Source organism: Propionispora hippei DSM 15287, from assembly GCF_900141835.1.
GTDB classification, from domain to species: domain Bacteria; phylum Bacillota; class Negativicutes; order Propionisporales; family Propionisporaceae; genus Propionispora; species Propionispora hippei.
Window position 1 is genome coordinate 57,672 of record NZ_FQZD01000007.1, and the last position, 57,671, is coordinate 115,342.

Sequence of the window (57,671 nt, forward strand, 5' to 3'; positions counted from 1 at the left end):
CTCGCTTTGTCTATCAGGGGTTGAAGCCCCTGGTTCAGATATAAAACATTGAAAAGTTCCTGCATATAGAAGGCTGCCTGCAAATCAGCTTCTTCCATTTTGGTAAAATCCCATTTTGAATTTGGCATGTTGCAATCTCCTTTGTGTTATAACACAAAAGCATGGTATATTTCTTGGTAATGTTTAAATTCCAGTACGTTGTATATAAAAGAAAAACAAGTATAATACTGAATATAAAGCAAAATGCAAAAAAAATCAATGTTGTTCTAAAGCATAATTTAGTGGGAGGTAAAGGATATGCTTACCAGGCCAGTAGGCAATACGCAACAGGATATGCATGATAAGTCAGCGATAAAGGAACTTATCGAATTTGAAAGATTCTGTAGAGATAACGCGCTGTGGGAGGAAATGAAAAAATGCTACGCCCAGGATTCCAAGGTTATTATTTCCTGGTTTCAGGGCACCGGCCATGAGTTTGTAGAGGCTTCTAGCAAGATGAAAGGACGGGCGCCTCATAAAATCTATAATACACAGATTTGGCTGGCCAATGGCAAAGCAGTGGCGATTATGTTGGTAACGATACAAATACGCATTATCCTCAACGGATTTCCTGTGGAACTTATGTCCGATGCAAAGCTGGTATTTTGTACCGAAAAGATCGACGGACTATGGTACATCGTTTCCATGGAAGGAATTTATGAAAAAGATTCCTTAGTTCCTGTTTTTCCTAATAGTAATATTAATCTGCCGCTAGATGATTTAGCCGAGTATCGTGAAAGTTATGCCTGCTTAAGTTATACATTAAACCGGGAGGGCTATGACGTAGATTCTAATTTACCTGGAATTGACAGACCGGATCTGGTGGAAAAGCTATATGAAAATGCCAAAGCTTGGCTTTATAAATCTTTATAAATAAGGAAGAGAAAAATATGCCTGCCACAGCGATTACAAATGTAAGAATTTTTGATGGAGAAAAAAGAAAAGAACCCCAAACCATTGTTATTGAAAATGGTGTAATATCGCATAAAACAACAGGTGATACGATGATCGACGGAAGCGGCTGCACACTGCTCCCGGGACTCATTGATTCGCATGTCCATCTGTATGGCAAGGTCGGTCATTTGGAGCAGGCGGCAGCAAAAGGCATCACGACCATGCTGGACATGGGCGTGCGCGACCCCGCGCAGATTGATCGCCTCCGCAACCGGCCGGGGCTGCCTACTATCCTGAGCGCATACAATATTGGGTGTGCACCGGAAAGTATTGCGCCCAAGAGAATGGGATATCTTAACAGCGCAATCATAAAAGACAGCGAAGACGCGGAACGTTTTATAAAAGAGCAAATTGCCCATGGCGCCGACTATCTAAAAATGATTCTGGAAGAGCCCGGCCGCAACAATGGGGTTGCTTTTCCGGCGGAGATCGGTAAAGCATTTGTTGTAGCCGCCCATAGGAATAATAAAGTGGTGGTAGCTCATGCGGTCACACCCGGAAGTTTTCAAGACGGTGTCACCTTCGGGGTAGATGTGTTGACGCACATGCCCTTTCAGGCCCCCTTGCTGCGTAAGACAATCGAGGAGATGGCGGCACGCAAGATCGTTTGTGTACCGACCTTGGTCATGATGCAGGGAATTTTGGAAAGCATGAAGCAGGCAAATCCCCATATCCCGTTTGATATTAAAACTGCGCAGCAATCGGTAGCGGAACTCCACAAGGCGGGTGTCCCTATTTTTGCCGGCACCGATTCCAACATAGATGATCCCCTGACCCTGGCTTCCGTTCCTTATGGTGCCGGTCTCCACGCAGAGCTTTATCTGCTGGCTGAAGCTGGTCTGACACCGACCGAGGTTCTGCGCAGTGCCACTAGCGCACCGGCCACCTATTTCGGGCTGTCCGATCGGGGCGTGATCGAAGTGGGCAAACGGGCGGATCTGCTGCTGGTGGCGGGCGATCCAACAATGGATATTACGGCCATCAGCAACATCAAGGGTGTATGGATCAATGGCGTGGAAGTCAGTCTATGGAATTTAGAAAGCAGCCAATAAGAATTGAAATAAGTTGGAAGAGGAGGAAGACCATGAAGATCATTGGACTGGAAGAACATCTGATAGACCCGGGAATTGCCAAGGCAAGCATGTCTGCACAGGAGAAAACGGCACCCTATTTTAAAGAGTCTCTGGTTCCTAATTTAACGGCATTTCCGGCGCCGGGTTCCTTGGAAGACATCAGTGAAAAGCGCTTAGCTGATATGGACGCAAACGGCATTGCTATGCAGGTGCTTTCCATTAGCAGTGCGGCACAGCTCATCACCGGCACCGAGGCAATCCCGCTGACGGTGCAGGCCAATAACCGCCTGGCGGCTGCGGTCAAGGCCCATCCTGACCGTTTTGCCGCTTTTGCCGCCTTGCCGATGGCACATTCGGAAGCGGCTGCAACAGAGCTGGAACGCGTGGTAAAGGAGCTTGGTTTTAAAGGCGCTATGCTTCCCGGCCGGCCGGAAGCAGGCACGGCCTTTCTTGATGATGAGCGGTATGCGCCGGTTCTTGCCATGGCGGCCAAGCTGAACACACCGATCTATTTGCATCCCGGCTTTCCTATTCGCCCGGTACAGCAAGTATATTACGAAGGGTTTGATCCGATTGTTAGCGCAAGACTGTCGGTTTTCGGCTGGGGCTGGCATGCTGAGGCCGGTATACACCTTTTGCGGCTTATTCTATCCGGTGCATTTGATAAATACCCGGATTTGCAGCTCATAACCGGGCATTGGGGTGAAATGGTTCCTTTCTTTTTATCCCGTCTTGATGATTCACTACCCAAAGCAATAACACATCTGCAAAAAACAATTTCAGAATATTTTACGGAACATGTCTATGTAACACCCAGCGGCATGTTTGGCATTCCGCACCTATTATTTACCATGCAGACTGTGGGGGTAGATAGAATCTTATTCTCTGTTGATTATCCTTATATCGGGAATGAAGGTGCGCGGAACTTTCTTGAAAATGCACCGATTGCTCAGGCCGATAAAGAAAAGATTGCCCACTTGAATGCGGAAAAGCTGTTAAAGCTATAATGTGTTTTGTAAAATCTCCGACTTAACAGGTCGGGGATTTTTGTTTTTTTGTGGCTTCCAGCGGTTTTGGCTGCAATCTTTACATTTTCTTTATAGGGCAGGCCGGATTCTTGACGCCATTTTTACCGGGAACGGGATTACAATAAAGCTACATTTCCGGAGGAGGAGATTCATGATGGATTTATATCTGGCAGGGACATTGGCGTTTTTATTGTTGATATATTTAATTTATGCCTTGGTAAGGCCGGAGGAATTTTAACCATGACACATGATATGCTTGTATTCTTATTATTTGTAGTCCTTTTGCTCGGCCTGGCCTGGCCGTTGGGGGCCTATATGGCCCGGGTGTTTTCCGGGGAAAAAACGCCGTTTGACCGGTTGTTCCGCCCCCTGGAGAGAACTGTGTACCGGCTTGGCGGGATTGATGAAACCCAAGAAACCGACTGGAAAACCTATAGCCTGCAACTGATGATCTTTAATATAGCGGGAGCGATAGCTGTGTATATCCTGCAGGTTCTGCAGCAATATTTACCCTTTAATCCCGAACAGTTAGCCAATGTAGAACCCTGGCACCTTGCCCTAAATACGGCCGTCAGCTTCATGACCAATACCAACTGGCAAGCCTATGGCGGCGAGTCGACCATGAGCTATTTTACGCAGATGCTGGCGCTGACGGTGCAGAATTTCTTGTCGGCTGCTACGGGGCTGGCTGTGGCTGTCGCCTTAATCCGGGGACTGGTGCGTAAGTCAACCACCCGGATCGGCAATTACTGGGTGGATATGACTCGCAGCGTGATTTGGGTCCTGCTTCCCTTATCCATCCTTTTTTCAATCATTCTGGTCGGGCAGGGAGTTTTGCAGAATCTTTCCCCCTATGTGACTGTCCAGACGCTGGAAGGAGTCAAACAGACGCTGGCCATGGGACCGGTGGCCTCGCAGGAAGCGATCAAAATGCTTGGTACCAACGGCGGTGGGTTTTTTAACGCCAATTCGGCCCATCCCTTTGAGAACCCGACCGCTTTGACCAATTTCCTGCAGATGCTCAGTATCTTTTTAATACCGGCAGCTACTGTCCTCATGTTTGGCCGGATGAGCGGGAACCAACGGCAGGGCTATGCCATTGTAAGTGCCATGCTGCTATTGTTTACTTTGATGTTTGCCGGTACTTACACCAGTGAGCGGTACGGCAATCCGCTGGTGCAGGAGCTTGGTGTCAGTGGTTTCTCTTCACTGGAAGGGAAAGAAGTACGGTTTGGCATCGGGGGATCTTCCCTGTTTGCCACTGTGACCACGGCGGCATCCTGCGGCGCGGTTAATGCCATGCACGACAGCTTAACCCCGCTGGGTGGATTATTCCCTATGCTGCAGATGATGCTGGGCGAAGTGGTGTTTGGCGGTGTAGGGGCCGGCTTTTACGGCATCATGCTGTATGTCTTCATTACCGTCTTTATTGTCGGCCTGATGGTGGGCCGGACGCCTGAATATATCGGGAAAAAGATTGAAGCCCGCGAAATGAAAATGGCCAGCTTAGCTATTCTGATTCCTTCGGCCGTCATTTTGCTGGGGGCTGCCGCCGCCGTGGTAACCGAGGTCGGCCAGGCCGGTATATTAAATAACGGACCCCATGGGCTGAGTGAAGTGCTGTATGCTTTTGCTTCCGGTGCCGCCAATAACGGCAGTGCCTTCGCCGGGCTTACGGTAAATACCGTTTTTTATGACCTGCTATTAGCCGTTGCCATGCTGATCGGGCGGTTTGGCGTGATCCTGCCGGTACTGGCTATTGCCGGCAGCATGGCCCGGAAGAAAACGTCGCCGGTGGGACCGGGGACGTTCACGACGACAGGCGGCTTATTCGTCGTATTATTAAGTGGCGTTGTTTTAATTATCGGGGCACTGACCTTTTTGCCGTCCCTGGCTTTGGGACCGGTGCTTGAGCAGCTATTGCTTTATGGCGGCGTTGTATTCTAGAACAAACGGAAAGGAAGATTCCAATCATGAATAGAGAAACCGGTTTTCGCCGGGATATGCTGGGGGAAGCGGTACGCGATGCTTTCCGGAAACTGAATCCCCGGACACAAATAAAAAATCCCGTCATGTTTGTTGTATTTGTTGGCGCCATACTCACCAGTATATTGCTACTGCGCGACTGCCTGCAGGGGACAACCGGGAGTGTATTCTTTTCTTTGCAGATCAATCTTTGGCTGTGGTTTACCGTCCTGTTCGCCAATTTTGCGGAAGCCGTGGCGGAAGGCCGGGGCAAAGCGCAGGCACGGGCCTTGCGGGAAACCCGTACGCAGACCAAGGCCAAGAAGCTGGCCGGCGCCAATGAGATCGTGCTGGTTGACGCCACTCGGTTAAAAAAGGATGATTTGATTCTCATCGAGGCCGGCGACATCATTCCCAGTGACGGGGAAGTGGTGGAAGGCATAGCTTCGGTCGATGAGAGCGCGGTCACCGGCGAATCGGCCCCGGTCATCCGTGAAGCGGGCGGCGATAAATCTTCGGTTACCGGCGGCACCCGCGTGTTGTCTGACTGGGTCAAGGTAAAAATCACCGCCAATGCGGGAGAAACCTTTCTGGACCGGATGATTTCTTTGGTAGAAGGGGCCAAGCGGCAAAAAACACCCAATGAAATTGCCCTGACCATTCTGTTGGTGGGCCTGACTATTGTATTTTTAATTGCCGTCGCTACGCTGGAACCCTTTGCGATTTACACGGGGACTACCATTTCCGTGCCGGTGTTGCTGGCGCTGCTCGTTTGTCTGATTCCGACGACCATTGGCGGTTTGCTTTCTTCCATTGGCATTGCCGGCATGGACCGGTTATTGAAACGGAACGTACTGGCCATGTCCGGCCGTGCCGTCGAGGCCGCCGGCGATGTGAACGTCCTGCTGCTGGATAAGACCGGCACTATTACGCTGGGCAACCGGATGGCAACCGATTTCTTTCCGGCGCCGGGCATCGGGGAAGCCGAGCTGGCCGATGCTGCCCAACTGTCATCGCTGGCCGATGAAACACCGGAAGGGCGGAGCATCGTCATTCTGGCCAAACAAAAATACAATTTGCGGGAACGGGACTTGGCAGCACTGGGCGCGGAGTTTGTCCCTTTTACGGCTCAAACCCGGATGAGCGGAATCAATCAGCAGGGGCAGGAAATCAGGAAAGGCTCAATGGATGCCATTCAAAATTATGTCCGTCAGCAGGGCGGGATTTTTCCCTCTGAGGTGAACCGGACCTGCGCGGAGATTGCCAAAAACGGCGGTACCCCGCTGGTGGTGGCCGCCCAAGACAAGGTATTGGGGGTTATTAAGCTGAAGGACATTGTCAAAGGCGGTATTAAGGAACGGTTCCGCGAGCTGCGGCAGATGGGGATAAAAACCGTCATGATTACCGGCGATAACCCGTTGACGGCTGCGGCGATTGCCGCCGAAGCCGGTGTGGACGATTTTCTGGCGGAAGCTACGCCGGAAGCGAAGCTGGCCATGATCCGTCAATATCAGGAGCAGGGACTGCTGGTAGCCATGACGGGTGACGGGACGAACGATGCGCCCGCCCTGGCTCAGGCCGATGTGGGGGTGGCCATGAACAGCGGAACCCAGGCAGCCAAGGAAGCCGGCAATATGGTTGACCTGGACAGCAATCCCACCAAGCTTATTGAGGTTGTGGAAATCGGCAAACAGCTCTTGATGACCAGAGGCTCTTTGACCACCTTCAGTATCGCCAATGACATTGCCAAGTATTTTGCCATCATTCCGGCCATGTTTATGGGAACCTATCCGGCTCTTGGTTTGTTTAATATCATGCAACTGGCTACCCCGGAAAGCGCCATTTTAAGTGCGGTCATCTTTAACGCCCTGATCATTGTGGCATTGATTCCACTGGCGCTGCGCGGCGTTGCCTACCGGCCGGTGGGCGCCGATGTGGTGCTGCGGAACAACCTGCTGGTCTATGGGCTGGGCGGACTGATTATTCCCTTTATCGGGATTAAACTGATTGACTGGCTGCTGGTTATTTTACACTTGGTATAAAGGAAGAAGGGTTTATAATGTGGAAATGGGTGGTAACAGGACTAAGAATGCTGGCTGTATTTACTTTGCTGACCGGGCTTGTCTATCCTTTGCTGGTAACCGGGGTGGCGCAGCTTTTATTTCCCGCCCAGGCCAACGGTTCCCTGGTGACAAAGAATGGGAGTCCCGTAGGCTCGCGGCTGATTGGACAGACTTTTACCGGCGATAAATATTTTCACGGACGTCCGTCGGCGGCCGGACAGGACGGCTATGACGGAACGGCTTCGGCGGGAAGCAATTTGGGCCCGACCAATCAGGCTTTGCTGCAGGCGGTGGCAGAACGGTTAAGCCTGGTTCGCCGGGAAAATGGCCTGAGCCAGGCAGCACCCGTACCGGCCGACCTGGTGCTTGCCTCCGCCAGTGGGCTTGACCCGCATATCACGCCGGCTGCCGCCTATCTGCAGGCGGCACGGGTAGCCGGGGCCAGAGGACGGGATGTGGCTGAAGTGGAGCGGCTGATTGAGGCGAGGACCGAGGGCCGGCTGGCCAGTGTGCTGGGTGAAGAACGGGTAAATGTGCTGGAATTAAATCTGGCACTTGATGAGAGCATATAAACAAGGGGAAACAGGGCGCTGTAACAGCCCTGTTTGCTGCTGTGTAAAAGGAGGGGCCTGTATGGCGGAGGAGCGGCTGCGACCCGATCCGGATGAACTGCTGGGAAGCATCAAAAAAGCGGCAAGAGGTAAGCTGACGGTATTTTTAGGTGCCGTTGCCGGTGTGGGAAAAACGTATAAAATGCTGGAAGCGGCTCATGAACGCAAAGCGGACGGTGTGCGTGTCCTGACCGGCTGGATTGAAACGCACGGCCGCCCGGAAACGGAAAGACTGGCGGCCGGCATACCCGGAATTCCGCCAGGAGAGCTGCTTTACCGGGACCGGGTCATGCTGGAAATGGATATTGATGCCGTGCTGCAGCAGCAACCCGAACTGGTGCTGGTGGATGAACTGGCTCATACCAATATTCCCGGCTCCCGCCATGTGCGAAGGTATCAGGATGTGGAAGAATTATTGGCTGCCGGCATCCACGTTTATACCACCGTCAATATTCAGCATATGGAGAGCCTGAACGATGTGGTAGCCCAAATTACCGGCGTGATTGTACGGGAAACGGTGCCTGATTATGTTCTGGCTCAGGCGGATAATATTCAGTTGATTGATATTCCGCCGGAGGAATTGATCAAGCGGCTGCAGGAGGGTAAGGTGTACCGCCAGGGACAGGTGCAGCAGGCTTTAAAGAATTTTTTCCGCCTGGGCAACATCAACGCGCTGCGCGAGCTGGCCCTGCGCTTTACCGCCAGCCGGGTTGACCGGGACCTGAACGAGTACATGCGTCAGAAACAGATTGCCGGGCCCTGGCCGGCGGCCGGCCGCATCATGGTATGCGTAAGCCCCAGTCCTTTTTCCGCCCAACTGATCCGGGCGGCGCACCGGTTTGCCAGCGGCCTGCATGCCGAGTTTCTCGCCGTTCATATCGAGACGGCGCAGCGGCGTTTTCCTCTGGGCGATAAGGAACGGGACCGGATTGCCCGCAATATGCGGTTAGCCGAAGAACTGGGGGCCAGGACGCTTATGGTGGTAGGCAATGACCTGGTGAAGGAAATTCTGGAAGTAGCGCGAACCCATAATGTTACCGCCATCGTAGTCGGCAAATCGGGCAATACCCACCTGCAGGACCTTTTTCGCAAATCCTTTGTAGACCGGTTGATCCGGGCCAGCGGCGGTATTCATGTGTATGTCGTCCAGGGGGCGGTGGAAGAGGAAAAACGTCCCGAGATCAAGACGGTACTTCCTGCTACTTCCTTTGCCGGGATGATACCGTTTGCCGGCGGGCTGGCCATGACCGCCCTGGTCACTCTGGCAGGCTGGTTGGGCAGAGATCATTGGGAACTGGTCAATGTGGCGCTGCTGTACTTGCTGCCAGTGCTGCTGTCCGCCGTTTGGTGGGGTCGGTGGCCTTCCTATTTCACGGCGGTGATCAGTGTAGCCTGCTTTGATTATTTGTTTGTACCGCCGCTGTTTACCTTCTCCGTCTATGATTTTCGCTTTGTCTGGAGCTTCGCGATTTTTCTCCTGGTTTCTTTTTTGATTGGCGGCCGGACGGAATGGCTGCGGCGGGAGGCCAAAGCAGCTCAGCTCAGGGAACGCGGTATCCGGGCCTTATATAAATTCAGCCGGGAAATCGCCGCCGTCATTGACCTGGAGTTTATCTGCCGGGAGCTGGTGCGGCATGCCGGCGAAACCATCGGACGGGATACGCTGGTACTGTGTCCGGATAAAAGCGGTAAGCTGTATCTGGCGGGAAGCTATGACAGCAGCCGGTTTGCTTTGGTTGAGGATTTTTCTTTATCCGACGCCGAATATGCCGTAGCGGTCTGGTCGTATAAAAATCAGCGGGTGGCAGGCTGTTCCACGGAAACGCTGCCGGGGGCTGAGAATCTCTATGTACCGTTGACAGCCGGAGAAAGCGTGGGCGGGGTGTTCGGGGTGCGCATCGGCGCGCAGCCGGTGACACCGGAAGAGAAACGCCTGATTGATGCCTGGTCAGGTCTGGCGGCCATGGCCATCGAGCGGGTAACCCTGGCCCGTCAGGCGCAGCAGGCCGCTTTAGTGGTAGAGTCGGACAGGCTGCGGATGGCGCTCTTTAACTCGGTGTCCCATGAACTGCGGACGCCTTTGGCGACCATAACCGGAGCGGTGTCCACGTTGCTTGACCCGGATATTCAATACCCGGAGGAATTGCGGACCGAATTGCTGGAAACCATTTTGTATGGAGCGGCCCGGATGGAACGGGTGGTCAACAATCTGCTGGATACGGCCCGGCAGGAGAGCGGCATGCTGCAGCTAAAAACCGACTGGTGCGATATAGAGGATATGGTGGGATCGGCCTGGCGCCGCATCAGCGAAAGAAAACAAACTCATACATTAATTACTAAATTGCCGGAAACATTGCCACTGCTCCGGGCCGATTGCGTTCTGCTGGAACAGGTGCTGATTAACCTGCTGGATAACGCGATCAAGTATTCACCGCAAGGAAGTCCCATTACCGTCAGCGCCGCCCAGGACGGGAGCCAGGTGGTGCTCAGTGTAAGGGATGAGGGGCCGGGAATCGGCCTGGAAGACCGGGAGCGCATCTTTGAAAAGTTTTACCGGGCGCCCCAGGTGCGAAAAGTGTCCGGCACCGGATTGGGATTATCCATTTGTAAAGGTATTGTGGAAGCCCACAAAGGAGTTATCTGGGCGGAGAATCATCCTGACGGCGGCGCGCAGATCTCTATTCGCCTGCCGGTCTCCACCGACGGGACAAATCCTTAAAGAGGTGAGTCGGATGAATGAAAAGAAATTACGGGTATTGGTTATTGATGACGAACCACAGATCCAGAAGCTGCTGCGCGTGTCACTGCAGGTTCAGGGCTACCTGTTTGAAGGTGTACTGACCGGGAAGGACGGTGTGGCCCGGGCGGCGAGCCTGAAGCCGGATATCATGATTGTCGACTTAGGCCTGCCCGACATGGACGGTAAAGAGGTGGTGCTGCAGGTGCGGGAGTGGTCCCAGGTGCCGATTATTGTCTTGACGGCCCGTGACCAGGAGCAGGAAAAAATCGAAGCCCTCGATGCCGGTGCCGATGATTATGTGACAAAACCCTTTAGTATGGGAGAACTCATGGCGCGCATGCGGGTCTGTCTCCGCCGGATGGCCCAGGTGGAGGATGAGCCGGTGCTTACCTGCGGCGGGCTGGCGGTCGACCTGTTGCAGCGGACGGTGACGGTAGACGGCAGGGAAGTGAAGCTGACGCCCACTGAATACGAAATTATCAAGATCATGGCGCAGCATGCCGGCCGCGTACTGACGCACAAGCAACTGCTAAAGGCGGTTTGGGGTAACGACTACAATAACGATACTCACTACATCCGCGTCTATATCGGGCAGCTGCGGCGGAAAATTGAGGCCGATTCGGCGCAGCCGCGCTATATTATCACCGAGTCGGGCGTTGGTTACCGCCTGATGGGAAAAAGCTAACCAAAGTAGGTGCGGCGAGGTGTATAATAGATAAGAGAAGGTCAGAACTGGATGATGGAATATCAAAGGGTAAGGGGGAAGCGGTATGGCTAAGTTCGCCGATGATATCGTGATTCGCGGGAACCGGGTGAAAAATCGAATTGCTATGGCTCCCATGGTTACTTTTTCCTTCCGGGGAGACAACGGCTCCTACTATGGACGGCAGCATATTGAACATTATGCGGACCGGGCAAAAGGCGGGGCCGGCCTTATTATTTTGCAGGCTACCCGGGTTCTCGGCGCCGCGCAGGCCTCGAATATGTGGTCGGCTGACAACCGGAGAGTATTACGGCAGATTGCCGGGAACTGTCATGATTACGGTGCAGTGGTCATGATGCAGCTCTCTTGCGGTGATATGGATATCAATCAGTTATCCATCGACGATATCCAGGCCATGCAGGCGGATATGAAGCAGGCTGCCCTGGCTGCCTGTGATATGGGCTTTGACGGCGTGGAATACCACTTTGCTCATGGCTTTACTTTATGTAAGTTTATTGACGCGTCATACAATCAGCGAACTGATTGCTATGGAGGCAATGTCCTCAATAGAACCCGAATTTTGACGGACATGTTGCCGGATATCCGCAGTTCTGTCCATGACCGGTTTATCGTGAGTGTACGGATGGGAGCCTATTTGCCGGAAAGCCGTCAAGGCATAGAAACAGCCCGGGCCTTTGAAAGTGCCGGGGTTGATTTGCTGCATATTTCTTTTGGCATGAAGCCGCCGGAAACGCCTGTGCCTGACGGATTTATCTGCAGTCCGACCACATACAGTGGCTATATCATAAAAAAAGAGGTGCATATCCCGGTTATCGCGGTGAATGAAATCCGTACAGCAGATCAGGCACGTTTTTTGCTGGAAAACGACTATGCCGATATAGTGGCTATTGGCCGGGGAATGTTTACCGATCCTGCTTTTGCTGATCACGTGCTGCAGGGAAAACCGGTAAACAAGTGTTTTGGCTGTGGCGGCGCGATACCGGCGTGCCGGTGGTTTACCGATCATACACTATGTCCGGGGAACAGGCTTAAGACAAGCTAAATGGATTTTACCGGATTGAGTGTAATGGCGGTTTCTAAAAAAGAAAAAGGATTTAGGGTTTCCGCTTCCGGAAAAATGTGATACGATTTTAGAGGAATTTTTACATAGACCATAGCTGGAGTGAATCAATTGGAAACGGGTAAACCTAATTATAAAATGATCGTCATTCTTATCTGGGTTGTTATTCTATGGGGTGTGAATGCGGTAGCAATAAAATATTTAACGCAGTTTTATCCGCCGTTGGTCCTGGCGCCTATCCGGTTATGCCTGGCCAGCCTGTTGCTGGTGCCGGTCATGATCGTCCAGAAATGCTGGAGACTTCCCCGGAAAGCCTGGCCTTCGGTTGGTGGAATCGCTTTGTTTTGCATATTTTTGCATCAGATTGCCCTTACTTTCGGTATTAAAGCCACCAGCGGCACCCATGCCGTGCTGATTTTAGGAATGAATCCGCTCATGACGGCCCTGCTGGCCGGTTATTTCTTAAAGGAGAAATTTACGGCAGCCAAGGCCGTTGGTATGGTTTTGGGGTTTGGTGGTTTGCTGTTTGTCGTGGCGGCCAATGCACAAAGCGGGGCCAGTCTGTTTGGCGATGCTGTGATGGGAATTGCCACGCTGGTCTTTGTTATTGGCTCGCTTTTTGTTAAAACAGCTACTTCTTATGCCAGTCCGTTAACGGTTACCGCCTACAGCCATGTTTTGGCTGCCGCCGGTCTTGGTCTGGTCGGGTTTGCGGCCAATCCGGACTGGGGCCATGCCGCTTATTCTTCCTGGATACCGGTAGCTGTACTGCTATTTTCCAGTTTTTTCAGTACCGCCTTGGGCGCCTTGCTGTGGAATGTGTCTATCAAGCATTTGGGTGCTTCCACGGCGTCGTTGTTCCAAAACGGCTGTCCTGTTATCGGCGTATTTGCCTCGGTGCTTTTTCTTGGTGAGCAGCTAAGCTGGCACCATCTTACGGCTTTGGTGCTGGTTATTCTGGGGGTTACCATCGGTACGGGAATTCTTCCGCTGCCGCAGTTTGGCCGCGGTAAGCAGGCTATGGACCAGCAGGCGTAAAGCGGGCTGCATTTGGGATGGTGTGCAGCAGCCTGCTATTTGCCAGATTGGTTACTATAATATAAAGGAGTGATGGTGATGAGTATACATATTGGGGCTAAACCGGGAGCTATTGCCGAAACGGTGCTGCTGCCCGGCGATCCGCTGCGGGCGAAGTTCATTGCCGAGAATTTTCTGGAAGATGCCGTGGGTTACAATGAAGTGCGCGGCATGTACGGTTTTACCGGCTTTTACAAGGGAGAGCGGATCTCGGTGCAGGGAACAGGCATGGGTATTCCCTCCATATCCATCTATGTAAATGAACTAATTACTCAATACGGCGTAAAGCGTCTTATCCGGACCGGCACCTGCGGCTCGTTGCAGGAAAATGTAAAGGTGAAGGATGTCATTCTGGCAATGGCTGTTTCGCACGATTCCAACATCAACGCTCAGCGGTTTCCGGGGATGACCTACGCCCCGACGGCTGATTTTGCGCTTTTGCAGCAGGCCTATGCGGCGGCAGCGAAGCTGGGTATTAAACCCAAGGTAGGCAATGTGCTGACTTCCGATACTTTCTATCATGACGATCCGGATTATTGGAAGCGCTGGGCGGCCTATGGCGTGCTGGCGGTGGAAATGGAAACAGCGGGGCTGTATACGCTGGCTGCCAAATACGGTGTGCAGGCGCTGACTATTGTAACGGTGAGCGATCATCTGGTTACCGGTGAAGCAACGACAGCCGAGGAACGGCAAACCACATTTACGCAGATGATGAACATTGCCCTGGAAACGGTAAAATAATAAAAGCAGTAACTAAGCAGCCCCGGCATAATAGCCGGGGCTGCTTAGTTACTGCCGGAATTTTTCGCCCGGCAGGTTCAAGGTGGATAGCTTTATACGAACAAGAAGGAGTGCTTTATTCCGGGTTCTCAGCAGTAGGCTGAGAACTGTTTTTATGCTTTGTACCTCTTATAACATAGAATGGTAGAATACCTGCATGGCTGATTTTATATTTGCCTTAATGCCGGCTATGCCGGCAAGAACAATATCATGGTAAAATACTTCATCCTGTACGGTTTCGAGCATTTTTGCTACTTGCTTGCCACCGGCTATTGTTCCGTAAGTATAATAATTTATTTTAGTAATGCCATTATGAATGGCGGTTTTGAAATCATCATCAGAAAGGCCGGAACCTCCGTGCATGACTAAAGGAATATCAATTTTTTCTTTAATTTCGGTTATGCGGTTTAAATCTAAACGGGGTTTGGTCAGATAAACTCCGTGTGTTGTTCCAAAGGAAATAGCCAGTGCGTCTACACTGGTTCCTTCGGCAAACTTTTTGGCGGTTTCAGGATCGGTATAACAATCGTCCAGCGAAGCGAAATCTTCGGCGCCCACAGCTCCGCGTCCTTCACCGCCGCCTATGGCTGAGGTGAAAATATGACCTAATTCGGCTTCCACAGAAACGCCAACAGCATGGGCGATACGAACCATTTCTCTTGTTTCGTTAAAGTTTTCTTCATAACTTTTGGCCGAAGCATCGTACATAATGGAGGTAAAGCCAAGGCGAATCGCCTGCATACATAAATCAAAACTGGAGCCGTGGTCCAAATGCACACATACCGGAACCGTTGCTCTTTTGGCAAAATCGAGCATGATAGGACCGATAACAGCCAAGGGGATATATTTTTCGTGCACTTCTGCGTGTTGTAGGATGACCGGAGCTTGTAACTCCTCTGCAGCAGAAATAACTGCCTGAATCGATTCCAGATTGGGGACATTAAAGGCGCCTACGGCATACTTATGTTTTTTTGCCGGTAATAACATATCTTTCATTGTAGTTAACATACGAATCCTCCATTTGCTTTTATTGATTACTTAAGAAAATTATAACCAATGGTAATATAAATGTCAATTGTCATTTAATGCGCAAATGTAATTGGTTAAGTCAATAAACTCAATGATTATAGGTTTTGTATTGACATTTTAAAAAATACGGATTATTCTATTTATAACCAGTGGTAATATAATTGCAAGGGAGATGTGACAGATGGTCATGTTTATGGGATTTATAAAAAATGTGGTGGTAACATGATTGGAGGCTTGTCGGCAACGCAAGCGGTGCTGATTGCTGTTGACGTAATTGGCGGGATATTAAATATCTTGTAATTAAAATAAAGAAATATTAGAATGATGGGGTGAATGAAATTGAGTCACAAAATGAAAACAGCCGTATTTACCGGAGTAGGTCAAATACAACTGGAAGAATACGATATACCTGAAGTAGAGCCCGACAAAGTACTGATTAAAGTAGATGCCTGCGCAATCTGCACCTGGGAACAGCGGGTTTATAAAGGAATTAAGCAAGTCGAGTTTCCCTTTATTGGCGGACATGAAACGGTTGGCCATATTATTGCTATGGGAGATCGCGTGGACAAGGTACACTGGCAGTTACATGACCGGGTAGCTCTTGGCGTTACACTTGCTTGCAATAATTGCTATCAATGCAAGAGCGGTAATGAACAAAATTGTGAATATTTTAATCATAGCAAGCAGCTTGAGGGACTTCCGCATAAAGGGATGGGGGGACTCAGTTCGCACTTGCTTGTACATCCAGCCAATTTGTTTAAATATAAAAATATTTCGGTCGAAGAGGCAACGGTTACGGAACCTGTATCCTGCGTATTGCATAGCGTGGAAACGGCCGATGTGCAATTCGGTGATGTTGTAGTTGTCATTGGCTGTGGAATTATGGGCTTGTTGCATGTTCTCCTTGCCACTAGAAAAGGTGCGGTAGTCATTGTATCTGATACCGACGAAAAGAGGACGGCATTAGCGCTGAAAATGGGTGCGGCATATGCGGTTAATCCTAAGAGAGAAGACTTGGCGGAAAGAGTAAAGGCGATTACTGACGGCCTTAAGGCGCAAGTTGTATTTGATACAACACCTATTTCAGCAGTGGTTGAGGAAGCGAGAAAATGTCTCGCGAATAATGGCAGACTTGTTTTATATAGCGCGTTTTATCCGGACACCCCGATATCTTTTAGTCCCGATTGGCTTCACAAAAGTGCCGTTAAAGTATTGGGAACAGCCAATTCCAATGCGCGGGATTTCGTAAAAGCGACAAGAATGCTGTCATATGGTATCATAGATGTAAAGCCGTTTATAAGTGAAGTATATCCGGTACATGATATAAAGGCCGCATTTGAATCCGCCTGTAAGGGAGACAAATTTAGAGTCGTTGTTAAGTTCTAAAATAATAACAGGGAGTGTAGCGTTTTGGCTGTCGGAAAAAGGGAAGGCGAATTTTTGTATGATGAATTAAAAAAAAGAATCTTAGCAGATTATTCCGATAAGCCATATTTTACACCCCTGCCAAGCGAACGGGATCTTTGCAGTAAATATAATGTCAGTCGCCCTACTGTCAGGAAGGCTTTATTGCTGTTGGAAGAAGAAAAGTTTATAGTGAAGATTCCGACGAAGGGAACATTCTTCCTCGGTAATAAAGAGTTTGTTGACGGTCAGTCAGAAACGAGTAAAAATGAACTGGCATTTTATAATCGGGTTGTTTTAAGAGGCAACTATACAAGCAGTAAGGTGTTATTTCAAAATATAGAGCCGGCTTCGTTAGAGGTGGCGGCCAAATTGGAATTAAAAAAGGGCGATTATGTATTTCGGTTGGAGCGATTGCGTTACATTAACGGTAAGGTTTATTCTTTGGCGAATGCATATCTTCCTTATATGTTGTGTTCAGGACTGTTGGAAAAAGACTTTACCAACAGATCGTTATACCGTACTTTGGCGGAGTACGGTATTTATCCGAGCTATGCCCATAAGGTGATCGAAATTTCAAAAGCGGAAGAATATGAGGCACTGCATTTGGGCATTCAGGTTGGCGATCCGATTACGATTACGTATACGGTAACTTTCGATGAAAATGATAGGATTCTCGAATATGTCATATCGAAATCATTAGCGTATAAAACCAGGATTGAATTGACTGTTTCTACCGACCGTGAGCGATCTGGCAAGCTGCATTCTTTTCCTGCCGGTGAGCCATAAGCTAATCAGCTCTCTACTAAGCTCTCAGCCATATGCTGGGAGCTTTTTTGCCGGCTGCAGCCGTAGTTTCAGGAACTGGTGAAGCTGGTCCCGGAACTGGAAAAATAACAAACTAAAAACCGAGCCGCCCGGTGCGATAGCTGGGCGGCTCGGTGTCAAAATAGATAAGGTTGCGAGTTTTGTGCGAAGATAAAGGAGTATAGTATAAAACGTAATGACTCCTTTTTTGCTATGTGATTTTTTGTTTCCCGGCGGTTTTGGCTGCCGGGCTTTGTTATTTTACTGTAAAGCTGTTAAACAGGCAAGTGCTCTGCTGTTAGGTTGGCTCAGGCCCGGAACTCTTCAGCCAGGGCCTTAAAGGCGCTGATCGAATTCTTGATGGTTTCCATGCTGACGCAGTAGGCGAGGCGGAAGTAGCCGGGGCAGCCGAAGCCGCTGCCGGGGACAATCAGCAGGTTGTATTTCAAGGCCCGCTGGGCAAATTCCACATCGTCCGGGATAAGCGCCTTGGGGAACAGGTAGAAAGCGCCTTCCGGCTTAACGCAGGTAAAGCCCAGTTCGGTCAGGCGGGAGTAGAGATAGTCGCGGCGGCGTTTGTACTCGTCGGTGTTGACGGCCACATCCAGCGAGTCGCCAATGACTTTCTGAAAGAGGGACGGCGCATTGACAAAGCCCAAGGTGCGGTTGGCAAAGATCAGACCGCTGATGAGGAGCTCCACGTCTTTGATTTGCGGATTAACGGCGATGTAGCCGATCCGTTCGCCGGGTAAGGCCAGCGATTTGCTGTAAGAGTTGACCACAGCAGAATTGGGGAAAATCGAAAGGATGTTGGGTACCTTGGCGTTGTCATAGACAATTTTGCTGTAAGGTTCGTCGGAAATTACAAGAATCTGGGAGCCAAATTCCTGTTCCTTGCGGGCTAAGAGGCCGGCAACCTGGGTAAGAACAGCTTCGCTGTAGATAACGCCGGTCGGGTTGTTAGGCGAGTTAATGATGAGTGCTTTTGTTTTCGGGGTAATCGCCTGTTCCAGAGCGGCTATAGAGGGCTGGAACGTGGCCGGATCGGTCGGGACAACCACCAGTCTTCCGCCATGGTTTTCGGCGTAGAACCCGTATTCCACAAAGTATGGCGCCAGGGCGATGACTTCATCCCCGGGGTTTAGAATGCTTTTTAAGACAACATTGAGCCCGCCGGCAGCGCCGCAGGTCATAATAATATGGTTCGACGTCAGTGGCAGACCGGCTTCTTCGCCGGTTCGTTTCGCGATATTTTCCCTGATCTCGGGATAGCCGGCGTTGTTCATATACTTGTGCAGCCCTGCCGTTTCGCCGGTTACGTATTTGATCAGGGCGTCCTGTACTTCCTGAGGCGGTTCGTAGTCAGGATTGCCCAGGCTGAAATCGTAGACCTTTTCCGGACCATGGAGCTTGCGAAGCTTTTCGCCCTGCTCAAACATGGCGCGAATCCATGAAGATTTGCTGATTTTGTTTTGAATATTTTGTGACAACATGGTTGTTCCCTCCAGATCTTCAATTAAAAAACCAGTACCTTGTCAGCTTTAAAACAGTAGGATGCGGGCAAAGTTATCTTTCGCAGCATAAGATGGAGAAGGAGGCATACCGGAAGTATGCTGACTGGCTTAAGGCTGGTAAGGTACTAGTACCATTATATGGCACAATGCCTGCCCTTGCAAACAGAAGATGGTCCGGGACTTTCTGCCTAAGAACAGAAACGGCAAAGAAGCACCGGGCATGATGGCAAGAAGCGGACGGAATGTTCTTTTTTCCCGATAGAGTCACCGAAGCCTTTAACGCATCATAGGATACAGTAGAAACCGCTACTTAATAAAATATTCTATGAGGAGGTTGTCATTATGGCTTGGGGAAATGGATTTGGCCGCGGAGGAAGTTGGTTTATCATAATCATTATCATCCTTTTGTTGTTCTGCTGCTTCGATGATAACGGCTGCTCGCCGACTTGTTAGGCGGTAGCGGCACGAAAGGTCGCTAAAGACCGTCTTCCCGGAAAGGGAAGGCGGTCTTTTTCCTGCCGGTAAAGGCGATTTTAGCCAGGTGCTAAATTATTTGCTGCTATCTGGACAAGCAACCCGGCGGATGATATGATCTAATCTGTGATTAACGGGTCAGCTAACTTGGCAAGTGCAAATTGAACTTATGGAGATTTTTTGTAGGGTAAGTCGACGACAACGAACCCTTGCGGAAAAGATCCGTCAAGTAATTGTAATTTCAGAGTTGGTGGGTACTAGTACGCTGGGGCACTTAACAGGTGACGGGAGTACTAGGGGTATCTTTTCCCTAAATCACATATACTACAGAGGATTCGAAAGCAGAAAGGATGTACCAACACTGTTATGATGAGCGTGATTCGGCGCTTGCTGATCGGCAAGCCGCTGCACAACAACGAGCTGGCCCACGAGAGCCTGCCAAAATGGAAGGCCTTATCTATTTTTTCTTCCGATGCCTTATCATCAGTGGCTTACGGCCCTGAACAAATCATGATTACCCTGATTACCGTTCCCGGTATCATCGCCTACGGTTATATGGCGCCGGTGGCCCTGACCATATTGCTTTTACTGGCCATCATCGCCCTGTCCTATGTTCAGGTGGCGAAAGCCAATCCGGAGGGCGGCGGTGCTTATGCCATCGCCAAAAAGAATCTGGGTGAGTTGCCGGCCCTGGTTGCCGCCGGTTCGGTGTTTGCCGACTATGTGCTGACGGCGGCGGTTAGTGTCTCGGCGGGCACGGCGGCGATAACTTCGGCGTATCCCCTCTTATTGGAGCACAAGGTCTTTATTGATTTATTTGTTTTATTTGTTATTTTAATGGTAGTTAATTTGCGTGGTGTCCGCGAATCGTCCAATGCCTTTGTTATCCCTACTTACGCCTTTTTATTCGGAGTACTGGCCCTGTTGGGAGCAGGGTGCTACAAAGCGCTGTTTGATGCTCCTTATCTCATCCATCCTGATGCGTTGGCCAAGCAACCGCTGGATTGGGCCATGCTGTTTTTGATTTTGCGTGCCTTTGCCAACGGCTGCAGCTCGATGACCGGTATCGAGGCGATTGCCGACAGCGTGCCAATGTTCCGGAAGCCGGAGGCCCGTAACGCCACCATCACCACCTACTGGATGGCCGGTATTCTTGGAGTCATGTTTACCGGCATTACCTTCCTGATTATGCACTATCATATTATGCCGTACCATGAGGTGACTGCTCTGTCGCAGCTTGCCGAGAAAGTATTCGGCCGGAACGGTATTTATCTGTACATTCAGTTTAGTACCATGCTGGTGTTGTATCTGGCCGGCAATACGGCCTATAACGGACTGCCCATCCTGCTGTCCATCATCGCCAGGGACGGCTATATGCCCCGTTATTTGGCCACCCGGGGCGAGCGGCTGACCTATTCTAACGGCATAGTCCTGCTTACGTTTATGGCCGCGCTGCTGATTGTCGCCTTCCAGGGGCAGATTGATCACTTGATCTCGTTGTATGCCATTGGCGTGTTTATTTCCTTTACCATCGCCCAGACCAGTATGGTGGTGTACTGGAAAAGGGAACGCCAGCCCGGCTGGGTCCTGCGGGCCTGGATGAACGGCGTTGGGGGAGTCACGACCGGCATTGTCGTGCTGATTATTACGGTGACTAAGTTTGTGCACGGCGCCTGGATTATTTTATTGTTTATTCCCTTCATTGTATTTATCTTTAAGAAAATTCGCGGTCATTATGACAGTATCGCCGAACAGCTGCGGGTGCCGGAGGAATTGATTTGCGAGGGGAACTCCTTAGCGACAGCAGGTAAGCATATCGTTATTGTGCCGGTTTCGACGCCGACGCGGGTGGTGTTTCAAACCCTGAAATACGCCAAGCTGATCGGCGATAATGTGCTGGCGGTGCATGTGGCGAGTACCGAGGCGTCGGAGGAAAAGATCAGACAGAACTGGGACAAATGGAATCTGGGTGTCCGGCTGGTCATCCTGCGGTCGCCTTACCGGCTGCTGATGAACCCGCTGCTGGAGTACATCGAAAACATTGTCCAGAAAAAAGCCAGCAATGACTATATTACGGTGGTTATCCCGGAATTCGAAACGCCTAAGTGGTGGCACCGCCTGCTGCACAACCAAACAGGCTGGATTCTGCGCACTACGCTGATTCTCAAGGAAAATGTCATTGTCACTACGGTGCCGTATCAGTTGAAGGATTGATGAGTGGCCTGCATTTGTGTTGTTTGCACAAATGCAGGCCATATATATTGTTATTTTTGTCCCTAGACAGTACTTGACGGCTCTGCTATAATGAGATAAAAGTAAATACAACCGAAAAAATTAAGCAAAGATGCTAACAAATAAGACAAAGACTGTCTTATTCTGCCAGGCATCTTTTTTGTTATCCTTTCGGCAAAGACTACCGCAAAAAAGTGAATACCGGCCAGTTGACGTACCGTCCCGGCGGCTACTGCCTACTGGCGATCAAGCAAAGACGCTTAATTTGAAAGTGCTTTGCTTTTTTTGTTTTTTAGCCGGTGCGTCTGGTTGCTTTTAGCGGCAGGCGCCTTTCCGAATTAAAGAATACAGGAGGAAGGGCTATGTTTAACATAATCAATTTAGGTAAAAAGTTCGGCGATTTGGAAGTACTGAAAAGCATCAGCCTGTTTATCAAGGCCGGCGAGGTAGTCTGTATTATCGGACCGTCCGGTTCCGGCAAGAGTACCTTTCTGCGCTGTTTGAATCTTTTGGAAGTGCCGACAAGCGGAAAAATCTATTATGGCGGAACGCTGATTGAGGCTGATCTGGACAGCAAAAAGCTTCGCAAGGAAGTTGGCATGGTGTTTCAAAAGTTTAATCTTTTCCCCATGTTAACCGTGCTGGACAATTTAACCTATGCCCCCATTCATGTCAATAAAGTAAGGAAAGCGGAAGCGGAAGAAACAGCTATGGAGCTGCTGCACAAAGTCGGTCTGGCTGATAAGGCCAAACAATATCCGGCGAAGCTTTCGGGCGGACAGCAGCAGCGGGTGGCCATTGCCCGCGCGCTGGCTATGAAGCCCAAGCTGCTGCTGTTTGATGAACCGACTTCCGCGCTGGACCCCGAACTGGTCGGCGATGTGCTGGAGGTCATGAAGCAATTGGCCGCCGAAGGGATGACCATGGTGGTGGTCACTCACGAAATGGGCTTTGCCCGCGATGTGGCCGACCGTGTCATCTTTATGGATAAAGGCTATATTGTGGAGGAAGGGCCGCCGGCCAAAATCTTTAACCGGCCGGAACACCAGCGGACTCAAGAGTTTCTGGCAAGAGTTTTATAAGGAGGGAGAATATGCCACTACACTTTGCTAAAGCAGCCGATCTTTTAATTCCTTCCCTGTTACATGGTTTTGGTGTGGTTATTCAGGCGACGATTCTGGGGTTCATCCTGGCAACCTTCATCGGACTTATCATTGCTATCGGCAGGCTTTCATCCATTAAAATCATTAGAGGTTTTTTGTATCTGCTGTTGGAACTTATCCGGGGAACGCCCTTACTGGTGCAGCTTGTCTATATCTACTATGTGGTTCCTCTGCTGCTTAACCTTATCGCCGGCCTGTTCGGCTATAAAACGGATGTGCAGATCGCCTCGTTGACGGCCGGCATCCTGGGACTGGGCATCAATTACGGCTGTTATATGTCCGAGGTCATCCGGGCCGCCATCATTGCCGTTGATCCCGGTCAGACCGAGGCGGCCCTGGCGTTGGGTTTTGGCAAATATCAGGCCCTGTTCCGCATCGTGATGCCCCAGGCCCTGCGCAGCATTATCCCATCATTGGGCAATTATCTGGTCATGATGGTCAAAGACACATCGCTCCTGGCTTACGTGGCGGTCAATGAACTGCTGCTCCGTACCCAGACCTTCGCGTCACAAACCTTTTTAACCATTGAATCATATACCTTTTTGGCCCTGGCCTATCTTATCATCAGTGTGCCGCTGTCGCATCTGGTGGCCTTTGTGGAACACCGGTTAAAGACCAAATAGCCGGGCAAGGCAGTTACTGCCGGAAGAGAACGCCGGTGGCAGAGTCTGAGACTGCCGGTTTTCTGTACTATATATTCATTTAAAAAAAGAGGAGTGGAACATGATGAACAAAGTGTACAAACGGTTTGCAGGTTTAGTGGTTTTGGTATTTGCCCTGGCAGCCCTGCTGGTCGGCTGCGGTTCCTCCAGCACTACGACGGAGAAAAAGGATGCCGGTGCCGGCAGCACCCTGAGTGCCATTAAGGAAAAAGGTGTTCTCGTAGTGGGTTCCTCCAATGATGCTCCTTTTGCCTATATGGATGCCAGCAGCAATAAGTTTTCCGGCGTTGATGCCGACATTATCCGCGAAGTGGCTAAGCGTCTGGGCATTGCCAAAGTGGAAATGAAGCAGATTCCCTTTGAAAACCTGCTCATTGAGCTTAACAACAAAACAGTTGATATGGTAACCGACGGCATGTACATCAAACAGGAGCGCCTGGAAAAAGCTCTGTTTACCGATGTATGGTATAAAGAAGGCGAAGCTGTTGTAGTCAAGAAGGATTCCAGCATAAAAACCAAGGAAGATCTGAAGGATAAAGTCATAGGTGGCCAAAAAGGTACGGCCTTCCTGGAAATCGCTCAAAAATGGCTGAATGAAGGCAAAATTAAAGACCTGAAAATCTTTGGCAGCCAGGCGGAACTGATGATGGCGGTTAACACCGGGAAAATTGATGCCTGTGTTACCGACGGCATTGTGGCCGGCTATACCTTGAAACAGGACTCCAGTCTGGACCTGAGAATCCTGAGTCCCTATGAAGCGGAAGCTGCCGGCAAGATTGGCGCGGCTATCCGGTTTGACGACAAGGAATTGAACGATGCGGTCAATAAAGCGATAAACGATATGAAAAAAGACGGCACCCTGATGAAAATACTGGAACAATACGGTTTGAACCAGGATTACTTTGTATCGCTGGAAGACGGTAAAACGAAAAACGTGAAATAAATCAAATAACCTTTTACCTGCAGGAGGGAGCTTTGGTTTCCTCCTGCACCGTTTTAACGGTGCGCCGCGTGTTGTATCAATTATATTTCTGTTTGGGAAAGGAGCGATAACGGTGGAAAAATTAAATACAGAAGGTTCCAAGGCGTTATTCGCAAAAACAAAAATGTATTTGGTAGAGGGCGTGGCCAGTTCGTTTCACAAAGCCGCCGGTGAGGAGTATCCTCTCTGCCTGGAACGGGGCAAAGGCTCCAAGGTCTATGATGTGGACGGCAATGAATACATTGACTATATCGGCGGTTTCGGTCCCATGCTGCTGGGGTATAGCCCGGAGGCGGTCAACCGGGCGGTGGTGGCGCAAGTCGAGCGGGGCTCCCAGTTGTCGGCAACGACCGTTTCTCTCTGCCAACTGGCGAAGAAGCTGACGGAGATCATTCCCTGCGCCGAACGGGTATCCTTCCAGAACTCCGGCACCGAAGCCAACATGCATGCCTTCCGGCTGGCCAGAGCTTATACGGGCAAGAAAAAAATTATCAAGTTTGAAGGCCAGTACCATGGCTGGGCGGATGAAGAAAAAATAAGCATTGATGCCGCCAACGTAAAAGAACTGGGCGAACGGCAGGCGCCGGCCCGGCTGTTTACCACCAGGGGGCAGCGACGGGAAACAGCAGACGATATCATTGTCCTGCCCTGGAATGATCTGGAGCTGCTGGAACGGGTTATGGAGCAACAGGCCGGTGAGATTGCCGCCGTTATTACTGAACCGATCATGTGTGATTCGGGTCCCATCCTACCAAAACCAGAATATCTGGCCGGTTTGCGGGATTTGACCAGCCGCTGTCGGGTGGTGCTGATCTTTGATGAAGTCATCACCGGCTTCCGGGTGGCCCTGGGCGGCGCGCAGCAATACTATGGGGTCACGCCTGATTTGGCGGTGTTTGCTAAGGCGATTGCCGGCGGTTATCCGCTGGCGGCCATTGCCGGGAAACGGGAGATCATGGAAGCCGGTGTGCCGGCGGCCGGCACCTTTAATGCCAATGCTATTGCCGTGGCGGCCTCGTTGGCTACCATCGGGGTGTTGGAAGATGAACAGGTATACCGGCGGCTGGAGCAGTTAGGCGGACTGTTTGTCCAGGGGATGCGGATGCTGGGTGAAACCTATGGGATACCTTTGTTTTGCCAGGCGGTGGGCTCCATCTGCATTCTGATGTTCGGCCTGAAAAACGGGGTGGATGATTTCCGGCACTATCTAGCCGCTGCCGATATCGATTATTACGATCTGTTTGTGCGCGAAGCGCGGCAATATGGCGTGCGTTTCACGGCGCGGCGGGGGCGGATTTACCTGTCCACCGAACACAGTGAAGCGGATATTAGCAGGACACTGCAGGTGGCAGAGCGAATTTTTGCAGAAACGAAAAATCGCAAAGCAAAATAGAGGAGGCTTGATTATGAAAGAACATGGTTTATTTATTAATGGCGCCTGGGTAGTTACCGGGGATAAAATTGCCGTGAAAAATAAGGCGGATAACAGTGTGCTGGGCTATGTGGCCGCAGCCGGTCAGGACGATGTGCAGGCGGCGGTCGACGCGGCCGAACAGGCATTTAAAACGGTTAAGCTGGAGCCGTATATGCGCTATACTATCCTGATGAAAGCCAGTCAGCTTTTGCGGGAAAAGCAGCGGGAAATGGCGGAAATCCTTTCCCAGGAGGTCGGTAAACCGATTAAGGAAGCCTTGGCCGAGGTGGGACGGGCCCAGCAGACGCTTATTCTGTCGGCGGAAGAGGCCAAGCGGATGACCGGTGAGATGGTGCCGCTGGCGGGAGCGCCTGGCTGCGATAATCGCTGGGCGTTTACCCTGCGGGTACCTGTGGGCATTGTTTGTGCCATTACGCCCTTCAACTTTCCGCTGAACCTGGCCTGCCATAAGATCGGTCCGGCGCTGGCCGCCGGCAATGCGGTGCTGTATAAACCGGCCACCGTAACGCCGCTGTCGGCCGTGCTGCTTTGCGAAATCTTTGCTCAGGCCGGTTTACCCCAAGGGTATTTGAATTTATTGACAGGCTCGGGTGCCAAGCTGGGGGAATGGCTGCTGGCGGAAAAACGGATTGGCTTTTACAGTTTTACCGGCAGTCCGGCGGTCGGCAAGGAGCTATTGAGCAAGGCCGGTTTCAGGCGGGTGGCCTTAGAGCTGGGGTCCAATTCGGCCAACATTGTGCATCACGACACCGATGTGGCGGCAGTAGCCGCGTTGTGCGCCAAATACGCTTTTGCCAATGCCGGACAGGTTTGCATCTCCTGCCAGCGGGTCTATGTGCACCGCAGCGTGTATCAGGAATTCTGCGACAAAGCGGTGGCCTATGCCAAGCAGCTTGTCGTCGGCGATCCGCTAGACCCGAACACCGACGTAGGGCCGATGATCAGTGAGGGCGAGGCCGAGCGGGTGGAGGAATGGGTGAAAGAAGCTGTGGCACAGGGCGCCACGGTACTGGCCGGTGGTACGCGCTCCGGCGCCTGGTTTGCTCCTACCATATTGACCAATGTCCGCCCGGACATGAAGTTGGTCTGTCAGGAAGCCTTTGCGCCGCTCTTTTCGATTGTCCCCTATGATACGATTCAAGAGGCGATTGCGATGGTCAATGATTCGACCTACGGCCTGCAGGCCGGTGTCTTTACCGGTTCGCTGGATGTGGCCCGCGAGTGCGCCATGAAGATAGAAACAGGCGGCGTGATCATTAATGACGGCGCCACTTTTAGAACGGACAATATGCCTTACGGCGGCGTCAAGGAAAGCGGCATGGGGAAAGAAGGTCCGCAGTACGCCGTCCGGGAAATGACGGAAGAAAAGTTGATTGTCTTTAAATTTTAACCGCGATACGGTGAAAGGGGACCGGCCATGATCAGTTGCCGTGAAGTTGTCAACCTAGCCTCACTGACCAAGCTGCAAATCGTGGCGGGACATACCGGACTGAACCGGCTGGTGCGCTGGGTGCATTTTATTGACCTGCCCGATGTACTGCCCTGGGTACAGGGCGGTGAACTGCTGATTATCACCGGCATCGGCCTGCAGGGAGATACGGAAAAACTTAAGGAGCTTGTTCGGGGGATTATCAATAAAAAACTGGCCGGACTGATTATTAATGTCGGGCCCTATATTCAGGATATCCCGGCAGAGGTGCTGCAACTGGCCGATCAGGCTCATTTCCCGATTTTTGCGCTGCCTTGGGAAGTCAAAATCATTGAAGTGACCAGAGACATTTGCAGTCACATCGTCCGGAAGCAGACCGAGGAACGGTCGATTAAGGACTTCCTGGAACAACTGCTGTTTTTCCCGCTGGCTGATCCGGAAGTGCTGATCCAGCGGGCGGCTTATTACGGCTATGATCTGGCCCGACCGCATCAGGTGGCGGTCATCAGTCCGCGCAATCTGACCGAATATCTGGAGGCGCAAAAGTTGAAAGACGAAAATGCCCTGATGGCGTTTAAAATGCGTTTTGGCAATGTTGTGCAGGACATTTTGGCCCGCTGGGACCGGAAAATTTTGCAGACCCTTTGCGGTGATGATATCGTTCTTTTAGTGCCTTATGACAGTGAACCGGCCGGTGTGCGGCAGAACCTGGAACTGTTGACGCGGGTCTGGACGCAGCTTGCCGGCGAGATGCCGGAACTGGCGATTATCGTAGCGTTAGGCGGGCGGTTTGCAGCGCTGCCGGAGGCCCGGCGCAGCTATCTTGAGGCCAGCCGGGTGCTGCGGCTGTTCGGCGGTTTGCGGAGGGCCGCCCGACCGGTTTATGCCTACGAACGGCTGGGTATTTACAAGCTGCTGTTTGAAATCGGTCCGGAGAAGCTTGCGCTTTATTATCAGGAAATCATTGAACCGCTCCATGAGTACGACCGGAGAAACAACACCGAGCTGATTGACACGCTGTTTGCCTATTTTGAAGAAAACTGCAATGCAGCGCAAACTGCCAAACGGCTTTTTGTTCACCGCAACACACTGGACTATCGGTTGAAAAAGATTGAAGACATCAGCGGACGTGATTTGGATGATCCCTATGACCGGCTGACGCTGCAGCTCGGGGTGATCATGGGCAAGCAAATGGACAGCAGTGTATTTTCTCTTGATTCACCGAGCTGAATGAGCCGTAGGATATTGGGAAGATATCACAAAATATGCCGATATATCTTGTGAGGGCATCACATAGACGCCCCGGCCGGTATTTGGTACTATAAAAGCATAAGGACACGCAAATAGTTTTTAAGCAATGGCGCTGAACCGTATCCCTAGAGGCGGTTCAGCGTTTATCTTTTTTATCAAGGAAGGGGAGGGATTCGCATGAGCGCTAGAGGAGACAAAACGAAGCAATTGATTGAAAGAAAAAACAAGGCGGTGCCCAAGGGCATTGCTAATTCTACCGGAGTATTTGTGGAAAAGGCTAGCGGCGCCGTCATTACCGATGTGGAAGGCAAAGAATATCTGGATTTTTATGCCGGGGTCGGTGTGCTGAATATCGGACATTGTCCCGCACCGGTAGTCAAGGCGGTGCAAAATCAGGCGGAGAAGCTGCTGCATTCCTTCTTTGCCATCGGTATGTACGAATCATATGTGGCGCTTGCTGAAAAGATGAACGCCATCGCACCGGGCGCTTCGCCGAAGAAGACGATGTTTGCCAATAGCGGCGCCGAAGCGGTGGAAAATGCCGTGAAGATTGCCCGTCATGCCACCCGGCGGACCGGCATTATTGCCTTTGAATGCGCTTTTCACGGGCGGACGCTGATGACGATGAGCCTGACCAGCAAGGTAAAGCCCTATAAATACGGCTTCGGTCCCTTTGCGCCGGATATCTACAAGGTTCCTTCGGCTTATTGCTACCGCTGTCATTACCGTTCAAGCTATCCGGGCTGCGGCATGCATTGTCTGGAGAATTTTGAGCGGTTCTTTACCACCGAGATTGACGCCGAACATATCGCCGCCATGATCATTGAGCCGGTACAGGGCGAAGGCGGTTTTCTGGTGCCGCCGCCGGAATTCTTGCCGGGCCTGAAAGCCATTTGTGAGAAGAAAGGCATTTTGTTGATTGCCGATGAAGTGCAGACCGGCTTTGCCCGGACGGGGAAAATGTTTGCCATCGAAAATTGGGGCGTTGAGCCTGATCTAATGACAACGGCCAAGTCGATCGCCGCCGGAGTCCCTTTAAGCGCGGTAACCGGCAAGGCCGAATATATGGACGCTCCCGATGGCGGCAATATCGGCGGTACCTATGGCGGTAATCCGCTGGCCTGCGTAGCCGGGTTGGAGACCATTAAATATATTGAAGAAAATGCGCTGTGCAGCCGGGCAACTAAGATCGGTGAAATCACGCTGAGCCGCCTGAAAGCTCTGAAGGAACGCTGTCCGGCCATCGGCGACGTGCGCGGTGTGGGGGCCATGATAGGCATTGAATTGGTCAAAGACCGGGAGACTAAGGAACCGGCCAAGGAACTGACCGGCAAGATCATCCAGTACTGCCTGGAACAGGGCGTTATGCTGATCAGCGCCGGAGTGTTCGGCAATGTCATCCGCCTGCTCATTCCACTGGTTGTTACTGACGAAGAACTGGACAGGGGGCTGACGGTACTGGAGAAAAGCATTCTAAAGGCAGTTGCCGAGGGATGAGCTAAGCGTATACTGGTATGATATAAACAACCCCGGCAAATTTTAAGCTGTCGGGGTTGTCACACATTTTCCAGTTAATTCACATCAGTAAACAGTGCGCCATTATTAAGAAGTTTTGCATATTTCTGTCGAATTTGGCAGGAACTTTCAGCTTCATACAGAATGAGTACACAACTGGAATTTAGTAATTTGCCCCAATAATATCGGGTATTACAGTAACCCGGCGGGCAGTAAATGTGAATTTACCTGGTAAAGTGGGTTACCTATGAAACAAAGTAAACAACTGGCAGGCTTTTTACTCATCATGCTCATAATTGGCGTGACCGCGTTCTATGGTTATAGGATACAGGAAGCGCGGACTGCGCAAAACAGACACGTCACCATTACGCCTGACATGCAGATAGAGCTGACGGCGGAAGAGCGGGAATTCATCAATTCGCTGGGAACATTAAAGGTGGCAGTTGACGAGAGGTTTCCGCCCGTATCTTGTTATAGCAGGAAAACAGGCGAATTTGACGGTGTGTCCATCGAGGTATTGCGGATTTTATCGCAAACACTGGGGTTTAAGTATACGCTTATCCCGTATGATGAACTGTCCTGGATCGATCATCTGAACTTAATCAGGGACAATAAAATTGATATACTATGCGCCGCCAGTATAACCGATGAACGGAAATCATATGGGTACTTCGCCAATACTGTTTATTTTGAAATGAATTATGCTTTGATTGGCGCTATCGATCACCATGTACGGCTAAGCCGGATTAACGATATTGCCCGTTACAAGGTCGGTCTGGTTGAAGGGATGTCGGTCAACGACTACCTGCTGAAGTTTGCCGATCCGCAAAAAGTTACCTATTACCGGACCTTTGACGATGCGTTTGCTGCTTTGCGAAATCAGGAGGTAAGCCTGATCTCACATAATGAGGCAGCTTTTGTGGAGCGGTATTTTACGGGAAAATTATTTGATTACGAGATTGTATTTTCCATTAACGACAACATCCGGCGATATGCCTTCTTTTCGCCCAAGACGGAAAAGGGGAAGAAGCTCATTCAAATTCTTGACAAAGGCATGAAAAGGTTGGATTTAAAGGCTATAGCCGGTCAGTATTATGAAGATAAAAGTATTTTTGCTTACTATAAGGACCATGTTATGCAGGAGCAGCGTATGAACGAGCTTCGCAAATTCTTTCTCCTGCTGCTGCTAACGACGTTTATAATTTTTATGATAGCCACGGTTTTGATGCGGCGAAGGAACCGGGAACTGGAAAGGCTGGCGGCTACCGATTATCTGACCGGCGTGAAAAACAGGCATGCTCTGTTCAGTGAGTTTTCTGACATGGCCAGATTACAGCAGTCCAGCATCATCTACGTGGATTTAGATCATTTCAAGGCCATTAACGATAATTTCGGTCATGAAGCCGGGGACCGGGTTTTACAGGAGATCGCTGCGCGGCTGCAAAAGTGCCTGCCCCAGGCCTCAGTCTACCGGATGGGTGGCGACGAGTTTTTGCTGATTCTGGAGTCCGGCAGGGAGTTTGACGGAGCTGTCTTGCTATCCCAAATCGAACAGCCGGTTTATCATAATCAAAACATGTATTGCGTCAGTGCCAGTATAGGCTATGTGGATATAACGCAATGTTCGGGCAAATCGCTCAATGAAATCATTACTATGGCAGACACGGTCATGCTGCAGGCCAAAGCCTCCGGGAAAAACCGTATGGTCAACTTTTCCTGTACGATGAACAGAGAACCCGGAGCGGAAGAAACGGTAGGGGATTAAGAAACCAGGGGGATTGATACATTTGGGAACATGGGAGGCAGCCATTAAAACGAAGGCTCGTGAACTGGGTTATGACGGCTGCGGGATTATTGCGGCGGCACCGTTTCAGGATTTTTTAGCGGGGGTGGAGCGGCGTGCCGGACTCTTTCCCCATGCGGCACCGTTTTATGAGAGACTGAAGGCAAGAGTCGTTTCGCGGCCGCAAAGTATGGCTCCCTGGGCCCATTCTATCGTAGTTTGTCTGCGGCGTTACGACAAGTATAAGCTTCAGCCGCAACTGGACCGATTAGTGGGCAAGTACTACCTGTTTGACGGTCGGCTGTCTTACTCGACGGAATATGCGGCCCAGGCTGGTTTTGAACAGTTTTTGACGGACAGCGGTTTTCGTATTGCCCGGGAGAGGCTGCCGCTGCGCTGGGCGGCGGTGAAGGCCGGTTTGGGTAAATTTCGCAATAATAATTTTGTATATACTGCGCAGGGATCGTGGCACTGGATTGACGCCTGGCTGATAGATAGGCCGCTGACCTATGATCAGCCTGCCGGGGACAGTCATTTTCCCTGTCCCCCTAACTGTAACAAATGTATAGAAGCTTGTCCTACCGGGGCTTTGACCGCCCCCTTGACAATGGATGCCACCCGCTGTATTGCTCATTTGACTTTCAGTGAATGGGAAGCATTGCCGCCGGAGGATGTTAGAAAAGATATGGGAACTTATCTGTATGGCTGTGACGAATGCCAGAATGCCTGTCCGATGAATAAAGCCTGGCAGGGCGAGACAGAATTCACTGAACCGGTTGCTCTGAACAGTTTGCTGGAATTGGAGAAACTGCTTGCTATGGATGAGATGACGTACCGGAATGTTTTGCAGCCTCGCTTCTGGTATATTGCCCAAGAAAATTTTTGGCAATGGCGTTGCAATGTAATCCGGGCTATGGCCAATAAGGACTCGAAAGCGTATGCTCCTTACTTTACCAAAGCGCTGGAAGATCCCGATGCCCGTGTAAGACAAATGGCCGAGTGGGCATTAAGCCGGTAGTCAACTGTGTAGAGAAGGCGAATAAAAGTAGAAAGCCAGGCGAAGAAAAGACCGCCCCCAGTTGCAGCTAATTCATGCTGCGATTGGGGGCGGTTTGTTTTTACTGCTGGAAGGTGGAGCCGTAGCGGGGAGCTTTTTTTATTTACATCTTCCGGATGGTCCGGAGTTTAAATGGATAGTAACAAAATGACCTTGTGTTACTGTATTACTGTAATTTTCCAATTATCTTCTAACACTATATACGACAAGATTCGCCTATTCCCTCTAAAAACTTACATTTCTTGCAAGAAGATAAAAGCAGTGGAAATTAGTAATATGTTAACCTGGTTTTTGAATTTTTCTTTATATAACCTTGATTTTTCTAACTTTAGGAGACTTTCTAATGTAACACAAGGTCATTTTGTTACATTAGAAAGTCTCCTTAGCTTTTTGATAATGTCCCTGACAGACAAAGCTGCTTTGTGATAATTTATGCAATTTATTTCTTTGGATATTCGGCTTGCCTTCTGGGAGCCTATTTGTCCGTTATATTTTTAATCAGGTTAAACCGACCGCAACATTTATAATGCTAGCATTTAAATGTATAAACCATACTTATAAGGAGGATTTATATGCATTTTTTGGACAATATGAAAGTAGTTTTTAAACTCAGTATACTGATTGTTATTTCGTTTCTTTCCTTAGGCATTATCAGTTTTACCGGTTTTTACTATCTTGGGCAGGCCAATACAGCTATGACTACCTTATATAAGGACAGGCTGCTTCCCGTACAAACGATTAATGATACCCGAACGATAACCGGTAAGGTGAATTCGGCTATTTTGGAATTGATGATCACTACAAATGAACAAAGAAATCAGGAATTAAAAGCCACGATCAAAGAAGGCGCTGCAGCAGCAAATACCAATATGAAAACGCTTGCCAGTATGCAAATGGATGAAAAAGCCCAATCCATACTGAATCAAATACAAGCAGCGCTGGACAAATACCGTCAGGCCAGAGCCAGTGTGATAGAGTTGGCTGATCAAAATAAAAATGCGGAAGCCTATGCTCTTTATATAGATAAAGTAGATCCCTTGGCTACCGACTTTATTGATAAATTACGCGGACTTTCCGAATATTATGAGGATCTGTCGGAACGGTCCGATAAAGAAAATCAGGCTGATTTTGAAAAAGCGGTACTGATCGTTTCAGCCGTTATTCTAACTGTTGTGTTGCTATTAGGGTTTAGCGGCTTATACATAACTAAAAGCATTACCGGGCCGTTATCGTTTATGGTGGGCCTATGCCGGGATTTTGCGGCCGGCGACTTCCGGGATAAAGGCAGTACGGTAAATCGTCGTGATGAGATCGGCCAATTAGTGACTGCTTTAGAGCATACCCGCAGCAGCCTGCAGGTTTTATTAAAGCAGGTTGGCCAGTCTGTGGAGCAGGTTGCCTCCTCCTCCGAAGAACTCAGTGCCGGTGCCGAGCAGTCATCCCAGGCAGCCAATCAGGTTGCCTGCTCCATGGCGGAAGTGGCGAAGGGTATGGAAAATCAGATGTCGGCAGCGAATGATACATCGGCCGTAGTGCAGCAGATGTCGGCCAGTATTCAACAGGTAGCCGCTAACGTCCATGAGGTGTCCAATCATTCGGATCAAGCTTCTGAAAAAGCCAGTCATGGTAAGGAATCGATTGATAAGGCAGTAAAGCAGATGTTTCATATCGAAAATACTGTCACAACACTGGCCGGGGTTGTCGCTAAATTAGGGGAACGCTCCAAAGAAATCGGTCAGATTGTCGATACCATCTCCGGTATTGCCGGTCAGACGAATCTGTTGGCTTTGAATGCAGCCATTGAGGCGGCCCGGGCCGGTGAACAGGGAAGGGGATTTGCCGTAGTTGCCGAAGAGGTTCGCAAACTGGCAGAACAATCTCAGGAGGCGGCTAAGCAAATTGCCGCCTTGATTGGTGAAATTCAGGGAGATACCAATATGGCTGTAGATGCTATGGAGGAAGGGACACGGGAAGTTAAGCTGGGAACAGGAATTGTTGATGCCTCAGGACAAGCTTTCCAGGAAATTGTTACGGTTATCACGCTTGTGTCGGAGCAGATTAAGGAAATTACTGCAGCAGTTGAGCAAATGGCTGTCGGAAGTCAGCAAGTTGCAGAATCGGCTAAGCAAATTGATGCCCTGAGCCGAAGCGCTTCCGGCGAAACGCAATCTGTATCCGCTGCTACCGAAGAGCAGCTCGCCACGATGGAAGAGGTTGCGTCATCCAGTCAGGCATTGGCCAAACTGGCGATGAATTTGCAAAGTGAAATCAATAAATTTCAGATTTAAAAACACCCGGCAAAGTACCGCAATAACAGCTATTACGGTACTTTGTCTTATTTTAGCATTCTTTGTTTGCTGAATAAGCTAATTTACTGACCGACAATACCAGGGGACGAAAATCAAGTTTATGAAAAATTTGTAAAGTTTTGTATTAAAAAAAGGTTTTCGTTTCACGAATCCAGAATATCCTCCAGTAAATATATCAGGCGGTAATAAGGAGCGAATTTGCTGCTATGATTAAGGAAAGATGGGAAATATTGGACTGTTGGGTTGTCGCAGGTTACAATTACAGGCTTATTCTTAAGCCACGGACAACAAGGGCACATCTCATCGACATCACTTTGGAAACCAGTAATATTCATGCTTTGCTGGAGGAAGTAGTAAATGCATTTTGGACGAGTCAGGAGCTTATGGTTTATTTAGACGGTATGGCGGCACAAGGCAGGCATTCAATTCAATGAATGCCTGCCTTGTATTTGAGGTGGCTCAGGTAAAATCTTAGCCTGCCAGTTGGTACACCCCTATGAGCATTAGCAAAAAGCCGGAAACGGTAGTTGCATAGTTACCAAGAAGTTCCGAAGCATATTTTTGGCCCCAATAATGTCCTAAACTGACGGTAAGAAGGCTGAAGGCGCTAATGAGAGCAGATTCGACTAAGGGGGATTGACCGGCCGTGCCAACGGCGAACCCTCCGGCTATGGCATTCAGGGAAAGCGCAAAGCCAAGCAGGAATGCCTCGCGGCAGCAAAGATCTTTTGAGGCATCCAGATCCACCTTTTCCGGATGACGCAATATTTCAACAGGGCCGATATATATTTTGGTTCCGAATAACTGTAGATCCATGATAGGCTGCTTTTCTTTAACTGCATGAATGATTGGCTGGAGGCAGATCCATAGCCCCATTGAACATAGTAAAGCGGCACTGACGATAGCGCCGATCTGAGGCGAGGCATATATACTAAAGCTTTGCCCGATTTGCGAGGAGAACCAGGTAACGAAAAATGATATAGCGGCAATGATTCCGTTGGCCGTATGGGATATTTTTATCTGACGCATTCCGTAGGTAATGCCTACTCCCAGATTATCAAGATTGGCAGCTACAGCAACGAAAAGGGCCCAGCCAATATGTTGCAATGAAATCCCTCCAGTAACAATATAACCTATAGTATAAAACGTTCAGCAGGATTTCTTACGTTATTTTTGTGTGCCTATAGGATGTAGTTTCTTCCATAGCAACAATAAATTTTACACAGCCTTTACGTTTACTTAACTTTATTCTAAAGACGCCGGTATATAATAAAATGAGGGAAAATAGGAACCGTAGAGGGGAAAGCCTGTGAAAACTTTGTCAGGACGATGCATACGCCCATTCTCATCAGCTTTTGCAGTGATGCAGACAATTGTTTCTTGTGAGCACTTGCTTGGTTGTATAGCGGCAAATCGCCGTGTAGCTGAAGAAAAAAAACTTTTGCTCCGGATTAACGCCTGTAAAGGAAAAATCAATCAGTACATCAAAAGAAATTTGGTAATAGGTCAAAATATTTCCCGCCCTTATACATTACTTTTACTTAGCGACCGATGGGATTACCGGAGTATTCTGGAGGTTATGCTCGCAGATTTACGTATCGATGGATTAGCAGGCGAAATCCAGGCTTTGGTTTGGTCCGACATGCAAGACTATTTCGGGCGTTTCGTGCCGGAGTGTGAGGAACTGTTTACGATCGATACCCGGCTGCTTTCGCCCCCGGCCTATATTAATCAGGTCTTGCAGGAATACGTCAATACCTTCCGTTTTACAAAAACAATGGGCAGGGCTGTCAATAAAATTTGCCGGAAAAGTTTATCACAAACTGGATTGTCCCCGGTGCTACAGCAGTTAGCCGGCAGGATGGATTGGGGCAGCTTATTATTAAGCCGGTTTGCTTGCTCGCCGCCGGAACAGACAGAGCGGTTGCAGCGGCAGGTTGATGAATGCCTGCATGGTGTGCTGAGCCACTGGGCAACCCAGATAACGCATCAATATCAGGAAGCCGTTGCGGAAGTTTACTACCGGTTTTATGATGAATATACCGGCAATAATGAGGAACTTCCCACAATAAACAAGTACAAATTGGTACATTGGCAAAGCCGGAAAAAGAGACATTCCTTATATAAAGTTCCCTATGCAGTATGATGGCTACATCATGCTGTTTTTTTATTGCCCGCAGACAAACGGAAGAACTGCATAACATGGTTTAAACTGGGTAATATTATCTTGTACATTGTTATCCTAGAACAGAAGGGGCAGAGAGCATATGCCGGCTATTGAATCGAAGCAGGAACAAAGCGAAAGGCAGGAGGCAAAAGCGCAGGAACGGTACGAACGGAAAAGCCGCGGCCAGCGCATGCGGGAACGAATCTCGGAAACAACCAATGTAGAATCCTCAGAAAGTCTGGATCAGATTTTTGAAGCCAAGTTGGCGGCGGTTAGTACGTATGAGCGTAAGCTTGCCACGATAACCGATCCTTATGCCCGAAGTGTGTTACAGGATATGATCCGTCAGGAACGCCGGGAATTAATGCATTTGACCGAATTGGCCGATTTTGTGGAGCAAAGTCCGGACATGAACGGTTTTACCCGGGCACACCGGAGAATGGGGCACCGGATGAAAATGAAAACAGGCCACAGCCCGGCTTTTTGGCTGGGAACAGCAGCACTGGGGATGTTATTGCTGCCAAGTGTGAGAGAAAAACTGCGGCCCTTGGCTATTAAAACGGTTCAGGGAATTATGGGCCTATCGGAGCAAGCCCAAGGAGTGTTTAGCGGTGTCCGGGAGGATTTGGAGGATATCGTCAGTGAAGCCCAGTTTGAACAGTTTAAACAGTCCATTGACAGTGCTATAGAGGAAACGGTGCCCGAGCCCACAGAGCCTGCACCTTAATCAGGAGGAACAAGATGGCGGATGTACAGGATTTGAAAGAAAAAGTATCCGGGATTAGCAAAGAATTACGGGAGGCTGTAGATATCAGCATTGAACTGCGCCGGCAATCACCGCAGGACAAGTCGGAAGTGATTGTGATATGGGAATTATTTTTAAAAGATTTTTTCGGGTATGTCAAACAAAGGAGCAAAGAGGCCAAGGATAATTTACTTTCCGGTGTTTCCTGGACGCGCTTAAAGTTTTTTTGAACAACAATAAGGTAAGCCTTACTGTTGTTCCTTTGCGTCACCAGGTCTTTCGTTTCCATATTTCTTTCCAGTATAAGAACAAATTGTAGTCGGATAGGGTGATACATGTTGGAAACAATGACAGGAAAGTACAGACTGATACCGGGACGTCTGAGAATGGAAGTCAAAGGACTTTACCGGAATAGTGTTCTGGCAAACTTACTACGAGAATGTCTGCCTGCCGTGGCAGGAATTCAGGAAGTAACGGCAAATCCGCTTACCGGGCGGATTTTGGTGTTATATGAGGCTGCGGTCATTGGCTTGCCAGACATCAGAGCAAAAGTGGACAAAGTGGTCAGTACCTATCAGACACTGGAGGAAGTTCGCCGTGAGGCCACGGCTTTACGACAGATTGCCGCTGCCGCTCCCCTACCGGAACGGGGAGAAACTTCCCATGCCGGGTTGTATGCTTTGACGACAGGCGGTGTTTTGGCGGCTATTTTTGCCAAACGACTGGTAGTAGGGCGCTCGCCGCTGGCTTCTTCACCCCATGTATTTAATCTGGTTGCTCTAACAACGATTATATCGGGATATCCCTTATTCCGCAGCGGCGTAAAATCGTTGATACGGCATAAACGGGTCAATCATGACATGGTTATTTTTATAGCCTCCTTGCTGATGCTGGCCATGCGGGAAAGTATAACCGGCTTATCTATTTTGTGGATTGTCCATTTGGCCAATTTCTTCCAATTCCTGATGCAGGCCAGATCCCGTGCCCAGATTGAGAAAATGCTTCAGCAAAAGCAGCAGCAATGGCTCAGTTTGGAGGCAGAACGCAGGCAGAGCATACAGGTACATAATATTAAAATTGGCGATGTGATTGCCTTACATTCGGGGGAAACGATACCTGTTGAGGGAAAAATTATTGCCGGCCAGGCGGAATTAAACCGGGCGGCGGTAAACGGTGATTGTATGCCTTATTGGGCTGCCAAAGGAGATACGGTTCAACCCGGGGCTAGGATTGAAACCGGAGCGATTCAAATTCAGGTGCATAATGTTGATAATGCTCCTTATAGGCCTTTAGCCTATGACATGGACAAATATGAGAGTCTTTGGCATATCAGTGACCGGTATGTCAACAAAGTGATGTGGTGGAGTCTGACCGTTGCCGGTTTGATCTTTCTGTTTACCCGGGACATACCCCGCAGTATCGCCGTACTGCTTGCCGGATCGCCGGCAGCCATTTCACTGGCGAGAAATTCGGCAATGGGGACGGCAGTCGCCCAGGCAACGGGAGACAATATTTATGTAAAAGAGCCCAGGGCACTGGAAACGGCAGGAGAAGCCGATACGGTTGTCTTCGACAAAACAGGTACACTTACGGAAGCTGTGCCGCAGATTAGTGAAGTTGTGGCAATCGGCGGTTTGAGTGAGGACGAAATAATACGTCTGGCGGCTGCAGCAGGAGAAAGGGAATATCACCCGTACAACCGGATGCTGCTGGCGGAGGCAGCTAAGCGGGGACTGCAGCTTCCGCCAGCCGACAGCCGGCCGGCTCCCGGCAAAGGCGTTTGCGCCACGATAGCGGGGAAGCAGGTTGCTGTGGGTAATCAGGCATTCATGCAGCAGGAAAAAATCCTGCTTGGCGGGGTAAAAGACCGGATTGTCCGAATGAAAATGAACGGAAAAACGCTTGTTTATGTCGCGGTTAACCGGGAGCTGTGCGGACTGATTGCAGTTCGGGACAAAATAAAGTCAGCCAGTTTCGAAAGTATAGCCGCTTTGCGCTGCCTGGGCATCCGGCATATGGCGCTGCTGACCGGCGATGCGGATGCTGCGGCCCAGGCGGTGGCCGCAACGCTGGACATTCCCTATACCTACAGCGGGGTGCTGCCGGAAGAAAAGGCCAGAATCATCCGGAATATAAAACGGCATGATTATAAAGTGATCATGGTAGGTGACGGCATGAATGACGTGCCCGCCCTGCAGGCAAGCAACGTGGGCATTGTCATGGGAAAGACCGGTTCCGGGCCCAGTATCAATAAGGCCGACATTGTCATAGGCGATGATGATCCAGCCAAAATAGCAAAAGCAGTGGTATTGGGAAAACGGCTAAATGAGGTGGTAAAGCAAAATATTGCTTTAGCTGCGGGATTAAACATAATAGGGATCGCTCTGGCTGCCGTCCGGCTTATTTCTCCGCTCACGGCGGGGCTGCTGGCCAATATCAGCACGCTGGGAGTTGTACTTAACTCGGGGCGCCTGTTAACTTCCGGCAGCAACACGCCAATGGGCCAACCCTTGAATTTGCAGCGTTTTGCCATGAATGAAGCTCAGCTCGGTTCGCTGCAGGCGGGTGAGGCGAAAAATCATATCCCGGCAGACGTAAAAAGCTGGCATGGGCTGAGTCCGGAAGAAACCTGCGAGGAACTGGGGACTTCCAATAAATGGGGACTGAGTGAACAGGATGCGGCACTGCGCTGCCTGCATTATGGACATAACCGACTGGCGGCACGGGCCAAGCCTTCATTTTGGCGGCAATTGCTGGATCAATTTAAGGATTTTATGGTTCAGGTGCTGCTTGGCGCCGCCGGTTTAAGTTTTATACTTGGTAAAAGAAGAGATGCCCTGCTGACGGTAGGAATTGTCACAGCCAATGCGTTTCTGGGTGTTGCCCAGGAACGAAAGGCCGGTCAGTCGTTAGAGGCCCTGCAGGAACTGGCGGCGCCGCAGGCCAGGGTAATCCGGGCAGGCCGGCAGGTCAAGGTGAGCGCCGCCGCCGTAGTTCCCGGTGATATCATTGTTCTGGAAGCAGGGGACCGGGTACCGGCGGATGCCCGGCTGCTGCAAGGTGTTCATTTTGAGGTGGAAGAAGCGTCTTTAAGCGGGGAAACGCTTCCGGTAAAAAAGCAATATAATAAGTTGGAAAAGGATCAGGTTGCCTTAGGGGACCGGAGAAATATGGTGTTTATGGGCACCACTGTTACCAGAGGACGGGCAACCGCGGTGGTGGTCGCTACCGGTATGCAGACGGAAATGGGCAAGATTGCCTCCCTGATCGGAGAGCAGAAGGAAGAGGCAACTCCATTGCAACGGCGGCTGGAAGAACTGGGGAAATATTTGGTGTATGGCTGCCTGGCCGTGTCGGGGCTTGTCTTTTTGGCGGGTACCTTACGGGGCGAACCGATGATCCAGATGCTGCAAACGGGAGCCAGTCTGGCTGTGGCCGCGATACCGGAGGGACTTTCCGCCATTGTCCTCATTGCTCTGGCTATGGGGGTTCAACGGATGAGCAAACGCAATATCATTGTTCGCCGGCTTTCCTCCATTGAAAATCTGGGATCAGCCACAGTCATTTGCTCCGATAAAACGGGAACGCTGACGCAGAACCAAATGACGGTGCGCGAAATATATTCGCCCGTTGGCCACTGGGCCGTCAGTGGGGAAGGGTATGATCCGGCGGGTAAGTTTATGGCTAACAATCAATCGGAAAAACCTAACAAGCTATTAAAAAAAATAGCAACAGTTGCCGCGCTCTGCAACAATGCAAAGCTGATGAAACCGGAAGAGGGAAAGCGTAAGGTAATCCCCTTAAGAGCCTGTACAACCACGAACTGGACGATTGACGGTGATCCAACCGAAGGGGCGCTCCTGACTTTGGCGGCAAAAGCCGGCATTGATATTGAACAATTCACTCAAACCCATTGCCGGGTGGTGGAATACCCCTTTGAATCAGAGCGATGTATGATGTCTGTGTTGTGTACCGATGACAGCAAACAGATGTCGCTTTACTCCAAGGGAGCTCCTGATAAAATCGTCAGCCTTTGTACTCACTATACCGATGGGGAATATACCTATCCGCTGGATGAGGCAACCCGCCGGAATATTGAACAGGCGAATAATGCTATGGCCGCAAGGGCACTGCGTGTGCTGGCCTGTGCTTACCGGTCTATGGAAGGAGAAGGGCAGGAACAGGTAAACGAGGATTGTCTGGTTTTTTGCGGCCTGGTTGGGATGATCGATCCGCCGCGGGCCGAGGTTCCGGAAGCTATCGCCAAATGTCATCGCGCCGGAGTCAAGGTCGTCATGATTACCGGGGACCATCCGAATACGGCCAGGGCAATCGGCCTGGAACTGGGCTTGTTAAAGGATAAGGGGCGCATTATTACAGGCCTGGAAATTGATAATATGACGGATGAGGAATTGGCGGCAGCGGCCCCAACAGCCTGTATATTCGCCAGGACTACTCCGCAGCATAAGATGCGCATTGTTAAGGCCTTCCAAAGCCGGGGCGAGGTGGTTGCCATGACCGGCGACGGGGTAAATGACGCTCCGGCCGTAAAAGCCGCCAATATTGGCATTGCCATGGGGATAACCGGTACCGATGTTACCAAAGAAGCGGCTTGCATGACCTTAGCCGATGATAATTTCGCCACCATCGTAAAGGCCATGGAAGAAGGCCGTTCGATTTATAATAATATTCGTAAGGCCATACGGTATCTGGTTGCGACCAATGTTGGCGAGGTAGTGCTTATGTTTTTGGCCGTTGTGCTAGGCATGCCGCTGCCGTTAATACCGATACAACTCTTATGGATTAACCTGGTCGGTGACGGATTGCCGGCGGTCGCTCTGGTCAATGATCCACCGCCGGCAAATATAATGGAACAAGCTCCCCAGTCAAGCAGTGAAAGCGTATTTGCCCATGGGCTGGGCAGGAAAATTATAAGCAGGGGCTTGATTATCGGCGTTAGCAGCTTATTGCTGTATGGCTGGAAACTGCGGCAAAGCGGTAATTTATTGCTTGCCCGTTCTTTGCTGCTGGCCCAGTTGGCTATCAGTCAGTTTATCCATCTTTTTGACTGCCGGATCGAGAAGGGAGTCAAAAAAACGGAATGCATAAACAACAAATGGCTGTTTGCGGCAATAGCGCTATCTATGACCATGGTTATCGGTTCCATTCATCTGCCGTTTTTGCAGCCCGTATTCGGTACCGTTCCATTAACGGTATGGGAATGGAGTCTGGCGATCTTTGTGTCTATCGTAACTGCTGCCTTTGACTTTTGGTTATGGAGGGGACCGGGCAAGGAATCACCAACGCGTCTCTTACCACGGTTAAGGTCATTGCAGGAGAACTAAAACTGAAGGGATTGGATGTTTATCACCTCTTTGCTAATACTAGTCTTGTATCAACCTTAATACTGTTGGGTTGCGGCGGGAAGATTTTTTGTAAAATCTCCCGTCAGTATCCACGGCATAGGGCTGACACGGCATAAGAGGCGAGGAGGTGATGCTATGTACTGGCTGCTGGCACGTCCCGCAATTGGCTGGGGCGCATTCCTGTTGATTCATGCCATCGGGATTCCTTTTGTATACGGTGTGGGTAAAACCTGCGCAATGAAAAAAATGCAGGAAGCGAAGCAGGACCCGGGAATTTAGGAGAAAACTTGGTCGGTTCTAATTTATGGAATGAAAACAGATGCTTTAGATGTTCTGATTAGACCGGAAAAGTTGTACTTGTTGATATGTAAAAAAGAGTCGCCGCTATGCAATAGTGGCGACTCCGTTCTTTTATCGCTTATTCTTTGTGTCTGTTATGGGGGGATTCTAAATCGGTATCTAAAAGTTCGTATGGTGAATTTTCCGGGTTTTCATAAGCCAAGCCGTCTGGTACCTCTTCAGTATCGTTTCTATCGGTGCGGCTGGTCCTGGCTTCTTCTACTACATCTTTAAAGTTACGGCGTATTTTCCGCGCTCTATCCGACAACGTTAAGGCACCTGCGGTGGTTGCTACTGCGACACGGCGGCCTTGGTGCCTGACGGTATCTTTAATACAGCCAATGGTTTCCGACAGAGTGTCCTGTGGAGATCCGCTATAGTCTCTGGCTTCCGCCATAATGTCCGCGGTGCTTTCCTTTAGTTTGCCTCCTAAATCTTTAACACTGTCCGCAACGGCCAGAGCTCCCCGGGTAGTCATGACGGCAACCATGCGGAAACCCCGCCGGACAGGTGGAAAAGCAACGGCAATAGCAGCACCGGCGGCTAATAATGTAAGCGGAGAACTATTGTTGAGAAATCTTGTTCCCAAGCGTAGGATGTTCATGCTCTACTCCTCCTTTTTGTATAGTGTTTCCGGAAGTTTTGTTGCTATGTAGACCACTATGATATTTTATTATGGAGAATTTTATAAGGATAAGAACCTGAAATCGGTAGTAAAGTTTTTTTTTTTGCAAATCCCCGAGAAAATTGCAACTTAGGCTTTCCTGGGTGCAGCTTACCTTTGCATGTATTGATTAAGCCGATTTACTGACCTATACTTGAGATAGAGAAACGGGAGGTGGTCAGCATAAAAATCACGATTGAGAATATACCCGACGGAACGGAGCCGGAAATCATCATACGGGCTAATGACGTTGATGAGGCATTGCTGCAGTGTATTGATTCAATGAAATCAGTTTCCAGGAAGCTGGCAGGAATGGCCGATGGGGAAATGCATATCGTCGATCCCCGGGATGTTTTTTATTTTGAGTCGGTCGATAATAAAGTATTTATTTACTGTCACGAAAAGGTTTTCGAATCAAAACTAAAGCTTTACGAGATTGAAAAGCTCTATGAGAAGGGGGATTTCTTCCGAGCCTCTAAATCAACCATACTTAATATTACTAAAATAGATTCGTTAAAGTCGATTTTCTATGGAAGACTTGAGGCTTTGCTGCAAAATGGTGAAAAAACAGTTATTTCCCGGCAATATGTTCCTGTTCTCAAACAGAGATTAGGTTTATAAGGAGGTTTTTAGTGATGGATGTCGGTCAATATATAAAACCAATCGTATCGGATATTTTTAAAGCCTGCGGGTGTTTGCTGATTATAATGGCGTTGTTTTTAGGAATCAATTCATCGGAAATAATCAGGCCTGTACTGTTGTGGCAGATCATTGTCCTGTCTGCGGCTTTTGCCCTGTTTAAGGTTGCTTATACCAATCCCCTTGATTTGACAGGAAAAAGACAGGTCATTGTGTTTTCTCTTTGCACCCTTCTGGCAGATATATTGATTGTTCTATGGTTATTTATGATTAGTCCCAACACAGACAGCAGCATCATTCTAGCCTATATTGTGGTGATTTTTATCGTGAAAGGAGTCGTCTTTGCCATGATGTATATTGACGGTGAAAAAGAGGCAAGACAGATTAATGAAAAACTAAGTGAGTACAAAAACAATACTGAAAAGTGAGTTGCCGGTGTTACCATACAGAACGTTTCTTTGGGTTTGGCAAAAATATAGGCAGGTGTAATGAAGCGTCAGCGGGAATATCTAATGGGTGACAAATGAGACTGAATTTCGCAGGAATAATGGATCTTATTTCCGGAAACTTCAAAAGGGTATGGCATGAAAAGCGTCGTTAGTGGACGTTCCGATAATTTGAAGACACGCTCTCAGGATAAAAATTAAAAAGCTTGTGAATTAAGAACTGCTTTATATATTAAGCGGTTCTTTTTTGTCCGATAAACAGGGTAGAACTTTTTGCAAAACTATCTTGCAAATAGTTCTACTTTTTTGAAAAATCCCGAGTCAGTATACTAAACATGCGAGGTGGATTGAAATGACCAGTAAGGAATTGGAGTTGATCTCGTTTTTAATTGCCAGAAATGAATACAGCACCTATGGAGAATTGAAAACCGCATTGCAAAAGTCGGAGCGTACCGTCCGGTACTATCTGGAGCAGGCCAACCAGGTTTTGCAGCAACAGGGGTTTCCCTGTATTGAGCAGGACCGGAAGCTGGGGGTCAGGCTGCAGTTTACAGCAGCCGAAAAGCAGCACTTTTTCTCGTTGCTGAACGCCAGCCAGGAACAGACGGAATATTATCCGGCCGGCGAACGAATCCTCAGGATTTTGTTTTCCATCTTGCAGAATCAGGAGCCTACCTTTGCCACTACCTTTATCGATGAACTGATTACCAGCAAAAGCTCGATTGACTCCGATATGAAAACCATTCGCAAGCTGGCGAAAGAGTATGGGGTCGTCCTTAAAAGTACACCCAGGGAAGGTTTTAGATTCCAGGGTGATGAATGGGCGGTCCGGTTGTTCCTTAATAATGTGATCAATCATTATATCAATCTGGAAATGATGATGGATAATGGCCGTAATCATTTCGTTTTTTCCAAGAAAGAAAAAATCGTTTTGGAGTATTTAAATGAAAAACTGTTGTTCAGTATTTATCGCCATATTGAACAGATAGCCCGCAGTGAAGGGTTTGCCTTCAATGAGATTCATTTCCGGCAAATGGCGGTTATTTTTGCTATTTGGTATAAGCGTTTCACTCAGGGATACACCGTAACCAGTACCAATTGTCTGCCGCTGCGCTATGAAAAACTGCATTCCTACCAGATGGTGGTGCAGCTTTTGCAGGAGACAATGGGAGTGGAAGCGCGCGCTATCAGTGAATATGAGCGTTACTATCTGTGTTTTATCATTGATAGTTTTAATATTAAACATTCGACAGTCTTGAAAATTGACTGGGGCGGCTTGCAACTGTTAACCATCCAACTGATTCAGGAGATGGAGCAGCTCACCGCAATTCCCTTCTCCCAGGATAAAGAACTATTTGAGCGGTTGTTTAATCATATCGAGCCGTTGATCAACCGGATCAAAAATGGGGTCAGCATTTTCAATCCGCTAAAGAACATGGTTATGGAACAGTACAGCATGATGTACAACACGGTACACAAGGCCGTCCGGGTACTGGAACCGTTCTGCCGGCAGAAGCTTTCGGCAGAAGAAATTGCCTATCTGACGCTGCATTTCAGTGCGTCGGAGGAAAAACTGGCTCAATGCAATCCGGGGAAATACCGTGTGGTCATTATCTGTGGTCATGGCGTGGCTACGGGAGAGTTATTGGCGGAAAATCTTAAAAAGTATTACCAGTTTGACGTGATGGGTGTTGTCAACGGCTATGATATCCACGCCATTAAGCGGCTGGGTGCCGACTTTGCCCTAAAAACGATCGACATGGAAATCAATAATCTACCTTCTTTAAAAATCGATCCGGTACTGACCGAACATGACCAGCAGAAAATCAAACAGTTTCTGGATAATCATCCAGGCATTAAAAAATCTGGCACCACTCATTTGGCGGCGGTTGATTTTTTTAGAGACATTTGCAAAATAGCCGAGAAACACAGCACCAAGTTGAAACTGGAGCCGTTCATTGAAGAACTGGAACAACTGTTTGCCATCAATAAAATCATTCTAAACCGTCAGGGGGTTCAACCAATGATCCGTGAAGTGCTAAAAAATCAGCATATTCTGCTGCAGCAGATATCCCCAAACTGGGAAGCCTGTATCCGGGATGCCGCGCAGCCGCTGCTGGATGAACAATATATCAAACCGGAGTATGTAACGGCGATGATCGCCGCCGTGAACAAATACGGGCCGTATATTGTTGTTGGAAAGGGAGTGGCCTTGGCCCACGCCCGGCCGGAGGACGGTGTGCTGAAACTGGGACTTAGCGTCATGACCCTGAAGACGCCTGTCCGTTTCGGTCATGAAACCAACGATCCGGTCAGTCTGGTCTTTTGTCTGGCGGCTGTTGATAATTTCTCCCATTTGAAAGTAATGAAGTCGATTGTCAACATCATTAGTGAAGACTCAAAAATTGAGGAGATTGCCGGTCAGGCTACTATCGCTGGTTTTCAAAAGGTTTTGGATGAATTTGAGGAGGGGATGCAGGCGTGAGTTTCTGGGTTTTAGTTCATTAATCAGAAAAGAGGGGTCAGTATGAAGCGGAAAATCAAAATGCTTATGGTGTGCGGCGCCGGTCTGGGCAGCAGTTTTGCCTGCCAAATGAGTGTCGAGGATGTATTGAACAAGCTGGGGGTGGAGGCGGATATGGATCACTGCGATATTTCCTCTGCCGTGTCGATGAATCCGGAGGTTATTATTACGGCCAGCAATTTTAAATCCCAGTTTGAACAGTTTACCCTTCCGGAGACAACAACTATTTTATATCTGAAAAATATTGTCAGCAAAGCGGAGATTGAGGAAAAGCTGGTACCCTTACTGCAGGTCAAAGGCGTCCTGTAGACCTGAGTGCAAAGAGTGAAGGAGGATGTTTATGTCAATCATTAACTTTATTATCACCAATATTTTGACGCAGGCGGCGATTACCATTTCGTTAATTGCCATGCTGGGGCTGGTTTTGCAAAAGAAATCGGTGGGACAGACCATTGCCGGAACCTTTAAGACCTTATTGGGCTTCCAGGTATTATCGGCCGGGGCGGGTATCATTGTCGGCAGTTTGATTTACTTTGGCAAGATTTTTACCGAAGGGTTTCATATGCAGGGGATTATTCCTTCCATCGAAGCCATTAACGGACAGGCGATGAACGAACTGGGGCTGGGCAGCCCGATCGCCTTTACTTTTTTAGCTATCTTTATTGTAAATATTATCATTGCCCGTTTTACCAAGTGGAAATATATCTTTTTGACCGGTCAGGCCATTCTGTGGATGGCGACTATGTGCACCGTGTTTGGTTATAGCGCAGGCTTTAGGGGCGTTACACTGGTCGTAATCGGTGGTATTGTGGGCGGTATTTTTGCCGTAGCCATGCCGGCCATTGCCCAACCGCTGATTCGTAGGATCACCGGCAGCAACGATATTGCACTGGGCCATTTTTGCACCATCGGATATTTGTTTGAAGCAGCGGTAGCTAAAGTCTGCGGCAATCCGGAAGAATCCACCGAAGATATCAAGCTGCCCAAAGGGTTTGAGTTTTTGCAGGATACTTACCTTTCAGTGATGGTTGTTATGGTGCCGCTTTACCTGATTACCGCCTTTTTTGCCGGACAGGAGTTTTGTGCTCCCCTGGCCGGCCATACCGACTATCTGGTCCATGCCTTTTTGCAGGCCATTCAGTTTGTCGTTGGCGTTTATGTCCTGCTAGCCGGCGTTCGCCTGATTCTGGCCGAGATCGTGCCTGCCTTCCGTGGCATTGCCATGCGGCTGGTGCCTAACGCCATTCCGGCTCTGGATTGTCCGGTGTTATTTCCCTATGCCCCGCATGCCGTCATCATTGGTTTTGTGACCACGACTATCGGTACAATTATCGCTATGTTTGTGCTGCCTATATTCGGTTTAGCTATGATTTTGCCGGGGATGCTGACCAACTTTTTTGCCGGTGGCACGGCCGGGATCTTTGGCAATGCGACAGGCGGCAAACGAGGTGCCATTATCGGCGGTATCGCCCACGGTTTCTTTATCACGTTGTTACCGGCGCTGCTAGTCACCGTGTTCAGCCATTTGGGCTTTGCCAACGCGACGGCGACCGATGTCGATACCGTGGCTGCCGCACTCTTGTATGCCTGGATTATCAGTCCGCTGATGAGTATATTCTAATCATAAAGAAGGGATAGGACTTGTTTTTCTTTAGAAAAAAAGAGGCTAAGCCAGCAGATTTTACCGCTACGGTGAAAAAGGTTGATCCGGCATTAAGCGGTCAGGTGGCAGAACTAAAGCAGCAGTTGGAAACAGCCGGTGGTGCTAGGCGGCTCGAACTGCTCAATGAACTGGGCGGTAAGCTGTTTGTGCTGAAACAGACTGACGAAGCTATTCATTACTATGAAATGAGCATTCAGAAAAACCGTACGCTGGGCAAGGCGTACACCGATTTGCTGAAGCTATACAATGTTAAACGGCGAGAAGCGGCCGAACGGAATGATGACGAGCAGCTTCAGCAATATCTTGATAAAATTGACGCACTGATGAAGCTCTCGAAGGATGTCATTCGCGGCCTGGAGTAAAAAAACTGTGGGCAATGCGCAGTCAGGAGGAAATCATACATGTATACTACCTTGAAAAAAGTGACGGAGAAAGCGACCCGGTTGAACTTTACCGTGGGCGCCTTTAACATGCATAATCTGGAGATGCTGCCGGCCATGATCCGGGCCGCCAAGTCCATGGGTTCGCCCATTATCATCCAGACCAGCGCCGGTACAGCGGAATATATCGGCTACGGCGTTATCGCCAATGTGTGCAAGCACTTGGCCGACTATGAAAGCGCCGAAGTCGTACTGCACCTGGACCATGCCAACAAATTTGAAGACATCCGGAAGGCCATTGCCGCCGGTTACTCTTCGGTCATGTTTGACGGTTCAGCGTTGAGCTTTAAGGAAAATGTTTTGAGAACACAGGAAGTAGTTGACTATGCTCAGGCCAGAGGCGTGTCGGTGGAGGGCGAGTTGGGAACTATTGGCGGTATGGAAGACGGGCTGGTAGTGACGGAACAGCAAAAGGCCTACACCAATCCGGCCGATGCCAAACGGTTTGTGGCTGAGACAGGGATTGACGCTCTGGCGGTTGCCGTAGGCACCAACCATGGCCAGTATAAATCGAAAACCGAGCTCAATATACCGCTGTTGAAGGAGATCCATGAGACCGTCGATATTCCTTTGGTTATTCACGGCGGCACCGGTGTCAAGGATGAGGACATCAGACAGTGCACTAATCACGGCGTCCGCAAGTTCAACGTGGGCACCGAGCTGCTGGTTGGCTGGACACGGGAAGCAGCCAGGTATTTTTCACAAAGCAAGGAGAATACGTCATTGCGGAAAAACATCATGCCCTGTAATGAAGTGGTTTTCAATATTATCAGAAATAAGATCGGTATTTTTTTAAACGCATAGTCAAAAAGGTGCTATCCGTTTGTGGAAGGCGGTCAGACATGAGGCAGCCGCTTTTCCGAACGGGTGGCACCTGTTTGTTTAGCAGAAGGGAGACGGGGATATGAAGAAGACACTTATCCTGCTGGCTGGGTTTCCCGGTACGGGAAAGACCTATTTAGCCAATAAAATACGGCAATGGCAGCCGGCGTTTATCCTGTTGTCACCGGACGCGATCAAAGAAAAGTTCTGGGATGAACAAGGCTTTGACAACCTGGCGGAAAAGGAAGCGACCATCCGGCTAAGCTGGGCGTATTACTACGACAAACTGCGCGACTATATGCAGGCCGGTTCAGCCGTCATGTCGGACTATCCTTTTAGCAATAAGCAAAAGGATAACCTTGCCGGTTTGGCAAAGCAGTATGGTTATCAGATCATTACCCTGCGGCTGACGGGAGACTTAGCAGTTTTGTTTGAACGGCAAAAACAACGGGACCTGGATGTTTCCCGGCATTGGGGTCACGTGCTGACAAGCTATCATCAGGGACAACAGCCGACTGACCGCCATGAAGCAGATGCGCTGCTGGATTATGATGAATTTAGCAAACGCTGTCTTACCCGTGGTTATGGTGAGTTTTCCCTGGGCTATTTGATCAAGCTGGACATGACGGATTTTAGCGCCGTGAACTATGAAGAGCTGTGCCGGCAAATGAAAGAACTGTTGAGGTAGTCTGGGATGTTGTTTAGCATAGACGAAAACAATTTCATTCTGTTTGATTAACTCTTGGCGGTGGTACTGTGGAATCCTGGGGGACGGTACTATTGAATCTGTTCAAGGCTTTCGATATACTTGTTTGGATAGGTCAAGTAAAATGAGGCGTAGTTGACATATAAACTGTCCCTGCGGGTGGATAAAAAAGTAAGCATCTGGTGTTTTCAAATCACCGGATGCTTACTTCTAGTAGCGGTCTCTCAGACATTTAACTAATGAGTGCCGCCATCAACAGGCCGCTGCTGATGCTTAGGACGGCCGAGAATATACCTACCGCGATATTCCCGCCGGAAATTTCTGCGGTTACCTTGATGGGAGATAACAGCCTAAAAAAGCAAAATATAATAATTTCAAACAGGATACCAACAAGGCCCCAGATTGTTAGATCTAACAGATTGGCGGAATGGAAGATAGCAGAGGCAAGAACGGTGGATAATCCGATAATCTTACCGCCTAAGTCGCAGGCAACGGCGATGGCGGCGTCTACCTGGCCAGGATCATGGGTGTTGCTGCCGGCGTTGATCATAGCAAAATCGTTATAAGAAGTAGTCCGGGTGAACATCAAGATTCCGAATATCATTAAAGGGATTGAAACTAACAGATACAGTGAAAAATTGATTAAGCTGGTATACATATTTAAATAATTCCTCCTTATTTATGAATTCATTAAACTTATGTAAGGTGAATAGGCAAAAAATAAGATAGGTCATCAGTAATGCTTTCCCCAATGCGGGCGCTGATGGCTGAAGCTTTACCGTTTATCAAAAAAGAACCCCACAGCAAGTGCCCACGGTAAGGACCCTTCAGGGTTTCAACCTCGGCGACTTCCAATTCGACTTTTTTCTGGTAAACAACAGACTGATCCTGGAACGTATTGACTGTACATTGAGCCAGGGTGCCATCGGCATGATGCAGGCTAATACCAATCCCTTCACGGCCAAATACCGGTTTTATGACATAGGGGCATTTATGTAAAAAGTGATTTTCCAGATAAGTCGGGAGCATATAGCAGGCAATGATCTCCTGTTCTTCCTGATTGAAGAAGTCCGTGGTTTGGCATACGTTCCAAATGAGTGCCTGCAAGGCCTTGCTTTGCGATATGATAGCTCCCGGTGGATTTATAATTGCTAAATTACCATTGGCAATAAGCTTGAGGACATATTCACCGGTGGGAAAGCCGTCGATATCTGTTTCTGTGCTGAGTACTCCCAGCGGATGCAGTCGATAGAGGACGTCAATGATTTCCAGCTTTTCGTTAAGCAGGGAATACAATCGATTATTGAGTAGACGCAGATCTTTTAACGGTACGAATTTAGCCTTCGACCTGGCGAGATGCATTAGATAGCGGGCTGTTCCCGCATCTTCGGCATGCCAGTCTAAAGCGCTGAAAACGACGGAATCAGTGGCGTAACCCAGACGAGCGTATTTTTCTATCATACTCTGGAATGCAATAGTGATTTCGGATTCCAAGCCGTGATTGGGGTTTTCCAGCCCGTAATAAGCGCAGACTTGACCGTTAACATAATATGATTCAACGATTCCGCCGGGAGTATCGCTGTTAAATTCCAGCATTTTTAGACCTTCCGTCGTTTTGGCAAAGTCAAAACGACCGATTAATGTGGGCATTTCCGGGAGAACGGGAATTCTGGCGGCAGCGATGACTGGTTGAGGAATGCCCAGCTCTAGGAATAGTTGCTGATCGCCTGACTGAATAATGGCTGTGGTCTTAGCAAATACTTTACCAAGCTGTTCGGAGGCATAGGCTAATTCCTTTTTCAACTGCTCAGAAATGCCATACAGGCAAGAAAGAGCATATTCGTTATCATACATCCAATCCCAGGTGAAAATTCCCTCGGCTCTTACCAGGCCATAGATTGCTTCCCGCCTTTTGGCATAATCCATTATTCAAGACCACCCGCGAAGGCACTGCCAAGGCCTCCTCTAACCCCGGTAGAAATCGACTCGCCATGGGTCGCCGTGCCGCTGCCCTCGCTCGCACTTGCACCGTTACTGCTGCGGTAAAAGCCATGCCCTGAGCTGCCGCCTGTAGTACTTTGACAATCGTTGTCATCATAATAAACCGTATAGATGATGCCTGCCGTTACGGCAGCGGCGATAAACAATCCTACCGTTTTTATACTTCTGTTTCTGGTTTCCTCAGGAGAAGCTAGGTTCTGCCGGTAAGATGACACATATATTTTGTCTTTCATATCTTTTTACTCCTTTGCTTCCGGTTCGGCATACAAAACGTATACTTTTCGATCTTCGTCAATTTCGGCGGAAGTTTTCCGCCATTCACGGCCCTGCCACATAAAAAAATCGCTTTGAAGCCGAAGCGCCGCCTGCAGATGATCTTTATATTCATTAATAAATAATAGGGGGTAAAGATCAGCGTTTTCTTGGTAGTGGCGAATTTCTAAGGGGATACTTGCTTCATTAAATCTCATATTGTCGGTATATGTTGTAGTGATATCTTCAACTTGTCTGATGTAGATTATGTAGGATAAAGGTCCGGTGGCACAAGCTGTTTTTTCATATAAAACTCCGTCTTTAACAAAATAATCACAGGCAAAACGTGCGATAACTTCCTCTTCGGAAATGTGTTCATAATGATAGAGCACGGGAAAGCTATTTTCTTCAGAAAACAGGCGATATTGCAGATTAGACACAGGAGCACCCCTTAACCAATGGTGGCATATAGTTTCAAAATATCCAATAATTTGATATTCAGAATATAATTTATGCAAAAATCTAGAAAACCCTGCTTTTTATGGAAAAAGTCATTATATGGATTTTATGGTCCATTGTAAGTTTTTTTGTGTTGGAGTAAAATGAGCATAATTAACTTAAATGGATGGTAGATACAAGCTCCTGCAGAAAGGAAAGGTCAATGGGATGAACAAACTGGCCAGAGAATTTTATAATAGGGATACCGTTATCGTAGCCAGAGAACTTCTGGGTAAGGTACTTGTCCGCGAACTCGACGGACAGAAAATAGCCGCTAAGATTGTTGAGGCTGAGGCGTATATGGGGATCGAAGACAGGGCGGCTCATTCTTATGGTGGAAGACGAACCTCACGCGTTGAGGTGATGTATGGGGACCCCGGATTTTCCTATATATTTATCATCTATGGCATGCACTATTGTTTCAATATAGTAACCAGAGAAAAGGGAAATCCCCAGGCGGTTTTGCTCAGAGCGGCTGAGCCTGTTCAAGGAATTGAGCTGATGGCGCAAGCGAGATACAAGAAGCCCTGCGAACAGTTGACAAAGAGCCAAAAAAGAGGTTTAACCAATGGCCCCGGAAAATTATGCAAGGCCTTGTCAATGGACAAGACCTTCAATGGAATGGATTTGTGCGGTGATAAAATATATGTTGAAGAAGGGAAAAACGAGAATTTTAACATTGTCACAACAACCCGTGTGGGGATTGATTATGCCGGTGAAGCCCGGGACTATCCCTGGCGATTCTACATAGAAGGAAATGAATATGTGTCCATAAAGTAAGGATTATAATTGAATAGGATATCTCTCTCTGCATTTATATAGCGGATAACATGAGGTCCTTAATTATAAAATAAGTGATGTCAAAAGCGATACGAGTGTACTATTGTTTTTCCCTAAGCCGGAAGAGAAACAGGGCCGTTGCCAAGAGGCAGAGCCAACCCAGCCAATCGCCTAGCTGGCTGTACAGGGAATAACCGCTGCCTGGCGGGATTTTGGCCAGAAGGCAGGTTTCACTCTGATCGCTGGCTGGTACAGTTTCCAGCAGACGACCACGACTGTCGCTGACCGTGAGCAAGCCCCACTGAGCGGCGCGGACTACGGCCGCATTTTCTTCCACGCCGCGTAGGATGGCGACGCGGGCATGCAACCAGCCGTCAGTGTGAAAATCCAGTGCCGGTACAAATAGGAGGCCGACTCCTAGCCGGCTGTATTCTCTGGCTGGCAGGATAAAATCCATATCCTTGCAGATGGCAATTCCGGCGCTGGCGTTAGGAGCAATCGTTAACAGGGTAAGGTCCTTACCGGGAACGTAAGTATTTTCATAGGCTGCAAGTAAATGCTGCTTATTATACGATCGAATTGGTGAGCCGTCCGGGGCAAATATTAGAGCTGTATTATGGAGCTGGTCTTCCTGTAGGCTGAGACCGGCAATCAGGGTAACCCGGTTTCTAGCTGCTGCCTGCTTTAGTATGGATAAGCCTATTTCACGGCTAGACGGGTTCAAAAGAGCAATCTTTTCCGGCAACAGTATAAACTGGGCGCCGGCGGAGGCCAGTGTGTCTACACTGTGGCTGTAGCGGCTTAGGGAAGCGGTTATAGCTGCTGTATCCTGGCTGTGCAATTCTTCGCGGGTGGCGGATATAGCGGATAGACCGACGGTAATAACCGAATTGCCTGCCGGCAGGTAGAGACGGCAGATACCAAAGAGGAGCGATGCTGCTAAGAACCCGCAGGAAAGCAGACACGGCAAATGCCAGCAGTTTCTAAAGCGAAATGAGTGCCAGGAAACGGCTAAACCGGCGGGAAGCAGCATGAGAAGAAACGTAATACCCCAGATGCCAGTCAGGGAAGCCAACTGAATGACTGGCAAATTGAGTGCCTGCGTATAGGCCAGGCTTTCAAAGGTGCCGAAGGAGGAAAAATGGGAGTGGATAAACTCATATGCTGTCCAGGCGGCAGCAAAGGCGAAGGGAGCAAAAGCCTGATTGCCAGATCGGGCCGTTGCGCGAAACAGTAAGATGGACAAAACAAAGGCAACTGTACTCAGAAGGGTTGTGCCGGCAAATAATAGCGGTGGCAGATAGCCGAACTGATTCATAGCGCCAAGGATGAACGCCGCGCATGCAGCTAACGCTGCCTCCAGCTTCCGGGACTGCAGGGAGTAAAGGCATATTGGCAGCGGCGCCAGCCAGGTCAGCAGCCAATAATCGTAGAAGCCGGTGGAAAAATAGAATAACAGGGCGCTTAAGCAAGCGACCCCCAATAGGGAAGCAAGGCTCTTCGGTGACAGTACGGGCATGGTAAGGCCCCCTTTTTGAATTCCTTTATGCTATTTCTCCAGACGATGGGAAAAACCTCCAGACAAGGAAAAGGCAGGAGCCTGCCATAATAAGAAAAATAAAACATAGGTAAAAACACAGGTCAGCTTCATTCTGTTTATCTTGCCGGATAAAAACAAACCGAGTGCTTCCGCACCCGGCTTATTTTTGTTATGCATTTTTTTACTCCCGACTAGAGTTAGCGGTGCCCTTGTTAAATTACTACAACAAGGCATAGCCTAAGGCCAGATAAAGCAGGGCCGCTGTCCCGATGGCAACCAGCCCATAAGGCAGGACGTAGCTGATATGACTGGTTACCGGAATATCCATAACCGCCGCGGTTAAGACCGGCGTCTCGCCCAAAGGAGACAGATTGTCGCCAATTGAGCCGCCGGCCAACACCGCGCCGACTACGAGCGAAACATTGGCGCCGGTAGTTACCGCTAAAGACAGGGCCAGCGGCATGATCAAAGCCCAGGTACCCCACGAAGAACCCATAAAATAAGAAGCCAGTCCGCCCAGAGCAAATACGATGACAGGAACCAACTGCGGCGGCAGGGTATTTCCCAGCAAACTGCTGATAAAAGGACTGAAGCCCAGTTGCTGGGTTATACCGGTAAGCGCCCAGGCCAGGGTCAAAATGACTATGGGCGGCAGCATTTCGGTGCCGCCGCTCAAAAAATGACTTTGCAATTCTTTCATCGGGATTTTTTGCAGCGCATAGAGCAGGGTGGTGCCTATCAGTGTGGCGAAGGTAGCGACAAAAATGGCTTTTTCATAATCGGCGTTGAGCAGCGCTTCGACTACGGAGGCCGCTCCCTTAGCTTGACCGGTCCACCATAACAGATACATAATTAACGCCAGCAAAAAAGTCAGCGGCAGGAGCAGGTTGGCGATCCGGGGCGGTACTTTTTCCTGATA

General features: G+C 49.3%; 52 protein-coding genes (2 of these 52 cut by a window edge). 40 read left to right on the forward strand and 12 right to left on the reverse strand.

Translation table 11 applies throughout. The features are described from left to right. Positions 1-128, reverse strand: the beginning of a protein-coding gene (locus F3H20_RS04820; protein WP_149733819.1) for a PucR family transcriptional regulator. It extends 1,132 nt beyond the left edge of the window; 128 of the gene's 1,260 nt are visible here — the first part of the coding sequence; the start codon lies at positions 126-128; its stop codon lies beyond the left edge, outside the window. A 169-nt stretch (positions 129-297) separates the two neighbouring features. Here F3H20_RS04820 and F3H20_RS04825 point away from each other — a divergent pair, with 169 nt between their 5' ends. From F3H20_RS04825 to deoD, 12 genes are all read left to right on the forward strand, one after another. Beyond that, positions 298-912, forward strand: a complete 615-nt coding sequence (locus F3H20_RS04825; protein WP_149733820.1) for a bile acid 7-alpha dehydratase — start codon at positions 298-300, stop codon at positions 910-912. A 17-nt stretch (positions 913-929) separates the two neighbouring features. Then, positions 930-2,045 carry an amidohydrolase family protein gene (locus tag F3H20_RS04830; protein WP_149733821.1) on the forward strand — a complete coding sequence of 372 codons (1,116 nt, stop codon included), beginning with the start codon at positions 930-932 and terminating at the stop codon, positions 2,043-2,045. A 32-nt stretch (positions 2,046-2,077) separates the two neighbouring features. Beyond that, a complete protein-coding gene (locus F3H20_RS04835; RefSeq protein ID WP_149733822.1) occupies positions 2,078-3,073 on the forward strand; it encodes an amidohydrolase family protein in 996 nt (331 codons plus the stop codon). 175 nt (positions 3,074-3,248) lie between these two features. Then, positions 3,249-3,332, forward strand: coding sequence for a K(+)-transporting ATPase subunit F (gene kdpF, locus F3H20_RS20415; protein ID WP_223191634.1), 84 nt, complete (start codon positions 3,249-3,251; stop codon positions 3,330-3,332). Between the two features lie 2 nt (positions 3,333-3,334). Then, entirely contained in the window at positions 3,335-5,041 is a 1,707-nt protein-coding gene (gene kdpA / locus F3H20_RS04845) for a potassium-transporting ATPase subunit KdpA (protein WP_149733823.1), read from the forward strand. A gap of 26 nt (positions 5,042-5,067) precedes the next feature. Next, entirely contained in the window at positions 5,068-7,101 is a 2,034-nt protein-coding gene (kdpB, locus tag F3H20_RS04850; RefSeq protein WP_149733824.1) for a potassium-transporting ATPase subunit KdpB, read from the forward strand. Between the two features lie 17 nt (positions 7,102-7,118). Then, the gene (kdpC, locus tag F3H20_RS04855; RefSeq protein WP_149733825.1) at positions 7,119-7,694 is read left to right on the forward strand and encodes a K(+)-transporting ATPase subunit C; all 576 of its coding nucleotides are present in this window, start codon (positions 7,119-7,121) and stop codon (positions 7,692-7,694) included. A 61-nt stretch (positions 7,695-7,755) separates the two neighbouring features. Beyond that, entirely contained in the window at positions 7,756-10,452 is a 2,697-nt protein-coding gene (locus F3H20_RS04860) for a sensor histidine kinase (RefSeq protein WP_149733826.1), read from the forward strand. A 13-nt stretch (positions 10,453-10,465) separates the two neighbouring features. Continuing rightward, entirely contained in the window at positions 10,466-11,158 is a 693-nt protein-coding gene (locus tag F3H20_RS04865) for a response regulator (RefSeq protein WP_149733827.1), read from the forward strand. An 85-nt stretch (positions 11,159-11,243) separates the two neighbouring features. After that, complete coding sequence (locus F3H20_RS04870; protein WP_149733828.1) at positions 11,244-12,239, forward strand: NADH:flavin oxidoreductase; 996 nt, start codon at positions 11,244-11,246, stop codon at positions 12,237-12,239. Between the two features lie 129 nt (positions 12,240-12,368). Then, positions 12,369-13,295, forward strand: coding sequence for a DMT family transporter (locus F3H20_RS04875; RefSeq protein WP_223191624.1), 927 nt, complete (start codon positions 12,369-12,371; stop codon positions 13,293-13,295). A 78-nt stretch (positions 13,296-13,373) separates the two neighbouring features. Beyond that, entirely contained in the window at positions 13,374-14,075 is a 702-nt protein-coding gene (gene deoD, locus F3H20_RS04880) for a purine-nucleoside phosphorylase (RefSeq protein ID WP_091747420.1), read from the forward strand. 168 nt (positions 14,076-14,243) lie between these two features. On the opposite strand, the gene F3H20_RS04885 is transcribed toward deoD, so the two are convergent. After that, complete coding sequence (locus tag F3H20_RS04885; protein ID WP_149733829.1) at positions 14,244-15,122, reverse strand: class II fructose-bisphosphate aldolase; 879 nt, start codon at positions 15,120-15,122, stop codon at positions 14,244-14,246. Between the two features lie 354 nt (positions 15,123-15,476). Here F3H20_RS04885 and F3H20_RS04890 point away from each other — a divergent pair, with 354 nt between their 5' ends. Then, entirely contained in the window at positions 15,477-16,529 is a 1,053-nt protein-coding gene (locus tag F3H20_RS04890) for a zinc-dependent alcohol dehydrogenase (protein WP_223191625.1), read from the forward strand. Between the two features lie 54 nt (positions 16,530-16,583). Continuing rightward, a complete protein-coding gene (locus F3H20_RS04895; RefSeq protein ID WP_223191626.1) occupies positions 16,584-17,336 on the forward strand; it encodes a GntR family transcriptional regulator in 753 nt (250 codons plus the stop codon). 326 nt (positions 17,337-17,662) lie between these two features. On the opposite strand, the gene F3H20_RS04900 is transcribed toward F3H20_RS04895, so the two are convergent. Beyond that, entirely contained in the window at positions 17,663-18,847 is a 1,185-nt protein-coding gene (locus tag F3H20_RS04900) for a pyridoxal phosphate-dependent aminotransferase (protein ID WP_149733831.1), read from the reverse strand. A gap of 861 nt (positions 18,848-19,708) precedes the next feature. Between F3H20_RS04900 and F3H20_RS04905 the strand changes: the two genes are divergently transcribed. From F3H20_RS04905 to F3H20_RS04960, 12 genes are all read left to right on the forward strand, one after another. Continuing rightward, the gene (locus tag F3H20_RS04905; protein ID WP_149733832.1) at positions 19,709-21,556 is read left to right on the forward strand and encodes an APC family permease; all 1,848 of its coding nucleotides are present in this window, start codon (positions 19,709-19,711) and stop codon (positions 21,554-21,556) included. 380 nt (positions 21,557-21,936) lie between these two features. Then, positions 21,937-22,656 carry an amino acid ABC transporter ATP-binding protein gene (locus F3H20_RS04910; protein ID WP_149733833.1) on the forward strand — a complete coding sequence of 240 codons (720 nt, stop codon included), beginning with the start codon at positions 21,937-21,939 and terminating at the stop codon, positions 22,654-22,656. A gap of 11 nt (positions 22,657-22,667) precedes the next feature. Beyond that, positions 22,668-23,360, forward strand: a complete 693-nt coding sequence (locus tag F3H20_RS04915; RefSeq protein ID WP_149733834.1) for an amino acid ABC transporter permease — start codon at positions 22,668-22,670, stop codon at positions 23,358-23,360. A gap of 100 nt (positions 23,361-23,460) precedes the next feature. After that, entirely contained in the window at positions 23,461-24,342 is an 882-nt protein-coding gene (locus tag F3H20_RS04920) for a substrate-binding periplasmic protein (RefSeq protein WP_223191627.1), read from the forward strand. A 112-nt stretch (positions 24,343-24,454) separates the two neighbouring features. Then, positions 24,455-25,774, forward strand: coding sequence for an aspartate aminotransferase family protein (locus F3H20_RS04925; RefSeq protein WP_223191628.1), 1,320 nt, complete (start codon positions 24,455-24,457; stop codon positions 25,772-25,774). 13 nt (positions 25,775-25,787) lie between these two features. Next, the gene (locus F3H20_RS04930; protein WP_149733835.1) at positions 25,788-27,206 is read left to right on the forward strand and encodes an aldehyde dehydrogenase family protein; all 1,419 of its coding nucleotides are present in this window, start codon (positions 25,788-25,790) and stop codon (positions 27,204-27,206) included. Between the two features lie 27 nt (positions 27,207-27,233). Further along, complete coding sequence (locus F3H20_RS04935; protein ID WP_149733836.1) at positions 27,234-28,475, forward strand: PucR family transcriptional regulator; 1,242 nt, start codon at positions 27,234-27,236, stop codon at positions 28,473-28,475. A gap of 198 nt (positions 28,476-28,673) precedes the next feature. Then, positions 28,674-29,993, forward strand: coding sequence for a 4-aminobutyrate--2-oxoglutarate transaminase (gabT, locus tag F3H20_RS04940; RefSeq protein WP_149733837.1), 1,320 nt, complete (start codon positions 28,674-28,676; stop codon positions 29,991-29,993). A 265-nt stretch (positions 29,994-30,258) separates the two neighbouring features. Next, positions 30,259-31,776, forward strand: coding sequence for a GGDEF domain-containing protein (locus tag F3H20_RS04945; protein WP_149733838.1), 1,518 nt, complete (start codon positions 30,259-30,261; stop codon positions 31,774-31,776). 22 nt (positions 31,777-31,798) lie between these two features. Beyond that, a complete protein-coding gene (locus tag F3H20_RS04950; protein WP_149733839.1) occupies positions 31,799-32,812 on the forward strand; it encodes an epoxyqueuosine reductase in 1,014 nt (337 codons plus the stop codon). A 611-nt stretch (positions 32,813-33,423) separates the two neighbouring features. Then, a complete protein-coding gene (locus F3H20_RS04955; protein WP_149733840.1) occupies positions 33,424-35,139 on the forward strand; it encodes a methyl-accepting chemotaxis protein in 1,716 nt (571 codons plus the stop codon). A 227-nt stretch (positions 35,140-35,366) separates the two neighbouring features. Next, positions 35,367-35,594 carry a hypothetical protein gene (locus F3H20_RS04960; RefSeq protein WP_149733841.1) on the forward strand — a complete coding sequence of 76 codons (228 nt, stop codon included), beginning with the start codon at positions 35,367-35,369 and terminating at the stop codon, positions 35,592-35,594. A 37-nt stretch (positions 35,595-35,631) separates the two neighbouring features. Here the strand turns inward: F3H20_RS04960 and F3H20_RS04965 are convergent, their stop codons facing one another. After that, the gene (locus F3H20_RS04965; RefSeq protein WP_149733842.1) at positions 35,632-36,267 is read right to left on the reverse strand and encodes a manganese efflux pump; all 636 of its coding nucleotides are present in this window, start codon (positions 36,265-36,267) and stop codon (positions 35,632-35,634) included. 472 nt (positions 36,268-36,739) lie between these two features. Here F3H20_RS04965 and F3H20_RS04970 point away from each other — a divergent pair, with 472 nt between their 5' ends. The 5 genes from F3H20_RS04970 (at position 36,740) to F3H20_RS19835 (ending at position 43,717) form a co-directional block, all read left to right on the forward strand. Then, positions 36,740-37,306, forward strand: coding sequence for a hypothetical protein (locus tag F3H20_RS04970; protein WP_149733843.1), 567 nt, complete (start codon positions 36,740-36,742; stop codon positions 37,304-37,306). A 121-nt stretch (positions 37,307-37,427) separates the two neighbouring features. Beyond that, positions 37,428-38,054 carry a hypothetical protein gene (locus F3H20_RS04975; RefSeq protein ID WP_149733844.1) on the forward strand — a complete coding sequence of 209 codons (627 nt, stop codon included), beginning with the start codon at positions 37,428-37,430 and terminating at the stop codon, positions 38,052-38,054. 14 nt (positions 38,055-38,068) lie between these two features. Next, entirely contained in the window at positions 38,069-38,302 is a 234-nt protein-coding gene (locus F3H20_RS04980) for a hypothetical protein (protein ID WP_149733845.1), read from the forward strand. Positions 38,303-38,419: 117 nt separating this feature from the next. Continuing rightward, positions 38,420-43,417 carry a heavy metal translocating P-type ATPase gene (locus tag F3H20_RS20350; RefSeq protein ID WP_316842562.1) on the forward strand — a complete coding sequence of 1,666 codons (4,998 nt, stop codon included), beginning with the start codon at positions 38,420-38,422 and terminating at the stop codon, positions 43,415-43,417. A gap of 156 nt (positions 43,418-43,573) precedes the next feature. Further along, positions 43,574-43,717 carry a hypothetical protein gene (locus tag F3H20_RS19835; protein WP_188128203.1) on the forward strand — a complete coding sequence of 48 codons (144 nt, stop codon included), beginning with the start codon at positions 43,574-43,576 and terminating at the stop codon, positions 43,715-43,717. A 139-nt stretch (positions 43,718-43,856) separates the two neighbouring features. Here the strand turns inward: F3H20_RS19835 and F3H20_RS04990 are convergent, their stop codons facing one another. After that, on the reverse strand, positions 43,857-44,381 hold the full coding sequence (locus F3H20_RS04990; protein WP_149733847.1) for a hypothetical protein: 525 nt from the start codon (positions 44,379-44,381) through the stop codon (positions 43,857-43,859). A gap of 234 nt (positions 44,382-44,615) precedes the next feature. Between F3H20_RS04990 and F3H20_RS04995 the strand changes: the two genes are divergently transcribed. The 8 genes from F3H20_RS04995 to F3H20_RS05030 all read left to right on the forward strand — a co-directional run bounded on the left by F3H20_RS04995 (position 44,616) and on the right by F3H20_RS05030 (position 51,663). Further along, positions 44,616-45,062, forward strand: coding sequence for a LytTR family DNA-binding domain-containing protein (locus F3H20_RS04995; protein WP_223191629.1), 447 nt, complete (start codon positions 44,616-44,618; stop codon positions 45,060-45,062). A gap of 11 nt (positions 45,063-45,073) precedes the next feature. Then, complete coding sequence (locus tag F3H20_RS05000) at positions 45,074-45,508, forward strand: DUF3021 family protein (RefSeq protein ID WP_149733848.1); 435 nt, start codon at positions 45,074-45,076, stop codon at positions 45,506-45,508. A gap of 370 nt (positions 45,509-45,878) precedes the next feature. Beyond that, entirely contained in the window at positions 45,879-48,011 is a 2,133-nt protein-coding gene (locus tag F3H20_RS05005; protein ID WP_149733849.1) for a BglG family transcription antiterminator, read from the forward strand. 42 nt (positions 48,012-48,053) lie between these two features. After that, positions 48,054-48,359, forward strand: coding sequence for a PTS sugar transporter subunit IIB (locus F3H20_RS05010; protein ID WP_149733850.1), 306 nt, complete (start codon positions 48,054-48,056; stop codon positions 48,357-48,359). Between the two features lie 31 nt (positions 48,360-48,390). Then, entirely contained in the window at positions 48,391-49,671 is a 1,281-nt protein-coding gene (locus F3H20_RS05015; protein ID WP_149733851.1) for a PTS sugar transporter subunit IIC, read from the forward strand. A gap of 20 nt (positions 49,672-49,691) precedes the next feature. Beyond that, positions 49,692-50,075 carry a tetratricopeptide repeat protein gene (locus F3H20_RS05020; protein ID WP_149733852.1) on the forward strand — a complete coding sequence of 128 codons (384 nt, stop codon included), beginning with the start codon at positions 49,692-49,694 and terminating at the stop codon, positions 50,073-50,075. A 39-nt stretch (positions 50,076-50,114) separates the two neighbouring features. Continuing rightward, complete coding sequence (locus F3H20_RS05025; protein ID WP_149733853.1) at positions 50,115-50,957, forward strand: class II fructose-bisphosphate aldolase; 843 nt, start codon at positions 50,115-50,117, stop codon at positions 50,955-50,957. Positions 50,958-51,057: 100 nt separating this feature from the next. Continuing rightward, complete coding sequence (locus F3H20_RS05030) at positions 51,058-51,663, forward strand: AAA family ATPase (RefSeq protein ID WP_149733854.1); 606 nt, start codon at positions 51,058-51,060, stop codon at positions 51,661-51,663. Positions 51,664-51,913: 250 nt separating this feature from the next. Here the strand turns inward: F3H20_RS05030 and F3H20_RS05035 are convergent, their stop codons facing one another. The 4 genes from F3H20_RS05035 to F3H20_RS05050 are packed head-to-tail and all read right to left on the reverse strand — an operon-like array spanning position 51,914 to position 54,374. Then, positions 51,914-52,339: a DUF350 domain-containing protein gene (locus tag F3H20_RS05035; protein WP_149733855.1), complete on the reverse strand. Its 426-nt coding sequence runs from the start codon at positions 52,337-52,339 to the stop codon at positions 51,914-51,916. Between the two features lie 38 nt (positions 52,340-52,377). Next, a complete protein-coding gene (locus F3H20_RS05040; RefSeq protein ID WP_149733856.1) occupies positions 52,378-53,607 on the reverse strand; it encodes a glutathionylspermidine synthase family protein in 1,230 nt (409 codons plus the stop codon). Then, complete coding sequence (locus F3H20_RS05045; protein WP_149733857.1) at positions 53,607-53,915, reverse strand: hypothetical protein; 309 nt, start codon at positions 53,913-53,915, stop codon at positions 53,607-53,609. Before F3H20_RS05045 ends, F3H20_RS05040 begins: the two co-directional genes overlap by 1 nt. A gap of 6 nt (positions 53,916-53,921) precedes the next feature. After that, the gene (locus F3H20_RS05050) at positions 53,922-54,374 is read right to left on the reverse strand and encodes a hypothetical protein (protein ID WP_149733858.1); all 453 of its coding nucleotides are present in this window, start codon (positions 54,372-54,374) and stop codon (positions 53,922-53,924) included. Between the two features lie 226 nt (positions 54,375-54,600). Here F3H20_RS05050 and F3H20_RS05055 point away from each other — a divergent pair, with 226 nt between their 5' ends. Beyond that, the gene (locus F3H20_RS05055; RefSeq protein ID WP_149733859.1) at positions 54,601-55,212 is read left to right on the forward strand and encodes a DNA-3-methyladenine glycosylase; all 612 of its coding nucleotides are present in this window, start codon (positions 54,601-54,603) and stop codon (positions 55,210-55,212) included. Positions 55,213-55,312: 100 nt separating this feature from the next. Here the strand turns inward: F3H20_RS05055 and F3H20_RS05060 are convergent, their stop codons facing one another. The 3 genes in view from F3H20_RS05060 to F3H20_RS05065 are tightly spaced (at most 43 nt apart) and all read right to left on the reverse strand, a layout consistent with a single transcriptional unit that may run on beyond the window. Further along, positions 55,313-56,731, reverse strand: coding sequence for a nitrilase-related carbon-nitrogen hydrolase (locus F3H20_RS05060; RefSeq protein WP_149733860.1), 1,419 nt, complete (start codon positions 56,729-56,731; stop codon positions 55,313-55,315). Positions 56,732-56,761: 30 nt separating this feature from the next. Next, on the reverse strand, positions 56,762-56,929 hold the full coding sequence (locus F3H20_RS19840; RefSeq protein ID WP_188128204.1) for a hypothetical protein: 168 nt from the start codon (positions 56,927-56,929) through the stop codon (positions 56,762-56,764). A gap of 43 nt (positions 56,930-56,972) precedes the next feature. After that, positions 56,973-57,671, reverse strand: partial view of a Na+/H+ antiporter NhaC family protein gene (locus F3H20_RS05065; protein ID WP_188128205.1) — the 3' end only. 735 nt of this gene lie beyond the right edge of the window; 699 of the gene's 1,434 nt are visible here — the last part of the coding sequence; the start codon falls outside the window, past its right edge; the stop codon is at positions 56,973-56,975.

Bases quoted from the DNA above. Each gene is read 5' to 3' on its own strand.
- F3H20_RS04825 (WP_149733820.1), top strand. From the start codon at position 298: ATGCTTACCAGGCCAGTAGGCAATACGCAACAGGATATGCATGATAAG.
- F3H20_RS04830 (WP_149733821.1), top strand. From the start codon at position 930: ATGCCTGCCACAGCGATTACAAATGTAAGAATTTTTGATGGAGAAAAA.
- F3H20_RS04835 (WP_149733822.1), top strand. From the start codon at position 2,078: ATGAAGATCATTGGACTGGAAGAACATCTGATAGACCCGGGAATTGCC.
- kdpF (WP_223191634.1), top strand. From the start codon at position 3,249: ATGGATTTATATCTGGCAGGGACATTGGCGTTTTTATTGTTGATATAT.
- kdpA (WP_149733823.1), top strand. From the start codon at position 3,335: ATGACACATGATATGCTTGTATTCTTATTATTTGTAGTCCTTTTGCTC.
- kdpB (WP_149733824.1), top strand. From the start codon at position 5,068: ATGAATAGAGAAACCGGTTTTCGCCGGGATATGCTGGGGGAAGCGGTA.
- kdpC (WP_149733825.1), top strand. From the start codon at position 7,119: ATGTGGAAATGGGTGGTAACAGGACTAAGAATGCTGGCTGTATTTACT.
- F3H20_RS04860 (WP_149733826.1), top strand. From the start codon at position 7,756: ATGGCGGAGGAGCGGCTGCGACCCGATCCGGATGAACTGCTGGGAAGC.
- F3H20_RS04865 (WP_149733827.1), top strand. From the start codon at position 10,466: ATGAATGAAAAGAAATTACGGGTATTGGTTATTGATGACGAACCACAG.
- F3H20_RS04870 (WP_149733828.1), top strand. From the start codon at position 11,244: ATGGCTAAGTTCGCCGATGATATCGTGATTCGCGGGAACCGGGTGAAA.
- deoD (WP_091747420.1), top strand. From the start codon at position 13,374: ATGAGTATACATATTGGGGCTAAACCGGGAGCTATTGCCGAAACGGTG.
- F3H20_RS04885 (WP_149733829.1), bottom strand. From the start codon at position 15,122: ATGTTAACTACAATGAAAGATATGTTATTACCGGCAAAAAAACATAAG.
- F3H20_RS04890 (WP_223191625.1), top strand. From the start codon at position 15,477: ATGAAATTGAGTCACAAAATGAAAACAGCCGTATTTACCGGAGTAGGT.
- F3H20_RS04900 (WP_149733831.1), bottom strand. From the start codon at position 18,847: ATGTTGTCACAAAATATTCAAAACAAAATCAGCAAATCTTCATGGATT.
- F3H20_RS04905 (WP_149733832.1), top strand. From the start codon at position 19,709: ATGATGAGCGTGATTCGGCGCTTGCTGATCGGCAAGCCGCTGCACAAC.
- F3H20_RS04910 (WP_149733833.1), top strand. From the start codon at position 21,937: ATGTTTAACATAATCAATTTAGGTAAAAAGTTCGGCGATTTGGAAGTA.
- F3H20_RS04915 (WP_149733834.1), top strand. From the start codon at position 22,668: ATGCCACTACACTTTGCTAAAGCAGCCGATCTTTTAATTCCTTCCCTG.
- F3H20_RS04920 (WP_223191627.1), top strand. From the start codon at position 23,461: ATGATGAACAAAGTGTACAAACGGTTTGCAGGTTTAGTGGTTTTGGTA.
- F3H20_RS04930 (WP_149733835.1), top strand. From the start codon at position 25,788: ATGAAAGAACATGGTTTATTTATTAATGGCGCCTGGGTAGTTACCGGG.
- F3H20_RS04935 (WP_149733836.1), top strand. From the start codon at position 27,234: ATGATCAGTTGCCGTGAAGTTGTCAACCTAGCCTCACTGACCAAGCTG.
- gabT (WP_149733837.1), top strand. From the start codon at position 28,674: ATGAGCGCTAGAGGAGACAAAACGAAGCAATTGATTGAAAGAAAAAAC.
- F3H20_RS04945 (WP_149733838.1), top strand. From the start codon at position 30,259: ATGAAACAAAGTAAACAACTGGCAGGCTTTTTACTCATCATGCTCATA.
- F3H20_RS04955 (WP_149733840.1), top strand. From the start codon at position 33,424: ATGCATTTTTTGGACAATATGAAAGTAGTTTTTAAACTCAGTATACTG.
- F3H20_RS04960 (WP_149733841.1), top strand. From the start codon at position 35,367: ATGATTAAGGAAAGATGGGAAATATTGGACTGTTGGGTTGTCGCAGGT.
- F3H20_RS04970 (WP_149733843.1), top strand. From the start codon at position 36,740: ATGCTCGCAGATTTACGTATCGATGGATTAGCAGGCGAAATCCAGGCT.
- F3H20_RS04975 (WP_149733844.1), top strand. From the start codon at position 37,428: ATGCCGGCTATTGAATCGAAGCAGGAACAAAGCGAAAGGCAGGAGGCA.
- F3H20_RS04980 (WP_149733845.1), top strand. From the start codon at position 38,069: ATGGCGGATGTACAGGATTTGAAAGAAAAAGTATCCGGGATTAGCAAA.
- F3H20_RS20350 (WP_316842562.1), top strand. From the start codon at position 38,420: ATGACAGGAAAGTACAGACTGATACCGGGACGTCTGAGAATGGAAGTC.
- F3H20_RS19835 (WP_188128203.1), top strand. From the start codon at position 43,574: ATGTACTGGCTGCTGGCACGTCCCGCAATTGGCTGGGGCGCATTCCTG.
- F3H20_RS04990 (WP_149733847.1), bottom strand. From the start codon at position 44,381: ATGAACATCCTACGCTTGGGAACAAGATTTCTCAACAATAGTTCTCCG.
- F3H20_RS05005 (WP_149733849.1), top strand. From the start codon at position 45,879: ATGACCAGTAAGGAATTGGAGTTGATCTCGTTTTTAATTGCCAGAAAT.
- F3H20_RS05010 (WP_149733850.1), top strand. From the start codon at position 48,054: ATGAAGCGGAAAATCAAAATGCTTATGGTGTGCGGCGCCGGTCTGGGC.
- F3H20_RS05015 (WP_149733851.1), top strand. From the start codon at position 48,391: ATGTCAATCATTAACTTTATTATCACCAATATTTTGACGCAGGCGGCG.
- F3H20_RS05025 (WP_149733853.1), top strand. From the start codon at position 50,115: ATGTATACTACCTTGAAAAAAGTGACGGAGAAAGCGACCCGGTTGAAC.
- F3H20_RS05030 (WP_149733854.1), top strand. From the start codon at position 51,058: ATGAAGAAGACACTTATCCTGCTGGCTGGGTTTCCCGGTACGGGAAAG.
- F3H20_RS05035 (WP_149733855.1), bottom strand. From the start codon at position 52,339: ATGTATACCAGCTTAATCAATTTTTCACTGTATCTGTTAGTTTCAATC.
- F3H20_RS05040 (WP_149733856.1), bottom strand. From the start codon at position 53,607: ATGGATTATGCCAAAAGGCGGGAAGCAATCTATGGCCTGGTAAGAGCC.
- F3H20_RS05045 (WP_149733857.1), bottom strand. From the start codon at position 53,915: ATGAAAGACAAAATATATGTGTCATCTTACCGGCAGAACCTAGCTTCT.
- F3H20_RS05055 (WP_149733859.1), top strand. From the start codon at position 54,601: ATGAACAAACTGGCCAGAGAATTTTATAATAGGGATACCGTTATCGTA.
- F3H20_RS05060 (WP_149733860.1), bottom strand. From the start codon at position 56,731: ATGCCCGTACTGTCACCGAAGAGCCTTGCTTCCCTATTGGGGGTCGCT.
- F3H20_RS19840 (WP_188128204.1), bottom strand. From the start codon at position 56,929: ATGCATAACAAAAATAAGCCGGGTGCGGAAGCACTCGGTTTGTTTTTA.